The organism is Occultella glacieicola, assembly GCF_004353825.1.
Taxonomy (GTDB): domain Bacteria; phylum Actinomycetota; class Actinomycetes; order Actinomycetales; family Beutenbergiaceae; genus Occultella; species Occultella glacieicola.
This window is the reverse complement of sequence record NZ_SMNA01000007.1, coordinates 281,938-338,280: the sequence shown is the minus strand read 5'-3', so window position 1 is coordinate 338,280 and position 56,343 is coordinate 281,938. Positions and strand designations below refer to the sequence as shown.

Genomic DNA, 56,343 nt, shown 5'->3' with positions numbered 1-56,343 from the left:
ACCCGAGGAGTCATTGCATGTCCGCAGGCCCGGCCTCACGCCTCGCGCCGCCGAAGGTTCCCACCGGTCAGTTGCAGTTGCAGCCACCCCCCGAGCTGATCAAGCCCGAGGGCGCGAGCAACACACTCACCACGGCCCTGCCGATGCTGGGCTCGATGGGATCGATCGCGGTCCTGACGTTCAGCCAGGGCGGGCCGAGCGGCCGCACCTTCCTCATGGGTGGGATGTTCCTGTTCATGGCCCTGTCCATGGTCGGCGTGAACATCTGGAGGCAGAAGTCCCAGCACACCTCGGACGTGGTCTCGGCGCGCCGTGAGTACCTGGCCTACCTGTCCGAGATGCGCACCACGGTCCGCGGCGCCGCGAAGCGTCAGCGCCACCACACCCAGTGGCTGATGCCGGACCCCTCGGCCCTGCCGGTGGTCGCCGAGGAGGGAGCCCGGGTCTGGGAGCGCCCACCCGGGGAGCAGAACCTGCTCCGCACCCGGATCGGAAGCTCCACGCAGCCGCTGTCGCTGACGCTGGAGCCACCCCAGACGTCGCCGCTGGCCCAGCTCGACCCGGTGTCGGCGTCCGCGGCGCACCGGTTCCTGGTGACCCACGCGAACCAGCCCTCCCTGCCCCTCGGTGTCGACATCCGCACGGTCGCGAGGGTCGAACTGGCGGGTTCGGCCGAGCCGTCCCGGTCGTTGGCCCGCGCGATGATCAGCCACCTCGCCACGTTCGTGGCCCCCGAGCTTCTCCAGATCGCGGTGGTCGCCGCCCCCGACGCCCTGCCGCAGTGGGAATGGGTGAAATGGCTGCCGCATGCCCACTCGACCCACGAGCGTGACGCCGTCGGGGCCGCCCGGATGATCGGTGAGACGTACGCCGACATCGACGGCCTGCTCCCCAAGGGCATCCACGACCGCGGCCGGTTCCAGCGCAACGGCGAGTTCGACGGGCCGCACGTGCTGGTCGTGGTCGACGGCGGGCACATTCCCGGCGACAACCCGCTGGTCAGCCCCGAGGGGGTCATGGGCGTCACCGTCCTGGACCTGCCGGAGACCTGGGAGGAACTCAGCAGCCGCAACACCATGCGGGTCCAGCTCTACGCCACGGTCCGCGCCGGCGCCGACGCCGGTCTGACCCCGATGCAGGTGCTGCAGCGCGGGTTCCCGCCGCAGCGGGGCATCGCCGACCAGATGAGTATCGCCGAGGCGGAGGCCACGGCCCGCCGGCTCGCGCCGCTGCTCGTGGAGGGCACGGACGAGGGCGGCGCCCCGAAGGCGACGGTCTCGGCCGAGCTGACGGACCTGCTCGGGCTCCCGGACGTGCGCGACTTCGATCCGGCCGTCGCCTGGGCACCGCGCCTGCCCCGGGACCGGCTGCGGGTGCCGGTCGGGCTGACGTCGCAGGGGCAGCCGCTCGCCCTGGACATCAAGGAGTCCGCCCAACAGGGCATGGGCCCGCACGGGCTGCTGATCGGTGCGACCGGATCCGGCAAGTCCGAGGTGCTGCGCACCTTGGTCCTGGCCCTCGCGCTCACGCACTCCTCCGAGGACCTGAACTTCGTGCTGGTGGACTTCAAGGGTGGCGCCACCTTCGCCGGGATGGCGGAGATGCCGCACGTCTCCGCGATCATCACGAACCTCGGTGAGGAACTCACCCTGGTGGACCGCATGCAGGACGCCCTCAAGGGTGAGATGGTCCGCCGTCAGGAACTGCTCCGGGCCAGCGGGAACTTCGCCAACGTCGCCGACTACGAGAAGGCCCGAAAGGGCGGCCGCAGCGACCTCGCGCCGCTGCCGGCGCTGCTCATCGTCGCCGACGAGTTCTCCGAGTTGCTCTCGGCCAAGCCGGAGTTCGCCGACCTGTTCGTGGCGATCGGGCGGCTCGGCCGGTCGCTGCAGATCCACATGCTGCTGTCCACGCAGCGGCTCGAGGAGGGCAAGCTGCGGGGACTGGAGTCGCACCTGAGCTACCGGGTCGGTCTGAAGACCTTCTCCGGTGCCGACTCCCGGGCCGTGATCGGGGTGCCGGACGCGTTCGAGCTGCCCGGTGGAGGAGGACACGGGTTCCTGAAGTCGGACGCGTCGACGTTGATCCAGTTCCGTGCGGCGTACGTCTCGGCGCCGCCGAAGGCCCGACGACGGTCGGTGCGCGGTTCGTCGGAGTCCGTCACCGAGGCGAGGATCGAGCCGTTCACGGCGGCGCCGGTGCTCACCCTGGACACCGATGACGAGCCGGATCCGATGCCGGCCAGCAACGAGCCCGAGGAGAAGCGGGTCACGTTCGACATCGCCGTCGACCGGATGAAGGGCAAGGGCCCGGCCGCCCACCAGGTGTGGCTGCCGCCGCTCGAGGTGCCGTACACCTACGACCAGATGATGCCGGACCTGGCCGTCGACCCCGGGCTCGGGCTGGTCTCCTCGTCCTGGCGGGGAGCTGGGGCGCTCACGTTCCCGCTGGGCATCGTCGACCGGCCGTTGGAGCAGCGCCGAGACACGCTGCGGCTGAGCCTGTCCGGCGCGGGCGGCCACATGGCGATCGTCGGCGGGCCACGGTCCGGGAAGTCGACCGTGGCCCGGTCCGTGGTGACCGGCTTGTCCCTGACCCACACCCCGCTCGAGGTGCAGTTCTACGTGATGGACTTCGGCGGCGGCACCTTCGCGCCGATGTCCTCCCTGGCCCACGTGGCCGGGGTCGCGACCCGCAGCGAGCCCGACGTGGTGCGGCGGATCCTCGCCGAGCTCGAGGGCATCGTGAACGCCCGCGAGGTGTACTTCCGCGAGCAGGGCATCGACTCGATCGAGACCTACCGGCAGCGCCGCCTCGAGGGCCGCGCCGACGACGGATACGGTGACGTGTTCCTGATCGTGGACGGCTGGCCGACCCTACGGGCCGAGTTCGATGGCATGGAGATGGAGATCCAGGCGCTGGCCGGGCGTGGCCTCACGTTCGGGATGCACCTGATCGCCGCCACGAACCGGTGGATCGACTTCCGCACCCAGGTCAAGGACGTGTTCGGCACCAAGCTCGAGATGCGCCTCGGTGACCCGATGGACTCCGACATCGACCGCAAGGTCGCCGCGAATGTGCCGAAGGACCGGCCCGGACGCGGCCTCGTGGTGTCCCGCCACCACGTGCTCACGTCGCTGCCGCGCATCGACGGTGACGGCTCGGCGAACACGCTCGGGGCCGGGGTGGAGCACCTGATCGAGGAGGTCAACGGGGCCTGGACCGGGCCGCAGCCGCCGAAGCTGCGCCTGCTGCCGGAACTGATCACCCTCGAGGAGGTCCGTGAGCTCGCCGCCGGCACGCCGCTGGCCGATCAGATCCTGCTCGGCATCAACGAGTCCTCGCTCGGCCCGGTGGGGCTGAACCCCCGCCAGGACGCGCACTTCTACGCGTTCGGGGACTCAGGCTCGGGCAAGTCCGGGCTGCTCCGCGGGATCGCGCGTGAGGTGCAGCGGCTGTACACCCCGAAACAGGCCCAGCTGTTCGTGGTGGACTACCGGCGCTCCCTGCTCGCCGAGATCCCCGAGGAGTACCTGGCCGGCTACTTCACCACGGCCGAGCAGGCGGCCGGGGAGATCGCCGGGATCGCCGACTACCTCCGCTCCCGGCTGCCCGGACCGGACGTGACCCCGCAGCAGCTGCGTGCCCGGTCCTGGTGGACCGGCGCCGAGGTGTTCATCCTGGTCGACGACTACGACCTGGTCGCCACCTCCACCGGGAACCCGATCAGCCCGCTGATCCCGCTGCTCGCCCAGGCCGGCGACGTCGGGCTGCACCTGAACGTCACCCGCCGCACCGGTGGCGCCGGCCGGGCGATGTACGAACCGGTGCTCCAGGCGCTGCGGGACCTCGCCGCGCCCGGCGTGGTGCTCTCCGGCAGCAAGGACGAGGGAGCCCTCATCGGGACGGCGAAGCCGACTCCCAGCGAGCCCGGCCGTGGTCAGTACGTCAGCCGTGAGCACGGCCTGCAAGTGGTGCAGCTGGCCGACTCCCCGTCGACCACCTGACCCATCACCCGTCCCGGAATCCGCCGACATCGCACCTGCGCTGCTGAGGTCGCACACCAGCACGGTGCGAACTCAGAGCATCAGGTGCGATCTCAGCGAGCAGGGGCGCGGCGGCGCCAGGGGCGCCGGGGGCTGGCGGGGCGGGGGCGCCGGGGGCTGGCGGGGCGAAGGGTGCGGGGCGAAGGGTGCGGGTCAGGCGAGGCGGTCGACCAGGAGCCCGGCGAACGCCTCCAGGGCGGACCTGGCCGAGGACTCGGGCAGCCCGCGCAGTTCCGCGACGGCGTCCGCGGACCAGGACCGGGCGAGCGCCCGGGCCTCGTCCACGACGTCATGGGCGCGCAGCCGCGCCAGCACGGCGGCGAGGTCGTCGTCGGAGCTGAGATCGCCGTCGAGGTCGGCGAGCAGCCGGACCCCCTCGGCGTCCAGGGTGCCGGCCGAGGCCCGGGCCCGCAGCAGCAGCACGGGCATGGTGGGCACCCCTTCGCGCAGGTCGGTGCCCGGCGTCTTGCCGGTGGTCTCGGCGTCCGAGGCGAGGTCGATGACGTCGTCGGCGAGTTGGAACGCGACCCCGACCTTCTCCGCGTAGGCGACCGTGGCCGCGCGGACGTCCGGCCCGGCCCCGGCGAACAGGGTGCCGTAGTGGGCGGCGGCGGCGATCAGCGAGCCGGTCTTGTCCGCGAGCACCCCGAGGTAGTGGGCCACCGGGTCCTCGTCGGGCCCGGGCCCGATGGTCTCGTGGAGCTGGCCGAGGACCAGCCGTTCGAAGGCGTCGGCCTGGATCCGCACCGCGACCGGTCCGAGCTCGGAGACGAGCTGGGAGGCCCGCGCGAACAACAGGTCGCCGGTCAGGATCGCGACCGAGTTGCCCCACACCTCGTGCGCGCTCGGTGCCCCCCGCCGCAGCGGCGCGGAGTCCATCACGTCGTCGTGGTACAGGGTGGCCAGGTGGGTCAACTCGGTGGCGACGGCGGCCTGCCGTACCGCGTCGTCCACGCCGGACCCGAACTGCGAGGTGAGCAGCACCAGCACCGGGCGCAGCCGCTTGCCCCCCGCGGAGAGCAGGTGGTTCGCGGGTCCCGAGACCAGGGCGTCCGCGGTGCGCGCGGCCGCCACCAGGCGGCGTTCGATCTCGTCGAGCTCGCCTGCGATCTGGGTCTCCAGCTCGGGGTCACCGAGCGGGAGCATCGAAGAGGTCACAGCATGAACTTAGTGGCACTCGCCGTCAGGTCGAGAATCGGGCCGGGCAGCACGCCCAGCAGCACGGTACCGATCGCACAGACGACCACGGCCACGGCGGTCAGGCCCTCGGTCCGCACCACGGTGGTGCCGGGGTCGGCGTCGGTGCCGGCGGGCTCGGTGAAGAACATCAGCACGATGACCCGCACGTAGAAGAACGCGGCGGCCGCGCTCGCGAGCACGGCGATCACCACGAGCGGCCAGGCGCCTCCCTCGATGGCTGCCCCGAAGACCAGGAACTTCCCGATGAACCCGCCCGTGAGCGGGATCCCCGCGAACGAGATGAGGAACAGGGTGAAGCACACCGCGAGGACCGGGTGGCGCCGGCCGAGACCGGCCCACTGGGACAGGTGCAGGGCCTCGCCGGTGACGTTGCCGTCGGCGTCCCGCTCCCGGACCAGGGTGAGCAGGCCGAACGCACCGACGGTGGCCAGACCGTAGGCGAGCAGGTAGAACAGGACCGAGGAGATGCCGCTCGGCACCAGGGCGATGACGCCGAGGAGCAGGAACCCGGCGTGCGCGACCGAGGAGTAGGCGAGCATCCGCTTCATGTCGGTCTGCACGACCGCCAGCACGGTGCCCACGATCATGGTGAGGATCGCGATCACCCACAGCGCCACGGTGAGGTCCCACTGCAGCCCCGGCACGACCACGTAGACGAACCGCAGCAACGCGGCGAATGCCGCGATCTTCGTGCACGCCGCCATGAACCCGGTGATCGGGGTCGGAGCCCCCTGGTAGACGTCCGGCACCCAGGAGTGGAACGGCACGGCTCCGACCTTGAACAGCAGGCCGACGATGACCAGGAGCACGCCCGCGAGCAGCATCCCGTCCAGACCGGAGGTGGCCGGCACCGCGGTCGCCAGCTCGTCGAACCGGACCGAGCCGGAGTAGCCGTACAGCAGGGCGATGCCCATCAGGAAGAACGCCGAGGAGAACGCGCCGAGCAGGAAGTACTTCAGCGACGCCTCCTGCGATAGCAGCCGACGGCGTCGGGCCAGTCCGGCGAGCAGGTACAGCGGCAGGGACAGCACCTCGAGCGCGATGAACAGGGTGAGCAGGTCGGCGGCGGCCGGGAAGACGAGCATGCCGCCGACGGCGAACATGGTCAGCGGGAAGACCTCGGTCTGGGCCAGTCCGGCCTTGCGGGCCTCGGCTTCGTAGGCGGACCCGGGGATCGCGGCCGCCGCGGGCGCGAAGGCGTCCTCGCCGGAGGACCGGTCGGCGATCACCAGCAGCCCCACGAACGCGCAGACGAGCAGGATCGCCTGGGCGAGCAGCGCCGGGGCGTCCTCGCGCAGTGCTCCGGCGACCACCGCCGTCGGGCCCTCGTCCTGGACGACCACCCAGCGCCACGCGACGGCCACCAGTGCCGCACCGACGCCGACCACGGCGAGCACGACCTGGGTGGCACGGCGGGCCCGCATCGGCACGAAGGCCTCGACGAGCACGCCGACCACGGCGAGGCCGAGCACGATCAGGACCGGGCTGAGGGCGGCCCAGTCGATCTCGGGCGGGACGAACTGGTTCATGAGGCGCTCCCAAGGATCGCGGCGAACTGGTCAGCGACTCCGGAGAGGAGCTCCAGCACGGGGGCCGGGTAGAGACCGAGGAAGAGGACGACGAGGGCGAGCGGGACGATGGCCCACTTCTCCCGGCCGGTCAGGTCCTTCAGGCCGGCCCGGTCGGGGACGTCGAGGGCCTCACCGGTCAGTTCGACCGGCGCGCCGGCCTCGGGGACCGGGCCGGTGAACACCCGCTGGTAGGCGAGCAGGATGTACAGGGCGGACAGCACCACGCCGATCACGGCGAACGCCCCGTAGGCCCAGTGCGCCTCGAAGCTGCCGATGAGCACCAGGTACTCCGGCACGAAGCCGCTCAGGCCGGGCAGCGCGAGCGAGGCGAGCCCGGCGAACAGCCAGGTGCCCGCGAGCACCCGGGTGACGCGCTGCATCCCGGAGTAGGTGCGCATGTCCTGGCTGCCGCCGCGCTGGGTGAGGAACCCGGAGATCAGGAACAGGGCCGCGATCGTGACCCCGTGCGCGACCATGTACAGCATCGCGCCGACCATCGCGGTCTGGGTGCCGACGAACACGCCCATCACGATGAACCCGAAGTGGGACACCGACGAGAAGGCGATCATCCGCATCAGGTCGTTCTGCCCGATGGCGACCAGCCCGCCGTAGATGATCGAGATGATCGCCAGCACGATGATCACGGGCGCGGCCGTGGCGGCAGCCCCCGGGAACAGCGGCAGGCAGATCGCGATCATCCCGAACGTGCCGACCTTGTCCAGCACCCCGACGAGCAGGGTGGACGTCCCGGGCGTGGCCTGGGCGGCGGCGTCCGGCAGCCAGGTGTGCACCGGGAACATCGGCGCCTTCACCGCGAACGCGATGAAGAAGGACAGGAACAGCCACATCTGGAGCGTCGGGTTGTCCGAGGCGATGTCGCCCAGGTTCGCCAGCAGGTAGGTGCCGGGACCGCCGTCGGTCTGGAAGTAGACGGCGATCACGCCGGCCAGCATCACGAGGCCGCCCGCGAGGGAGTACAGCAGGAACTTCAGCGCCGCACCCCGGCGGTTCGGTCCCCCGTAGACCCCGATCAGGAAGTACACCGGGATCAGCATGGCCTCGAAGATCACGTAGAACAGGAACAGGTCCTGGGCCGCGAAGATCGCGATCATGAGGGACTCGAGCACGAGGACGAGGGAGACGAATCCGGCTCGGCGGTAGGCGAGCGAGTCCTCGGCACGGTCTGCGGCGATGCCGCTGGGCAGCGTCACCTCGTTCCAGCCGGCGATCAGCACGACCGGCACCAGCAGGGCCGCCAGGGCGACCAGGGTCAGGCCCATCCCGTCGACCCCGACGGCGTAGCTCGCGCCGATCGCCGAGATCCAGTCGACGGTCTGGGTGAACTGCACCTCGGCGGCGTCGGCGGTCTCGAACGCGCCCGCCATCAGGGCCACCCCGATCAGGACCAGGACGCTCGTGGCGAGCCCGATCGGGCGGGCGGCCCGGCGCAGCGGCTTGACCAGCCAGATGAGTGCGGCCACGACGGTGGGCACCACGATCAGGATGGTCAGCCAGGGCAGGTCCGCGAATTGAGTAGGCATCAGGTTCTCTCCGACTCAGACTCGCGAGGCGAGGACGACGACAAGGGCACCGATGACGCCGATCAGCATCACCGCGGCGTAACTACGGACGAAGCCGTTCTGCAGCCGACGCAGTCTTTCTCCCCAGCCCAGCGTCCCGGAGCCGAGCCCGTTGACGGCACCGTCGACGACGGCCGTATCGGTGTAGACCAGGGTGCGGGTCAGGTGCTGGCCGGGGCGCATGAAGACGCCCTCGTTGACCGCGTCCTGGTACAGGTCCGCACGGGCGGCGCGGGTGAGCACCGAGCCGGTGGGCGGCGCGACCGGCACCGCGGAGGCCGCGTACTGGCGCCAGGCGAGGCCGGCGCCGAGCAGCACCAGGACGATGGTGGTCACCATGATCACCGGGATCGGCAGCACCGGCTCGTGGTGCTCGACGTGCCCGGTCACCGGCTCCAGCCAGGTCACGAACGAGTCGCCGATGGTGAGCAGGCCACCGAGTCCGATCGCGCCGATCGCGAGCACGATCATCGGCACGGTCATCAGGGCCGGGGACTCGTGGGGCGTGCGCTCGGGGCCGGGCAGGTCGTTCTTGCCGTCGTTCCAACGGGCCTTGCCGTGGAACGTCATGAAGAACAGCCGGGACATGTAGAACGCCGTGATCCCCGCGCCCACCAGGGCGACGGTGCCGAACACCCAGGGCTGCCAGCCCTCGCCCACGAACGCGGACTCGATGATCTTGTCCTTGCTCCAGAACCCGGAGAACGGTGGGATCCCGATGATGGCGAGCCAACCCGCCATGAACGTGATCCAGGTGACCTTCATGTACCTGCTGAGGTTCCCGAAGCCGCGCATGTTCACCTCGTCGCCCATGCCGTGCATCACCGAGCCGGCGCCGAGGAACATGCCGGCCTTGAAGAAGCCGTGCGTGATCAGGTGGAAGATCGCGAACGCGTACCCGATCGGGCCGAGGCCCGCGGCCAGCATCATGTAGCCGATCTGGGACATGGTGGACGCCGCGAGGACCTTCTTGATGTCGTCCTTCGCGCACCCGACGATCGCACCGAACAACAGCGTGACCGCACCGACGATCGCCGCGACGAGCTGCGCCGTCGGGGTCTGCTCGAAGATCGGCCCGGAGCGGACGATCAGATAGACGCCCGCGGTGACCATGGTTGCCGCGTGGATCAGCGCCGAGACCGGGGTCGGGCCCGCCATCGCGTCCCCGAGCCAGGCCTGCAGCGGGAACTGCGCGGACTTGCCGCAGGCGGCGAGGACCAGCATGAGCCCGATCAGCGTCATGGCACCCTCGCCGGCGCCGTCGGCGGCACCGAAGACGGTGTCGAAGTCGACCGCGCCGAACGTGGCGAACATCGCCATCATCGCGACCAGCATCCCCATGTCACCGACCCGGTTCATGACGAACGCCTTCTTGGCCGCGACCGCGTACTCGGTGTTCTGGTTCCAGAACCCGATCAGCAGGTAGGACGCGAGACCCACGCCCTCCCAGCCGAGGAAGAGCAGCGCGTAGGAGTCCGCCAGGACCAGGACCAGCATGGCGGCGATGAACAGGTTGAGGTAGGCGAAGAACCGGCGCCGATCCACGTCGTGCGACATGTACGCGACCGCGTAGATGTGGATCAGGGTGCCGACGAACGTGATCAGGATCGCGAACGTGACCGAGAGCGGGTCCACGAGCAGGCCCGCCGAGACGGTCAGGTCACCGGCCGGGATCCAGTCGAACAGGTGGACGTTGGCGGTCCGGTCGTCGGCGCCGAGGCCGAGCAGCTGCACGAGGATGACGATCGCCAGCACGGCGGAGGCCGCGGAGGCCAGCACTCCCAACCAGTGGCCCCAGGCGTCGGACCCGCGCCCGAGCAGCAGCAGCACGGCGGAGCTCACCAGCGGGATGGCGACGAGCAGCCAGGCCAGGTTCAAGGTGTCCACGTGGGCCCCTCAGCTCTTCAGCAGGTTGGCGTCGTCGATCGACGCGGACCCGCGGGTTCGGAAGATGGACACGATGATGGCGAGCCCGATGACCACCTCGGCGGCGGCGACCACCATCACGAAGAAGGCGATCACCTGGCCGTGCAGGTCGCCGTGCAGCCGCCCGAACGTGACCAGGGTGAGGTTCGCGGCGTTCAGCATGAGCTCGACGCCCATGAACGCGATGATCGCGTTGCGTCGCGTGAGGACCGCGATCGACCCGATCGAGAACAGGATCCCGGAGAGCACCAGGTAGTTGACCAGGCTCATTCCTCGTTCTCCTTCGTGGTCTCGGCCTGCTCGTCCAGCTCGGCCCGGTCGGCACGCTCGGCACCGTCGAGCTCGGGCACCATCGGCGCGCCGGTGGCGATCCTCGCGACCCGGTCGGCGTCGAGGTCGGCCGTCTCGGCCTCCTGCCCCCGGACCCGGAGCACGGTGACCACCGAGTCGTCGATCGGGTTCCCGGCGGCGTCCAGGGCGGGCATGTCGGCGCTGTTGTGGCGTGCGTAGACACCGGGCCCGGCCGGCGGGGTGACCCCCTCGGCGGAGCCGCCCTTGCCGTAGGCCGCGAGCTTCGCCTCGGCGAGTTCGGCCTGGCCGACCTTCGGGCTGAGGCGGCGGCGGTGGCTGAGCACCAGGGCGCCGAGTGCGGCCGTGATCAGCAGGGCCGCGGTGAGTTCGAACGCGAAGATGTAGTCGCCGAAGATCAGCCGGGCGACGCCGACGGGGTTCGTGTCCGCGTTCGCCTGCGCGAGGCCGACGGCGGGCGGCAGCGAGGCGCGGGTGAGCACGGTGATCACCAGGATCAACAAGCCCAGCAGTCCTACCACCGCGATCCCCCGCTGACCCTTGATCGTCTCGACCAGCGACTCCGAGGAGTCCACCCCGGCGAGCATGATCACGAACAGGAACAGCATCATGACCGCGCCGGTGTAGACCACGATCTGGGCCACGCCCAGGAAGGGCGCCTCCAGCATGATGTACATGACGGCGAGGCCGATCATCACCCCGGCGATGCTCACCGCGATGTGGACCGGCCGCTTCGCGAACAGCAGGGAGAGGGCACCGGCGACCATCAGGGGGGCGAGGACCCAGAACAGCACGGCCTCGCCGGTGGAGATCTCCAGGGCGGCGTTCATTCCTTGCCTCCCTTGGCGGCGCGGGTCGCGGCGGCGCCGGCCGCGGAGAGGCTCTCGTCCTCGGGGCGGCGCTCCTTCACCCAGGCCACCTGCTCCGTGGTGGGTCCGCTGACGTCACCTCGGTAGTAGTCGCCGTCGCTGAGGCCCGCGACCATCGGGTGGGGCGCGGCCAGCATCCCGGACCGGAGCGGGGCCAGCAGCGTGTCCTTCTCGAAGATCATCTTCTCCCGCGTGGTCCCGGCGAGCTCGTAGTCGTTCGTCATCGTCAGCGCCCGCGTGGGGCAGGCCTCGATGCAGAGCCCGCAGAAGATACAGCGCAGGTAGTTGATCTGGTAGACCTTGCCGTACCGCTCCCCCGGCGAGTACTGGGCCTCCGGGGTGTTGTTGCCGGCCTCGACGTAGATGGCGTCCGCGGGGCAGGCCCACGCGCACAGTTCGCAGCCGATGCACTTCTCGAGCCCGTCGGGGTGCCGGTTCAACTGGTGGCGGCCGTGGTATCGCGGCGCTGTCGGTGCCTTCTCGAACGGGTACTGCTCGGTGACCACCGGCCGGAACAGCGTGGACATGGTGACGCCGAAACCCGCCACCGGTGCGAAGAACTCGGCGAGGCCGCTCTTGTCGAGGTCGGAGTCCACATCGAACGCCGGGGTCTTGGCCCGGCCGGCCTTCGCCGGGGTCGCGCCCGGCCTGGCCCGCTCCGGGGCGCGGCTCGCGGTGGGCCGCTTCGGCTGGTTCCCGCTTCGCTTGCCCGGCGCGGGCTTCTTGCCCTTGCCCTGCTCAGCCATCGGTCTTCTCCTCGTCGGTGGTCTCGTCCTCGGCGGGGGCGGCCGGGGTGGTGACCCGGGCGCGCCGCGTGGACGGCGGCAGTTTCTGACCCGGCAGCGGTGGCACGGGGTAGCCACCGGCGAACGCGTCGAACGGCTCGTCGGCGGGCTCCGGGACCTTCGCGCCGGCGCCCTCCACGGCGGGCTTCTTGCCCCGGTCCGGGATCAGGTACATGACGATCGTGACGACGATGAGGATCCCCGCTATCCCGAACAGCACGGTGCGCAGGGAGAGCCCGCCGACATCGATCGCGGTCGGGTCGAAGGACGTGAAGTGGCGCACGCCCTGGAAGGCGGCGACGAGGCCGAGCCAGACCAGCGCGACCGGGATCAGCACCTTCCAGCCGAAGGCCATGAACTGGTCGTAACGGAACCGCAGCAGCGTGGCGCGGACCCAGACGAACAGGAACATGAAGAGCCAGATCTTCAGGATGAACCAGAGCAGGCCCCACCAGCCCTGGTCAACGCCCTCACCGAACAGGGTCACCAGCGGCCACGGTGCCCGCCAGCCGCCCATGAAGACCGTGGTCGCGACGGCGGCCACGTTCAGCATGTTGATGTACTCGGCCAGGTAGAACCAGGCGAACTTCATCGAGGAGTACTCGGTCTGGTACCCGGCGACCAGTTCGCCCTCGGCCTCCGGGAGGTCGAACGGGAGCCGGTTCACCTCACCGAACGCGGAGATCAGGTAGACCACGAACGCCGGCAACAGCGCGAACGCCCACCACAGGTTCTCCTGGGAGTTCACGATCTCGGAGGTGGACATCGAGCCGGCCACGAGCAGCACGCTGACCAGGGCCAGGCTCATGCCGAGCTCGTAGGAGATGATCTGCGCGGTGGAGCGCACCGCGCCGAGCAGCGGGTAGCTCGACCCCGAGGACCAGCCGCCGAGCACGATGCCGTATACGCCGAGGCCGGTGATCCCGAGGATGTACAGGATCGAGACCGGGGTGTCGGTCAGCTGCAGCGGAGTGGTGAAGCCACCCGGGAGTTCCACCATCGGCCCGAACGGGATGACGGCGTAGATCATGAAGGCGCAGAACACCGAGATCACGGGGGCGATCAGATAGATCACCTTGTCCGCGGCCTTGACGGTGATGTCCTCCTTGAGGATCAGCTTCAAGGCATCCGGGATGGACTGCACCAGACCGAACGGGCCGCGCACGTTCGGGCCGAGCCGCTGCTGGAACCGGGCGATGATCCGGCGCTCGAACCAGAGCGCGAACAGCACGGACAGCAGCAGGAACAGCAGGATCGCGACGGCCTTGATGACCGAGACCCAGATCGTGTCGTTGCTGAAGTCCGCGGCTCCGGTGCTCCGGGCCAGGATGGGAGCGAGGTTGGTGTTCATCGGGCGACCTCCGCGTCGACGGCGGTCAGGCGCACCGCGGCACCTGCCGTGGCCCCGAGGGTCCGGTGCACGGACGATCCCGGGGAGTGTTGCGGCAGCCAGACCACGTCGTCGCCCATGGGCGTCGGCAGGACCGGCAGGACGATGTCACCATCGGGCCCGGTGACCCGGACCCGGTCACCCTCGGCGAGGCCGAGCGTGGCAGCCGTGGCCGGCGACAGCAGCGCCACCGGGCGGTACGCGGTGCCCGCGAGGTGGGGTTCGCCGTCCTGGCCGCGGCCGGAGTCGAGCATCAGGCGCCAGGTCGCGAGCCGCACCTGGCCGGCGTCGAGGGCCGGGACGGGGGTCGCCTCGACCGCGGGGGCGGCGGTGCGTGGGCCCTCCCACCCGTCGAACTCGGCGAGCTCGCGGTGGATGTCCTCGAGGGTGCGGGTGCCCAGGTCAACCCCGACGGCGTCAGCCAGCATGCCGAGCACCCGTGCGTCGGTGAGGGCGCTGGTCGTGAAGACCTGGCCGAACGGGCGAGGGCGGCCCTCCCAGTTCAGGAACGTCCCGGACTTGTGCGTGGTCGGCGCGATCGGGAGCACGATGTCCGCGTGCTGGGTGACCGCCGAGCGGCGCACCTCGAGCTGCACGACGAAGCCCGCGGCGGCCAGCGCCACCTCGGCCTGGGCCGGCGACGGCAGGTCCTCGAGGTCGATGCCGCCGACGACGAGGGCGTCGATCTCCCCGGCCGTCGCGGCGTCGAGGATCCCGGTCAGGTCCCGGCCCGGCGCGGCGGGCAGCTCGCTCACGCCCCAGACCGAGGCGACGTCGACACGCGCCTCCGCCTCCGCCGTCGGGCGCCCACCGGGCAGCAGGCCCGGCAGCAGGCCGACCTCGACGGCGCCGCGGTCGCCCGCGCGTCGCGGCACCCAGGCGAACCTGGCGCCCGCGGCCGAGACCAGCCGGTCCAGGGCGGACAGCGCCCCGGGCACGCCGGCGAGCCGCTCGCCGGCGAGAACCACGGTGCCCGGCTCGGCGAGGGCGGCCCTGAGGTCGGCGAGGTGCTCGGGCGTGCCCGTGACCCCGGCGAGGGCGTCCAGGACGGAGGGCTCCTCGCCCGGTGCCGTGCGGACGAGCTCGGCGCGCAGCTTGGTGGAGCCTCGGGTCGCGAGCGGGGCGATCGTGGTGACCTGCACTCGGCCGGCGAGCATGCCCTTGCGCAGCCGGAGGAAGACCGTACCGGCCTCCTCCTCGGGCTCGAGGCCGACGAGCAGCACCCGGGGTGCGCGCTCGAGGTCGCCGAAGGTCACGTCGAGCCCCGAACCGGCGACCCGGTTCGCGAGGAAGTCGGCCTCCTCGGCCGAGTGCACCCGGGCACGGAAGTCGATGTCGTTGGTGCCGAGCACCGTGCGCGTGAACTTCGACCACGCGTACGCGTCCTCGAGGGTCAGGCGGCCACCGGGCAGCGCGGCCGCGCCGGCGCCGTCACCGGCCCTGCGCAGGCCGTCGGCGGCGAGGCCGATGGCCTCGGACCAGCTGGTCGGCACCAGTTCGCCGGTCTCCTCGTCCCGCACCAGCGGGGCGGTGAGCACATCGGAGGACGTCTGCCACGCGAACGCGAACCGGTCCTTGTCGGTGATCCACTCCTCGTTGACCGCCGGGTCGTCCCCGGCGAGCCGGCGCAGCACCACGCCGCGGCGGTGGTCGATCCGGATCGCGGAGCCGCACGCGTCGTGCTCGGCGATCGACGCGGTCGAGACCAGGTCGAACGGGCGCGACCGGAACCGGTAGGCGGCCGAGGTGAGGGCACCGACCGGGCAGATCTGGATGGTGTTCCCGGAGAAGTAGGACGCGAACGGGCGACCGGAGGTGTCCTCCAGGGCTCCGCCGATGCTGCCGGCTACGCTGGACAGCACGCCGGCCTGACCGTACGGGCCGACGACGTCGCCGGTGCGCTCGGACTCGACCGGCCCCTGGTCACCGCTCGGGGTGTACTCGAGGATCGCTTCGTCGAAGCGGCCGATCTGCTGGGCGGGCAGCCCATGGCCGTGGCCACCCGGGGCGCCGCCGCCGCGGCCCTGCAGGTCGATGAAGGGGTCCCCGGCGATCTCGGCGGAGAACCGGGTGCAGCGTTGGCACAGGATGCACCGGTCCCGGTCGAGCAGGATCTGCGTGGAGATCTTGATCGGCTTGGGGAACGTGCGCTTGATGTCGACGAACCGGGACGTCGCGGACCCGTTGCTCATCGCCTGGTTCTGCAGCGGGCACTCCCCGCCCTTGTCGCAGACCGGGCAGTCCAGCGGGTGGTTGACGAGCAGGAACTCGATCTGACCGCGCTGGGCCTTCTCGGCCACCGCCGAGGTGTGCTGGGTGTTGACGACCATGCCCGGCGTGGCCTCGATGGTGCACGAGGCCTGCGGCTTCGGCATCGGGCGCAGGTTTCCCTCACGGTCCGGGGTGGCGATGTCCACCAGACACTGGCGGCACGCCCCCGCCGGCTTGAGCAGCGGGTGGTCGCAGAACCGAGGGATCTGGATGCCCACCGTCTCGGCGGCCCGGATCACCAGGGTGCCCTTGGGCACGCTGACGTCGAGACCGTCGATGGTCAGGGTGATCTCCTCGACCGGGGCCACGGCAGAGGACGAGGAGTTGGTGGTGGCGGTCATGCCGTCGCTCCGGAGAAGGCCGCGTTGGCCTCGTAGGGGAAGAGTTCCCAGGCGGGCGTGTGGACGCCCTGCTCGAACTCCTCACGGAAGTACTTGATGGCGCTCTTGATCGGGGTGGCGGCAGCGTCGCCGAGGGCGCAGAAGGAGCGGCCCTCGATGTTGCCGGCCACGTCCAGCAGCAGGTCGACGTCGGACTCGGTGCCCTTGCCTGCCTCGAGCCGGTGCAGGATCTGCTTCAGCCAGAACGTGCCCTCGCGGCACGGAGTGCACTTGCCGCACGACTCGTGCTGGTAGAAGTCGGTCCACCGGGACACGCACCGGACCACCGAGGTGGTCTCGTCGAAGACCTGCAGGGCACGGGTCGCGAGCATGGAGCCGGCCGCCCCGACGGACTCGTAGTCCAGCACGACGTCCAGGTGCTCCGCGGTCAGGATCGGGGTGGAGGAGCCGCCGGGCGTCCAGAACTTCAGGGAGTGCCCGTCCCGGACGCCGCCGGCCATGTCCAGCAACTCGCGGAAGGTGATCCCGAGCGGGGCCTCGTACTGGCCCGGCTTGGCGACGTGCCCGGACAGTGAGAACAGGCCGTGGCCCTTCGACTTCTCGGTGCCCATCGAGGTGAACCAGTCGACGCCGTTGCGGATGATGGTCGGCACGCTCGCGATGGACTCGACGTTGTTGACCACCGTCGGGCGGGCGTACAGGCCGGCGACGGCGGGGAACGGCGGCTTCAGGCGGGGCTGGCCCCGGCGGCCCTCGAGGGAGTCCAGGAGGGCGGTCTCCTCACCGCAGATGTAGGCACCGGCACCGGCGTGCACGGTGACCTCGAGGTCGTAGCCGGTGCCCAGGATGTTCTGCCCGAGCAGGCCCGCCTCGCGCGCCTCGCGGACGGCCGCGAGCAGGCGCCGGTAGACGTGCACGACCTCGCCGCGCAGGTAGATGAAGGCGTGGTTGGAGCCGATCGCGAACGACGTGATCGCCACCCCCTCGATCAGGGAGTGCGGGTTCGCCAGCATCAGCGGGATGTCCTTGCAGGTGCCCGGCTCGGACTCGTCCGCGTTGACCACGAGGTAGCGGGGCCCGCCGTCCGGCGCCGGCAGGAAGCTCCACTTCAGCCCGGTCGGGAACCCGGCGCCGCCACGGCCACGCAGGCCGGAGTCCTTCACGGCGTTGACCAGCTCGGCCGGCTCGGTGTGGATGGCCTTGCGCCAGGCGTCGTAGCCCTGGTGCTCGGTGTACGTCGCCAGCGTCCAGGACCGGGGTGCGTCCCAGATGTCGCTCAGGATCGGCGCCAGGGTGGTCATTCGCTCGAGCCCTTCTCTTCTGACTTGGTCACCGGCTCGGCGGAGGTGTCCGCCGGGGTGGTCTCCTCGCGCTCGGCGCTGGAGCCGGCATCACCGACCTGGTCGGTGCCGGCCTGCCCTGTGCCCCCAGCGGCCGTGCTGCCCTCGCTGCCCTCGGACGACTCCTCGGACTCCGGGGCCGGTGCCGTCCAGCCCTTGGCCCGGGACATCTCCAGGCCGACCAGGGTGGCCGGGCCGGCGCCCAGGCCCTCGTCCGCGCGGCCGTCCTCGAAGCCGGCGAGCACCCGGGAGACCTCCCGGAAGGTGGCGACCGTGTCCGCGCCGCGGGTGGGCGTCACGGGGCGTCCCTCGAGCAGGGCGTCCACCACGTCCACCGCCGAGGTGGGGGTCTGGTTGTCGAAGAACTCCCAGTTGATGACCATCACCGGCGCGTAGTCGCACGCCGCGTTGCACTCGACGCGCTCCAGGGTGATCCGGCCGTCCTCGGTGGTCTCGTCGTGGCCGATGCCCAGCCGCTCGGAGAGCCGGTCGAAGATCGCGTCCCCGCCCATCACCGCGCACAGCGTGTTCGTGCACACGCCGACGGTGTACTCGCCGTTCGGGCGCCGCTTGTACTGGCTGTAGAAGGTCGCGACCGCGGACACCGAGGCGCGGCTGAGGTCGAGCACGTCCGCGCAGAAAGCGATCCCGGCCGGACTCACGTAGCCGTCCTCGGACTGCACCAGGTGCAGCAGCGGCAGCAGGGCCGAGCGGGCCTCGGGGTAGCGCGCCAGGATCTGGTCCGCGTCGGCGGTGAGCCGCGCCCGGACGTCGGGCGCGTAACCACGGTTGTCGGTGACCATCAGCGGTCCACCCCTCCCAGGACCGGGTCGATCGAGGCGACCGAGATCACCACGTCGGCGATGGTGCCGCCCTCGCAGAGGATCGACAGTGACTGCAGATTGTTGAAGGACGGGTCCCGGAAGTGCACCCGGTAGGGCCGGGTGCCGCCGTCGGAGACCAGGTGCACGCCGAGGATCCCCTTCGGGTGCTCGATCTGCTGGTAGACCTGGCCGGCCGGCACCCGGAAGCCCTCGGTGACCAGCTTGAAGTGGTGGATCAGGGCCTCCATCGAGGTGCCCATGATCTGGCGGATGTGGTCGAGGGAGTTGCCCTGCCCGTCGCTGCCGACAGACAGCTGCGCGGGCCAGGCGATCTTCTTGTCCGCGACCATCACCGGCTGCTTGCCCTTGCGGTCCTGGGCCTCGAGGCGGTCCAGCACCTGCTGGACGATCTTCAGCGACTCGCGCATCTCCTTGAACCGGACCACCACGCGGGCGTAGGCGTCCGCGCCGGTGTCCGTGATCACGTCGAAGTCGTAGGTCTCGTAGCCGCAGTACGGCTGGGCCCGACGCAGGTCGAACGGCACCCCGGCCGAGCGCAGCATGGGCCCCGCGGTGCCCAGGGCCATCGCCCCGGCCAGGGGCAGGATGCCGACGCCCTTCTGACGGCCGATGAAGATCGGGTTCGCGAGCGTGAGCTTCTCGAGCTCGCCGATCCCGTCCCGGATCTTCGGGATCGCGTCCCGGATCATCTGGGTGGTCCCGGGCGCGAGGTCCTGGGCCACACCGCCCGGGCGGATGTAGGCGTGGTTCATCCGCAGACCGGTGATCGCCTCGAAGATCCGCAGGATCTCCTCGCGCTCACGGAACGCGATCGTCATCATCGTGGTGGCGCCGAGCTCGTTGCCGCCGGTCCCGATCGCCACGATGTGCGAGCTGATCCGGTTGAGCTCCATCATCAGCACGCGGATCAGGGTGGCCCGCTCGGGCAGGTCGTCGGTGATGCCGAGGAGCTTCTCGACGGCGAGGCAGTACCCGGCCTCCTGGAACAGCGGGGCGACGTAGTCCATGCGGGTGCAGAACGTCACGCCCTGGGTCCAGGTGCGGTACTCCATGTTCTTCTCGATGCCGGTGTGCAGGAACCCGATGCCGGCCCGGGCCTCGGTGACCGTCTCGCCCTCGATCTCCAGGACGATGCGGAGCACGCCGTGCGTGGACGGGTGCTGCGGGCCCATGTTGATGACGATGCGTTCGTCGCCGAGGCGTTCGGCCTCGGCACTGATCTCGTCCCAGTCACCGCCGGCGGCGGTGAACTCGTGGACGCCCTCGGTACCGGCCGGGCCGGCGCCGCGCGTTGCTGACGGGAAGGTGGCAGCCATCAGTTGTAGGCCCTCCGCTCATCGGGCGCAGGTACGGTTGCGCCCTTGTATTCCACCGGGATCCCACCCAGCGGGTAGTCCTTGCGCTGCGGGTGACCGGGCCAGTCGTCCGGCATCTCGATCCGGGACAGGCTGGGGTGACCGTCGAAGACGATGCCGAAGAAGTCCCAGGTCTCGCGCTCGTGCCAGTTGTTGGCGGGGTAGATGTCCACCAGGCTCGGGATGTGCGGGTCCGCGTCCGCGACGGCGACCTCCAGCCGGATGGTCCGGTTGTGGGTCACCGAGAAGAGCGGGTACACCGCGTGCAGTTCGCGCCCGGCGTCCGCGGGGTAGTGGACGCCGCTGACGCCCAGGCACAGTTCGAACCGCAGGTCCTGGTCGTCGCGCAGGGATCTGGCCACGACCGGCAGGTGCTCGCGGGCGATGTACAGGGTCATCTCGTCGCGGAAGACGACGACCTTCTCGACGGCGTCGTCGTAGGCCACACCGGCCTCACCGAGGACCTCGGCGAGGATGTCCGCGACCTCGTCGAAGTAGCCGCCGTAGGGCCGTTCCGTCGGTCCGGGCAGGGCGATCGTGCGCTCCAGCCCGCCGAAGCCGGACGTGTCACCGGAGCCGTCCACGCCGAACATGCCCTTGCGGACGTCGATGATGTCCAGCGGCGCGGTCCCCCGCGGCGGCTGGACGAGGTGCTGGGAGCCGGCCTCCTGCGCCTCGAGGGCCGGGTCCATGACGGGCTCGTCTCCGGCGCCGGTGGTTCCGCTCATGCGAGCAGCCCCTTCATCTCCTGCGTCGGGACGGCGTTCAGCGCGGCGGCCTCGACGGCGCGGTTGATCTCGGCACGGTGCTCACCGAGCGGCGCCCCCTTGATGACCTGCTTGTGCAGTTCGAGGATCGCGTTGATGAGCATCTCGGGGCGGGGCGGGCAGCCGGGCAGGTACACGTCGACGGGCAGGACGTGATCCACGCCCTGGACGATCGCGTAGTTGTTGAACATGCCGCCAGAGGACGCACACACCCCCATCGAGATGACCCACTTCGGGTCCGACATCTGGTCGTAGACGGTCCGCAGCACCGGCGCCATCTTGTGGCTGACCCGGCCGGACACGATCATCAGGTCCGCCTGACGCGGCGAGGCCCGGAACACCTCCATGCCGAACCGGGCGAGGTCGAACCGGGGGGTGCCGGCGGCCATCATCTCGATCGCGCAACAGGCCAGGCCCATGGTGACCGGCCACATCGAGGACGACCGGACCCAGCCGACCAGATCCTCGACCTTGCCCAGCACGAATCCGGAGGGCAGCTTCTCTTCGAGTCCCATGATCTACGTCCTCTCTCAGTCCCAGTCCAGGCCGCCACGGCGCCATTCGTAGACGAACGGCACGGTGATCAGGAACAGGAAGCCAAACATGGCGATCAGACCGAACCCGGCGAGCTCGGCGAAACTCACGGCCCACGGGTACAGGAAGACCACCTCGATGTCGAAGATGATGAAGGTCATCGCCACGATGTAGTACTTGATCGGGAACCGGCCGGCGCCGATCGAGTGCGGCGAGGGCTGGATGCCGCACTCGTAGGCGTCCACCTTGATCTTGTTGTAGCGCTTCGGCCCGATGACGGCGCTCGCCGCCAGGCCACCGACCCCGAGCAGCAGGGCGAGCCCGCCCATGATCAGCAACGGGATGTACGGGTTGGTCATGTCTCTTCCTCTCCCGCTCAGGCGGCCGGGACGATGCGGGTCAGAGTGGTGATGATGCGGTCCATGGCGTCGCCGCCGCGGGTGTCGTAACTGTCCGAGAGCAGCTTCAGCACGAACTTCATGAGCAGCGGCCGGGGCAGGCCGTACTTCGTGCAGACACGCATCACGGCGGGTCGCTCGATGAGCTTGACGAACTGGCGACCGAGGGTGAAGTAGCCACCGAGCTCGTCGCTCATGCGGCCCGGGTAGGTGGCCAGGGTGCGCTCCCGGGCGACGTCGGAGGTGCGGGCGAGGGCCTGGCCGACCACGTCCGCGGCGACCCGGCCGGCCTGCAGCGCGTACGCGATGCCCTCGCCGTTGAACGGGGACACCATGCCGCCCGCGTCGCCGACGAGCATCAGGCCGCGGGTGTAGTGGGGTTTGCGGTTGAACGCCATCGGCAGGGCCGCGCCACGGACCGGACCGACCTGGTTCTCCGGGGTGAACTCCCACTCCGGCGGCGCGTTGCGCATCCAGGCGGCCATCAGGGCCTTGTAGTCCAGCTGGGTCGCCTTGGCGGTGGAGCTGACGGAACCGAGCCCGACGTTCGCGAGGCCGTTGCCGAGCGCGAAGATCCAGCCGTACCCGGGCAGCAGGTTCGACCGGCCGGCCTCGCCGTCCCACAACTCGAGTTGCGACTCCATCCACTCGTCGTCGTGGCGGGGAGTCCTGAAGTAGGTCCGGACCGCGACCCCCATCGGCCGGTTGTCGCTCTTGGCGATCCCGAGCGAGGTGGCCAGGCGCGCGGAGACGCCGTCGGCCGCGATCACGACCGGGGCACGCAGGGTGCGCTCGGTGCCCGGCTCGCCGGTGATCCGGCGGCCGTTCGGGTCGACCTGGCGGGCCGTGACGCCGACCACCCGGCCGGTGCGCTCGTCGACCACCGGCCCGGTCACGTTCGTCCCCTCCATCAGTTTCGCCCCGGTCGCGCGGGCGTGGTGGGCGAGGGTGGCGTCCAGGTCCATCCGGGACTTGACCAGGCCGTAGTTCGGGTACCGCTCGATCTCGGGCCAGGGCAGGTGGATGGTGTGGCCGCCGCCGATCACGCGCAGCCCCTTGTTCCGGATCCAGCCGTCCTCGGCATGGGTGGGTACACCCATCCTGACGAGTTCGGAGACGGCGCGCGGGGTCAACCCGTCGCCGCAGATCTTGTCCCGGGGGAAGGTGGCCTTCTCGAGGAGGAGGACCTCGCGGCCCGCCGCGGCCAGGTAGTGCGCCGCAGCCGCGCCGGCGGGTCCGGCACCGACGACGATGACATCCGCATCATCACCTGGTGCGTGTCCCACGCTGTCCACCTGTTTCCCATCCTGACTCGTGTACTCACCGCCACCCTATTGCCGGGCGCGACATCCTTCGAATCGAGCACCGGTAGCGGTCCGGGCACGGATTCTCGGGGGGCGGCTCCGGCAAGCACGGCCGGTCACGCGCCTAGGCTACCCCCGACTCGACCATGGTTCCGGTTAGGTGACCCTCACCTCGAAAGTGGCGGATTTCTGCGCGATTTACGGGACGTGAGGCTGTCCTAATTCGCTCGGCCGGCGCGGCCCGGCTTGGTCGCCCGGTGCAGGGCGACAATGCCTCCGGTCAGGTTCCGGTAGCCGACCGAACGCCAGCCCACCGACTGCATCAGTTCCGCGAGGCGCACCTGGTCCGGCCAGCTCGCGATCGACTCGGACAGGTAGGAGTACGCCTCCGTGTTCGAGCTCACCAGGGCCGCGACCCGGGGCAGGACACGGTCGCGGTACAGGTCGTATATCCCCCGCCAGACCTCGTTCGGCGGGGTGGAGAACTCGCAGATCACGATCCGGCCACCCGGGCGGGTCACCCGGAACATCTCCGCGAGCCCGGCGACGGTGTCCGCGACGTTGCGCAGCCCGAACGAGATGGTGACCACGTCGAAGCTGTCCGGGGCGAACGGGAGCGCCATCGCGTCGCCGACCACGAACGCCAGGTCCGGACGTCGGCGCTTGCCCACGGCAACCATGCCGGCCGAGAAGTCGCACGGCACGACCTCGATACCCGCATCCGCGTAGTCCTCGCTCGAGGTGCCGGTCCCGGCGGCGAGATCGAGGACGCGCTCGCCCGGACGCGCGGACGTGGCGGTCAGCGTGGCGGTCCGCCAGAGCCGGTCCATCCCCAGCGAGAGCACGTCATTGGTGACGTCGTACTTGCGGGCGACGTCGTCGAACATCCCCGCGACCTCGCGGGGGTCCTTGTCCAGGCTGGCGCGTGACATGGCTCCATCATGGCGCACGGCCGGGCGTCCACGGTGACACGTGTGACACGGTGACGGCCCTCCCGGGGTACCGATGGTCCCGGAGGACCCCGGGGAGCCGTGACGCGGATCACGGGGCCGGGCCCGCCCCTGGACCTGCGACGCCGCGCGGCGTCGATAGGCTCTCCGGTGATGACCGACGCAGCCCCCAGGACCGCCAGCACCACACTCGTGGCGCGCACGGTCGCCGTCCCTGCCGGCGGTCTCCCGGACCTCCTCACCCTGCTGCCCGCGCCGCGAGCCCACGGCGCGGCCGCCTGGGTGCGGCGGGGCGAGGGCGTCATCGGCTGGGGCGAGGCCGCCCGGATCACGACCGGCGGCGAGGACCGGTTCGCGACGGCCGATGCGGCTTGGCGGGACCTGACCGAGCACATGGTGGTCCGCGACGAGGTGGGGCTGCCCGGCACCGGCGCGATCGCGTTCGGCTCCTTCTCCTTCGCCCCGGACTCGCCCGCCGGGGGCGCGCTGGTGGTGCCGGAGGTCGTGGTCGGCCGACGCGGCGACACCGCCTGGGTCACGACCATCACCACCGCCGCCGACCTGGTGCCCCCACCCACGATCGCCGAGATCCGCGCCCGTGCCGTCCCACTGCTGGACGCACCCCGCGTGGACTACCACGACGGTGCGCTGAGCCGCCGCCAGTGGCGGGCCCAGGTGGGCGCCGTGATCGACCTCATCCGCGGTTCGGGCGTCGGCAAGGTCGTGATGGCGCGCGACGTCCGGGCCGAGCTCGACGGGCCGCTCGACGTCCGGCGGCTGTTGGCGAACCTCGGCCGCGACTACCGCTCCTGCTGGACCTTCGCCGTCGACGGCCTGGTCGGGGCCACCCCGGAACTGCTGGTCCGCCGCGAGCGCGGCCTGATCTCGTCCCGGGTGCTCGCCGGAACCATCCAGCGCAGCGGGGACGACGAGGCGGATCTGGCCCGGGCGGGCTCCCTGGCCCGATCGTCGAAGGACCTCGAGGAACACGAGTTCGCCGTCGACTCGCTGACCAGGTCGCTGGCGCCGTTCGTCGCGTCCACGAACGCCCCGGACGCCCCGTTCGTGCTGCACCTGCCGAACGTGATGCACCTGGCCAGCGACGTGACCGCGGTGCTCGACGGACCGCACGCCGGGATGAGTTCGCTGGCGGTGGCGGCCGCGCTGCACCCGACCGCCGCCGTGTGCGGCACCCCGACGGACGTGGCCGCACGGGTCATCGCCGACCACGAGCAGATGGACCGGGCCCGGTACGCGGGCCCGGTCGGCTGGATCGGTGCGGACGGCGACGGCGAGTGGGGCATCGCGCTCCGGTCCGCCGAGGTGGACGCGGACTCACGCGGACTGCGGCTGTTCGCCGGCTGCGGGATCGTCGCCGCGTCGGACCCGGCCGACGAGGTGGCCGAGTCCGACGCGAAGCTCGAGCCGATGCGCTCGGCCCTGCGCTCCTGAACGGTACGAACCGAGCTCAGGAGGCCGCTTCCCTGCTGGCCAGGGTGACCTCCACCTCGACCGACTCGCCGCCGCGGATCACGGTCAGGGTGACGGTGTCGCCGCTGTTGTAGGTGCGCACCCAGCCGGTCAGCGACTCGGCCCCTCCGGTCGCGTGGTCGTCGATCTGTACTATGACGTCCCCCTCCCGCAGGCCCGCCTCCGCGGCCGGGGTGCCCTCGCCGACCTGCGCCACCGCGGCCCCGGCCCGGGTGACCCCGTCGGCGGTCGCGGTGTCGTCGGTCAGGGAGACACCGAGGTAGGCGTGCTCGGCGGAGCCGTTCTCGATGAGCTGGTCGGCCACGTTCGTGGCCAGGTCCACCGGGATCGCGAAGCCCAGTCCGATGCTGCCCGAGGACTGGCTCAGGGTGGCGATCGAGGACGTGATGCCGATGACGCGTCCGGACTCGTCGAACAGCGGCCCACCGGAGTTGCCCGGGTTGACCGCGGCGTCGATCTGGATCGCGTTCGTGACGACCGTGTCCTGGGCCTGACCGCCGGAGGCACTCACCGGGCGGTCCAGCGCCGAGATGATCCCGGTGGTGACGGTGCTGTCCAGGCCGAGGGGGTTCCCGACGGCCATGACCGACTCGCCCACGGCCAGGTCGTCGGAGGTGCCGAGGGTCGCCGCCTCGAGATCGCTCGGCGGGTCGGTCAGCTCGATGACCGCCAGGTCGGTGGTCGGGTCGGTGCCGACGATCCGCGCCTCGTACAGCCGGCCGTCGGACAGCGTCACGGTCAGGGACTGGGCGTCGGCGACCACGTGGTTGTTGGTCAGGATCAGGCCGGCGGAGTCGATGATGACCCCGGACCCGGCGCCGCTGCCGGCACTGGAGGAGAAGGTGATGGCCACCACGCTCGGGCGGACCTGTGCGGCGACCGCCTCCCAGTCGGGTGAGCCGTCAGCGGACACCGGCACCGTCACCGGCGCGTCGGCCTGGGTGAGGGTGCCGGGTCCCGACCCGTTCTGGAGCAGGGCGGCCGTGCCCCCGCTGGCGAGGCCCGCGGCCAGGACGGCGGCCGCGGTGACCGCGAGCCAGGTCCGGGGCCGCTTCGCGGTCCTGGCCGGGGCGGGCGGCGGGGTCTGCCAGCCGGAGCCCTGGCCGAACGTGGCGGGCTGGGGCGTCGGGCCGGAGGCGCCGTAGGGCTGCGGTCCCGGGATGCCGGTGGTGGCGCCCGCCGCTGACCCCGGGGTGCTGGAGTGGGCGGCGTAGGGGTAGGAGTGGTTCACGCCGGCCTGCGGGGCCGCGGGGCCCGGCGCCGGCCGGCTGCCCGGAGCCGACGCGGGGTGCGGCCGGTCGCTGTGCGGGTTCGCCCAGCCCGGCGCGGGGTTCGGTGTGCTCATCGGATCCTCCAAGATCGTTGTGAGCACTACTTCAGTCGATCGACCTTGCGGTCACCTCGACCCGGGCTGGGAGCTTCCTGGGAGTTCGTCGACGGTTCCGCGTCCGCCAGCGCGGCGGCCACGGCGTCCCCGATCCGCCCGGTCAGGGCGAGCGCACGAGCCCGGGCGGTGCCCCCGTCCAGGCGCACCTCCACCACGCTGCGGCCGCGTCCGGGGTCGGCGAGGGCCGCCGCGAGATCCGCGGAGGTGGCGACGACCCGGTGCCGAGCCCCGAAGCCCGCCGCAAGTGCGCCGAGGTCGAGGCCCTGGGGCGTGCCGAAGAGCCGGTCGAAGTCCTCGGCGTGGGCGGCGGTGCCGTGTTCGAGGGTGGCGAAGATGGAGCCGCCGTCGTCGTTGAGCACGATCACCTGCAGGTCCACCTCCGGCTCGAGCCTGCCGCGGGCCAGCCCGCCGACGTCGTGCTGGAAGGTCAGGTCCCCGATGAGCGCACGCACCGGCGACCCGGTGGCCAGGGCCAGCCCGGTCGCGGTGGAGATGGTGCCGTCGATGCCGGCCAGGCCCCGGTTGGCGAACACCCGGGCGGCGTTCTCACCGGCGCCGACCGGCGCGGCCAGATCGGCGTCCCGGATCGCCATCGACGAACCGAGCATCACCGTGCCGCCGGCCTCGAGCACGGCCCGTGCCACCCGGGCACCGTCGAGCGGATCGGGAACCATCGGGCCGGACCGCTCGGCGGTCGGGACCGCCTCGTTCGTGGGATCGTCGGCCAGCGCCCGCTCCGCGGCCGCCGAGGCCAGCGCCCACCGGCCCGCCCAGGCGCGCTCGTCGATCGTGATCTCACCCGCCACGTCGACGGCGCCGTGGACCGCGGCCGCGTTGCCGGCCACGTCGACCCAGTCCGGCCCCGGGCCGACGACCACGACGCGCGGTTCGGTGCGGGCCAGGAGCGCCGAGACGGGCCGGCTCAGCGTGGGTCGTCCGAGCACGACCACCCGCTCGATGCGCGGCCCGAGCCCGGGGTGGGCGAGCAGGACCCGGTAGCCGGAGACCGCAGCGGCCGTGTGCCGGGCCCCCGAGCCCGGCTCGGCGAGCACGGGCCAGCCACTGACCGCGGCGAGCCGGACGGCCGCAGCACCGGCGCCGTCGCCGGCCACGATCACGGTCCGGGGCCCGCGGTCCAGGACCGTCGGCGCCGACACCGCGGCGGGGGTGAGCTCGGTGCTGGTCGTCGGCGGTGGGCCGGGGACCCAGTCGTCGCCCGGTGCCAGCGGGTCCCGGAAGGCGACGTTCAGCTGGACCGGCCCGGGGTGGGCGGACCGGAGACCGCGGGCGGCCGCGACCGCCCGCACCACCGCGGTCCGGACGCCCCGGGCGGGCACGGCATCGTCGGCCGGGATCTCGCCGGACCACCGCAGCGCGGAGCCGAAGAGGTCCGCCTGGTCCGTGGTCTGGTTCGCACCGACGCCGCGCAGCTCGTGCGGACGGTCGGCGGACAGCACCAGCAGCGGCGCACCCGAGTGGGACGCCTCGAGGACCGCCGGGTGGAGGTTCGCCACGGCCGTGCCGGAGGTGGTCACCACGGCGGCCGGCCGGACCCGCGCGATGCCGAGGGCCACGAACCCGGCGCTGCGTTCGTCGACGCGCACGTGCAGGCGAAGCCAGCCGGCTCGCTCGGCGGCGAGCAGTGCGTACGCCAGCGGGGCGCTGCGCGAGCCGGGGGCGAGCACCACGTCGCGCACCCCCGCCGCGACGAGTTCACCGACGAGGGCCCGGGCGGTCGCGGCGGACGGCACCGGAGTGCCGGGCGCGGCTGTGCTCGTCGGGCTCGTCGGGCTCGTCGGCCTGGTCGGGTCGGCCGGGCCGCTCGGCTCCGCGCTCACCGCGACACCGCCCCGCCCCTGGTCCCGGCTGAGGCGTCCGCACCGACCGGAACGGCCAGGCCGGTGAGCTCGGCGACGGCGTCCAGCCGGGCGCGCCACCGGGCCGTCCGAACGTCGTCGGCCGCGGTCGCCTCGAGCGCGGCCGGATCGGGTTCGGGCCGGCGGACCGCGATCGTGCCGTCGACCGGGACCAGCGGGTCGGCCACCACGTCCGCGGTGAGCAGGTGCACGGTGGCGAGCCCGCAGGCGTGCTCGAGCGTCGGCAGCGCCGCCGCCAGCGCGAGCCCGGCCGCGATGCCGACGGACGTCTCGAGCGCAGAGGACACCACCACGGGCAGGCCGACCTCCTCGGCGATCCGTAGGGCCGCGCGGACACCACCGAGCGGCTGCACCTTGAGCACCACGACGTCGGCGGCCTCGGCGCGGACCACCGCCATCGGATCCTCGGCACGCCGGATGCTCTCGTCCGCGGCGATCGGCACCGACCCCCGACGTCGCAGCGCGGCCAGGTCGGCGACGTCGGCACAGGGCTGCTCGGCGTACTCCAGCCCGCCCGCGGCGCGGTCGAGGACCGCGAGCCGGCCGAGCGCGGTGTCCAGGTCCCAGGCGCCGTTGGCGTCGATGCGGATCCGGCCGCCCGGGCCGAGGGCGCTCCGCACCGCCTCGAGGCGGGCCTGCTCGTCCGCTACGGACTGGCCGGGCTCGGCCACCTTGACCTTCGCCGTCGTGCATCCGCCGGAGGCGGCCACGATCTCGGCGGCCCGGTCCGGACCGACGGCCGGCACCGTGACGTTGACGGGGATCCGGGTGCGCCGCGGGGCGGGCCAGCCGAGCGTGGCGGCCTCGTGCGCCGCGCGCCACCACGCCGCGGACTCGGCGATGTCGTAGTCCCAGAACGGGGAGAACTCGCCCCAGCCGGCCGGCCCGGCCACGAGCACGCCGTCCCGGACGTCCAGCCCACGGAAGCGGGTGCGCAGGGGCGTGGCGTAGACACGGGGGTTCACCGGTTCAGGATAGGGCGACGGTGTCGATGCTGGTGGGGGCACCGGCCGCACGTCCTAAGGTGTCAGCGTGACTGACTCCGCTCCCCTCCCCGCCCAGGTCTCCGACCTGTTCGACCCGCAGCGTTGGCGCGAGGTCCCCGGCTTCGACCTCACCGATCTCACCTATCACCGCGGGGTCGACCGCACCGGCGACCGGCCACGGGACCTGCCGGTGGTCCGGATCGCGTTCGACCGGCCCGAGGTCCGCAACGCGTTCCGCCCGCACACGGTCGACGAGCTCTACCGCGCCCTCGACCACGCCCGGATGAGCCCGGACGTGGCCGCCGTGCTGCTCACCGGCAACGGGCCGAGCCCCAAGGACGGCGGCTGGGCGTTCTGCTCCGGCGGCGATCAGCGGATCCGTGGCCGGGACGGGTACCGGTACTCCTCCGACGGCGCCGAGGGCGCCGAGGGGGCCGAGGGGGCCGCCGTCGATCCGGCCCGGGCCGGCCGACTGCACATCCTCGAGGTGCAGCGGCTGATGCGCACCATGCCCAAGCCGGTGATCGCCGTCGTGCCCGGGTGGGCGGCCGGTGGCGGACACAGCCTGCACGTCGTCGCGGACCTGACCATCGCCTCCCTCGAGCACGGCCGGTTCAAGCAGACCGACGCCGACGTGGCGTCCTTCGACGCGGGGTACGGCTCGGCGCTGCTCGCCCGGCAGGTCGGCGACAAGCGCGCCCGGGAGATCTTCTTCCTGGCCCGTGCGTACTCCGCCGAGCAGGCGCAGGCGTGGGGCGCGATCAACGAGGCCGTCCCGCACGCGGAGCTCGAGGAGCGGGCCCTGGAATGGGCGGCGATCATCGCGACCAAGTCGCCGCAGGCCGTCCGGATGCTGAAGTTCGCGTTCAACATGGCCGACGACGGACTTGCCGGGCAGCAGGTGTTCGCCGGCGAGGCCACCCGGATGGCCTACATGACCGACGAGGCGGTCGAGGGGCGGGACGCGTTCCTCGAGCGTCGGCCGCCGGACTGGTCCGGCTTCCCGTACTACTTCTGAGCCGGGCTCAGCCGAGCATGTAGTCGGCGAGCAGTCGGACCACCCAACCCGCGGCGGCCGCGAGGCCGGTGAGGATTCCGAGCACGGCGAGCAGGGACAGGGTGGCGGGCAGCAGGCCGTCGCGGACCGGCCGCGGGCGGGCGTCCACGGCGGCGAACCGGGTCGACGGCGGCGCGTGCGTTCCGCGGTCGTCCGCGGCCCGGCCGGTGGGCACAGCGGGCACGGCCGGGCCGGTGGGACGCGGCTGCGTGGGCGCTGTGGGTCGTGGACGCGCGGGCAGGGCCGCGCGGGCAGTGGTGGGTGCGGGGGTGATCGTGGCCATGTCCCGATCCTGCTCACCGCCGCTGCCGTGCACATCGTGCCCGGAGCGCGACTCCGGCCGGCGCCCTCCTCCCGAGGCACCATGGCGCCGTCATCCCGAGGTCTGATGCCGGCGGGCGACCCCGTAGGTTTCTGTCATGGAGTACGCACTCGCCGCCGTCGCCGCGATCGTCACGATCGTGCTGGTGGCGAGGTTCGCGCCGAAACTCGGGGTGGCCGCGCCGCTGATCCTGATCGTCGTGGGCAGCCTGTTCAGTTTCCTTCCGTTCGCGCCCTCGGTCGAGGTCGACCCGGAGTGGATCCTGGTCGGGGTGCTGCCGCCGCTGCTGTACTCGGCGGCCGTGAACGTGCCGCTGATGGACTTCCGGCGCAACCTCAAGGCGATCACCGGGCTCTCGGTGGTGCTGGTGATCCTCAGCACCGCAGTCTCCGGGTACCTGCTCTACCTGATCTTCCCGGACCTGGACCTGGCTGCCGCGTTCGCGCTCGGCGCCGTGATCAGCCCGCCGGACGCGGTGGCGGCCACCGCCATCGGCAAGCGGCTCGGGCTGCCCGGGCGGCTCGTCACGGTGCTCGAGGGCGAGGGCCTGGTCAACGACGCCACCGCGCTGGTGCTGCTTCGGTCCGCGATCGCCGCCACCGCAGGGGTGGTCTCGCTGTGGGGATTCGTCGGTGACTTCGTGTTCGCGGTCGCCGTCGCCATCGGGGTCGGGATCGCGATCGGGTTCGCAACCGTCGCGGTGCGGGCGCGGCTGAACAACCCGGTGCTGAACACCTCGATCTCGTTCGCGGTGCCATTCATCGCCTATCTGCCCGCCGAGGAACTGGGCGCCTCCGGGGTGCTCAGCGTGGTGGTGGCCGGGCTGGTCGCCGGGCATCGCAGCGCCACCCGGCTGACCGCCCAGGACCGGATCAGCGAGCGCCTGAACTGGCGCACGGTGCAGTTCATCCTCGAGAACGGCGTGTTCCTCCTGATGGGCACCGAGGTGGCGACCCTCGTGGTGCAGGTCGAGGACGACGACCTCGGCGTCGGCTCCGCGGTCCTGATCGGCCTGCTCATGACGGCCGTGCTGATCGTGGTCCGGTTCGCGTTCATGGTGCCGCTGATCGCCAGCCTGCGCCGAGACGCGCGCCGGGCGCAGACCCGCGGGGTCTACCTGGACCAGGCACTCGACCGGCTGCGCGGGGCCCCGACGGACGATCCGCGGGTGCGGGCCCGAGCGTCCCGGATCAGCCGCATGCTGGCGCGCCGTCGCGCGGACGTGGACTCGCTCACCGCGGAGGGCCTCGGCTGGCGCGGTGGCGTGGTGCTGGGCTGGTCCGGGATGCGCGGTGTGGTCACGCTCGCCGCGGCCCAGTCGCTGCCCCGGGACCTGCCCTACCGGCCCCAGCTGATCCTGGTCGCGTTCACGGTCGCCCTGGTGACCCTGCTGCTGCAGGGCGGCACCCTGCCCGCCCTGATCGGCCGACTTCGGGTCACCGGCGCGAGCGCCGAGCGTGAGCGCGACGACCTCGCCTCGCTGCTCGAGGAGATCAGCACCACCGGGCTGGCCACCGTCAGCGACACCGCGCTGGAGGGTGAGGAGCCCGTGGAGCCGACGATCCTGACCAGGGTCCGCGCGGAGAGCGTGCTGCGCGCCGCAGCGGTCCGCGAGACCGGGGGCGACGGCGGCGCGCACGCCGTGTACGTCCGGTTGCGCCGACGGGTGCTCGAGGCCGAGCGGGCCGCCCTGATCGAGGCACGCTCGCTCGGGGTGCACCGTTCGACCTCGCTCGCCAAGGCCGAGCACCTGCTGGACCAGGAGGAGGCGCGGCTGTACCGGCACGACGGCGGCCACTGACCTCGGGTGGTCGGGGCCCGGTCCCGTCGGACTGCTCGGGGCGACCGCCCGCGGGGCGACCTCGCAACGGCCGGGTGCCGGCTGTGGTCGGTGCGTTAACGCGCGTCGCGCCAGGCGAGCGCGTCGCGGACCGTGGTCAGGTCGTAGTCGGGTCCGCTGACGCCGATCGTGAACAGCCGAACCCCCTCGGCCACGTACTGCTCGGCCTCGTCCGCGCCCGGCCAGGAGGTCGATCGGGAGATGAGAGCGGGGTCCCGGCCCACGTCGGCGCAGTGGTCGGCGAGGATGCCGCCCTTGCGCTGCAGGGTCTCCAGATCCGAGAAGGAGTGCCAGATGTCGGCATGCTCGGCGACCAGGCGCAGCGTCTTGCGCTCCCCTCCCCCGCCGATGAGGATCGGGATCTCGCGCACCGGGGCCGGGTTCAGCTGTTCGAACCGGGACCGGATCCGGGGCAGGTACTCCTTGAGCAGGTCCAGACGGGTGCCCGGGGTGCCGAACTCGTAGCCGTAGTTCTCGTAGTCCTTCTCGTTCCAGCCGCCCCCGATGCCGAGGATCAGCCGACCGCCGCTGATGTGGTCCACGGTGCGCGCCATGTCCGCGAGCAGGTCCGGGTTGCGGTATCCGCCGCCGGTCACGAGCGCACCGATCTCGACCCGCTCGGTCTGTTCGGCCCAGGCGCCGAGCATCGTCCAGCACTCGAAGTGGTGACCGTCGGTGTCCCCGTTGAGGGGGTAGAAGTGGTCCCAGTTGAAGACGATGTCGACCCCGGCGTCCTCGGCGCGCAGCACCGCGTCGCGGATCAGGCCGTAGTCGGGGGCGTGCTGTGGTTGGAGCTGGGCGGCGATGCGTACGGGTGCGGACACGGGATTCTCCCTGTGGTCGGGTGGTGCCTGGTGGACGGGCTCTGCGGCGTTGCCGGATCCTGCGGCGGGGTGGCGCGACGTCAGCCGATCGAGATCGATCCGGTCGAGGTCGGCAGCAGCTCGACCCAGGTGTTGCCCGGGGCCAACCTGATGACGGCACCGTCGGCGGTGGTCAACGTGACCGGCGACGCGTCGTCGGGCTTCGTCCAGGTCCCGGTGATCGTTCGTCCGCCGGTGGCGACCACGGCCTCCCCGGAGCCGGCCATCACGGTCTCGGGCACGGAGGCGCCGCTCGGGTCGGTGTAGGAGGTCGTGACGACGTCGACGCGCAGCACCACGACGTTCACCGCGGTCAGTTGCCCGGTGTCGCTCGTGGTGGCCGGGGCACCGTCCTCGGTGCGCAGCCAGAGCCCCTGCCCGGCGTCCCAGGTCCATCCCGGGTGCGCCTGCGGGAAGTGCACCGCGATCGAGCCCGCGGCGGTTCCCGCGGTGACCGCCGAGGCCGCCTCGGCGGTCCGGGCGAACGCGAACTGCTCCGGCGGCGGGGCGCTGTGCGAGTCGTCCGCCTGGTCGAGGAACTCCTGCGGGGTGCCGTACAGGTTGTGCGGTGCGAACCGGTCCGGGGTGCGGTAGAAGCCGGCCTGGCCGCCGTCGTGGCTGAGCACCTGCAGTCCGGCGTCCCGCACCGCCTGCACGAACGGGGACTGCCCTCCGGAGAAGACGATCAGGCCTCCGTACGGCGCGGAGATCCCGGCATCCATCGGGCGCACCGACCGCACCGGGCCGACCTCGGCCGGGAGCGTCGAGTGGTAGACGGCGTTGAACCGGGTGATGCCGCCCTCGACCATCTGTTCCCAGACCACGTCCGCCGCCTGCAGCCCGGTCTGCGGGCGGGACGCGTTCGAGTTCTCGATCTTGATGGACATCGCGGGGCGCTCGACCACCTCGCCGGGCACGCCGGTCAACGGCCAGCCGATCACGGCGGCCGGCTCCGGCGGGGCGGCCTTGGCGACGACCACCTCCGGCGGGACCTCGACGATCTCGGTGGCGGGCTCCTCGGGCTGCCCCGAGCATCCGACCAGCACGAGGAGTGCGGCGGCGAGGATCCCGATGGCGTTCCTGCGCCGGATCCCGGCTCTGGTCGCGTTGAACATCGCGCTTACTCTAGCCCCAGTGCCGGGAGCGACCGGCCGCCTCCTACGCTGGGTCCGTGCCCGCATCCACCACCCCCGGTCAACCGGGTCCCGCAGCCGGCCCCGACGACCGGCCGGCCCCGGTGCCGTACGACCTGCTCGCGGCGATCACGGCGGCACTCGACGGCACCGGCCCGGCGGTCACGAACGCCCCGACGACGACGGCGGTCGCCGATCGAGCCGGGTCCGGCACCGCCGCCATCCTGACCACCTCCGGCTCGACCAGCGGCGTCGGCCGCCCGGTCGCACTCGGCGCGGCGGCGCTTCGGGCCAGCGCGGCGGCCACCGAGGCCCGACTGTCCGGACCGGGGCAGTGGCTGCTCGCCCTGCCGACCGACCACGTGGCGGGCCTGCAGGTGCTGATCCGCTCGGTCCTGGCCGGGACCGTCCCGGTGGTGGTCCGCCCCGGCCGGTTCACGCCGGCGGCCCTGGCCGCCGGCCTGCGCGCGATGCGCACCGACGTGCCCCGATACCTCTCCCTGGTGCCCACGCAGTTGGTGCGGGTCCTGACCGACGGCGGCTCCGCCGTCGACCTCCTGCGCACCTGCGCCGCCGTGCTCGTCGGCGGCGCGGCCACCGCGGGAGGCGTGCTGGCCGCTGCCCGGGAGACGGGGATCCCGGTGGTGACCACCTACGGCATGACCGAGACCTGTGGCGGTTGCGTGTACGACGGCGTCCCGCTCGACGGCGTCGACGTGCGGCTGGCCGCCGACGGCCGGATCCACCTCGCCGGGGCCGTGCTGGCCGACGGCTACCTCGACGACGGTCCGGACCCGTTCGTGCAGTTCGCGGGCCGCCGGTGGCTGCGCACCGGGGACGCCGGCACCCTGGAGGGCGACACCCTCGCCGTGCTCGGGCGCGTCGACGACGTGCTGGTCACCGGGGGCCTCAACGTGCACCCGGCCGCGGTGGAGCGGGCGATCACCGCGCTGGACTCGGTCGCCGAGGTGGCCGTGGTCGGGGTCCCGGACGCCGAATGGGGCGAGTCGGTCACGGCCGTGGTGGTGCCCCGGCCCGGCGTCGCCCCGCCCGACCTGGCCACCGTGCGAGCCGCTGCCGGCGGTGGCCCGGCGGCGCCGCGCGCCCTGCTCGTGCGCGCGGGACTGCCGCTGCGCGGACCCGGCAAGGTGGACCGGCGGGCCGTGGCCGCGAGCGCGGCCGCGGACCTCGCCGCCGGGTTGGGCGAGCAGCACGGCTAGCCGGGCGGCGTCGCCTCTCGGGGTCGGCTCCTCGACGGTTCCGCTGCCTACGGCGTGAGGTGGGCGGTCCGGCTCAGGTGGGCGACGTCGACGTGATGCGTCGCCTACGGATGGGGCACCAGGTAGATGCTCATGCCACAGACCAGGCGCTATATCCTCGCTAGCGCACTCCATCCCGGGTGCCTGCCCACAGGAACGGAGTCCGCATGCCCTCGGTGAGTGACTGGCTCGAGGGGGCCCGGCTGCGCACCCTGCCGGCGGCGGTCGCACCCGTTCTGGCCGGCACCGGCGCGGCCGCGTTCGTCGGCTCGGCGTCGGTGCTGCGCGCCCTGCTGGCCGCCGGGGTGGCCCTGGCCCTGCAGGTCGGCGTGAACTTCGCCAACGACTACTCCGACGGCATCCGCGGCACCGACGACGTCCGGGTCGGGCCACAACGGCTGACGGCGTCCGGTGCGGTCCCGCCGAAGCGGGTCAAGGCCGCGGCATTCGGCGCGTTCGGGGTCTCCGGACTGTTCGGGCTGGCGCTGTGTGCGGTGTCCGGGGTGTGGTGGTTGCTGGCCGTCGGGGTGGTCTGCGTGGTGGCCGCCTGGTTCTACACCGGCGGACGCTCCCCGTACGGGTACCGGGGCCTGGGCGAGGTGGCGGTGTTCGTGTTCTTCGGGCTGGTCGCCACCCTCGGCACCACCTACTCGCAGGCGCTGCGGATCACCGGTCCGGCCGTCCTCGGTGCGGTCGGGATCGGCCTGCTCGCGTGCGCGCTCCTGATGGCCAACAACATCCGCGACATCCCCACCGACGCCGGCGTCGGCAAGCGCACCCTGGCCGTCCGGCTCGGGGTGCGGCGGGCGCGGGGCGCCTACGTGGCGATGGTCGTGGGCGCGCTGCTCGCCGGGCTCGCGGTGACCGCGTGGACCCCGTGGGCGCTGCTGCTCCTGCTACTGGCGCCGGTGGTCGTGATCCTCGCGCGCCGGGTCCTCGGCGGGGCCACCGGTCGCGACCTCATCGGAGTCCTGCGGGACACCGGACTCCTCGAGCTCGCCTTCGGCCTGGTCCTGCTGGCCGCCCTGCTCCTCGGCACCGCCTGAGCGGACGGGCTCCGATCGAGCCTCCCGCCTGAGTCTGGCCATCGAATCGGCCTCCGCGTCCTCCTCCGCGGCCTCGTCTGCGAGCGCCCGGGAGAACCGGTCCCCGCCCGCCCGCCGCGCGGCCACCGCATCGGCGGCCTTTCGACGTGGCCCCTCGAGCAGCACGTAGGACAGGCCCGCACCGACCAGGACCGCGGCCAGCACGAGGAGCCAGCTGCGCAGGCCGAGCAGATACAGCACGGCACCGGCGGCGACCACCAGCAGGATCCGGAGCACGCTGTAGATGAGGAGAGCCATGGACTCAGCGTAGGCTCTGACAATGAGGTTCCTGCTCGTCCTGGCCATCATCGGCCTCATGACCTACGCCATTCTCGACGTCACCCGCACCGAGGACGACCGGCGGCGCCTCGGGCTGCCGACCTGGCTCTGGGTGGCCATGATCATCATCGCACCGGGGGTCGGTGCCCTGATCTGGCTGGTCGTGTCGCGGCTGCCGGTCGCCGCCCGCGGCGACGCCGGCCCCGAGGAGTACCGCGCACCCCGGAGCCAGCGGCGTCCGTCCCGGCCGGTCGCGCCCGACGACGACCCCGAGTTCCTGGCCGGGCTCAACCGGCCGAAGCCGCCGGAGGTCACGAAGGCCCCGGAACCGCCCACTCCCCCGGCGCTGCCGCCGAGCGGGCCGGCCGAGCGCACGAAGCCGGCCAAGGAACCCGGCGACGGCCCCGACGGTCACGAAGGGCCCCGCACCGGCACCAACCCCGGCGACACCGAGGACCGCGCGTAGCGGCCCTACGCTCGGGGGGTTCGGAGCCCGCTCAGAGGCCGGCGTAGGAGTGCTTGCCGCTGAAGAAGATGTTCACGATGTAGAAGTTGGCGAGCACCGCCATGAACCCGACGAGCGCGAAGTAGGCGAACTTCTCCGCGGCCCAGCCGGTCGTGACTCGCGCGTGCAGGTACGCCGCGTAGATGACCCAGATCACGAACGTCCAGGTCTCCTTCGGGTCCCAGCCCCAGGGCCGGCCCCAGGCGTGCTCGGCCCAGATCGCGCCGGCCACGAGGGTGAACGTCCACGCCACGAACCCGACGGCGTTGAGCCGGTAGGCGAGGCGCTCCATGTTGGCCGACGGCGGCAGTGCCTCGATGATCCGCGAACCGAACGTCGCGCGGGGCTGCTTCGGCGTCGTCGTCTCGGCGACGGCCGTCGCGGTCGCACCCGGACCGAGGTCCGCCGTCGCGCCCGAGGTGACCTCCGCCGTCGCCGTGGACGTCGCGGCAGCGGTGACCGGCGCCCGCCCGCCGCGGGCCCCGGCCCGCTCGGTGCGGGCCTTGACCAGCTGGGCGACCGAGATCATCGCCGCCAACCCGCTCAGCCCGGTGGCGAGCGTGGCCACGGACACGTGGATGACCAGCCAGTAGCTGCGCAGTGCCGGCTGGACGCCGTCGGCCTCGACGTACAGCACCGTGACGGCGAGCATCAGCGCCAGGAACGCGAGCATCGAGACCCCGACACCGAGATAGCGCACGTCCCTGCGGGTCTGCAGGCCGAGGAAGATCGCGACCACGAAGAACGTGAACATCAGGGTGAACTCGTACATGTTCGCCCACGGCACCCGCCCGGCGGCCAGTCCGCGGACCACGATCGCCACCAGTTGGAGCCCGGCCCCGAGCCACATCGTGGCCATGCCGATCCCGGCGGCACGGCGTCGGCGGTCCCTCGGGGCCCCGATGCCGAGCGCACTGACGTCCACGGCGAACGCGATCATCGCGACCACGTAGGAGGCCATCGCCCCATAGATCAGCAGGGTGCTGATGTCGCCGAGATCGCTGTTCATCGGTCCTCCTCCGTCGTCGCGGGCCGATCGTCGTCGAGCACCGCCAGGACCCGGTCCAGCTCGCGCTGGAGACCGGGATCGTCGCCGCGCGCCAGGGCCGCGGCCGACACCACTGTAGCCCCGTCGGTACCCTCCACCAGTCGCACCCAGATGCGTCGCCGCGGCAGGAACAGGGACGCCACCAGGCCGGCGAAAGCGAGGCCGGCGAACACACCCATCCACACGATCGACGGGTCGTGGCGCACGTCGAACGCGGCGAACCGCGGCAGGTCCTCGAAGGTGATGGTGCCGAGCCCGTCCGGCAGCTCGGCCGACTCACCGGGCCGCAGCGTCACCTGCAGGGGCGACTCGGTTCCGTCCTCGGTGGTCGTGACCTGGTCCATGTCCGTGGTGTCCAGCAGATAGAGGTTCTGCGGCACGCCGCTGTCCAGGCCGAGGTCACCGACCCAGACGTTCAGGACCACGGCGGGGTCGAACGGCTGGGGATAGGCGGACCCGGTCAGGTTCCCCTCCTCGTCCGCGGCCGCGGTGGGCAGCAACACCCCGTTGAAGCCGAGCTGGTGCTCGCCGTCGTTCGCGTCCGGCACCATCACCACCCCGTTGGAGGTGTAGTTCGGGTCTGCGGTGGGCAGGAACGGCACGGCCCCGGAGAACGCCACCTCGCCGGTGCCGTCGGTCACGGTGAACCGGGGGGCATACCCGTTCCCGGTGAGGTAGACGCGGGTGTCGTTGGTCTCCAGCGGATGGTTCAGGCGGATGTCCTCGGTGCGGGTGCTGCCGTCCGTCGTGGTCAGCGTGACCCCGGCGATGAACTCCCGCGGCTGGGAGTCGACCGTGAACTCGGACTCGAACGAGTCGAGGCGGACCCGGAACGGCTCCTGGGACTCCGGACCGAACCAGCTGCCGGTGTCGAAGGAGTCGAAGTCGAGCGGCGCGTTGACGAACGTGTCCCCCTCGATCAGCACCACCTGGCCGCGATAGTGCACGAGCTGCCCCCACGCGGTCACCACGAGCAGACCCACGAGCGCCAGGTGGAAGACCAGGTTCCCGGTCTCCCGGCCGTAGCCCCGCTCGGCGGAGATGGTCAGCGCGGTCCTCGTTGCGCCGTCGGCGGCCTTGCCACGCTCGCTGGCGAGCCGGCGCCGGTACCGGCGGCCGAGGGCCACCCGGAGCCGCTCCCGGACCTCGTCCGGGGTCCCGAGGGCGCGGGTCTGACCACGGACCTCGAACCGGGTGAACCGGCTCGGGACCCGGGACGGCTCGGCGCGCAGGTTCTTCAGGTGCACCCAGGTGCGGGGCACGATGCAGCCGATCAGGGAGACGAACAGCAGCAGGTAGACCGCGGAGAACCACGGCGAGGAGTACACGTCGAACAGATGCAGCGAGTCCAACAACTCCGCGGTGTCCGGATGGTCGAGGAAGTACTGCTGCACCGCGTTCGGGTCGACGCTGCGCTGCGGGAAGAACGCGCCCGGCAGGGCCACCACGGCCAGCAGCAACAACAGCAGCAACGCCACTCGCATGCTGGTCAGTTGCCGCCACATCCACCGCAGCCAGCCCCGCACGCCGAGGCCAGCCCCGCCCCGGGGCGCCCCGCTCCCCCGGCCGCCCGAAGCGCCGGTACCGCCGGCGGAGCCGCGCGATCCGGCCTTCGGGCCCGGATCGACGCGTTCGTCGGCCGTGGCAAGACCCTCGGGTTCATACCTGGTGGCCACTCAGATCACCGTCACGAATCCGTCGATGAAGCCCTGCAGCCAGTTCGCCAGCGACGCCCAGACCCCGGTGATCAGGGCCAGGCCGAGCAGCACGAGCAGGCCACCGCCCAGGCGCATGATCGCCAGCCGGTGCCGACGCAGGAAGCCCATCAGTCGGTCGGACGACTTCAGCCCGAGAGCCACGAGCACGAACGGCAGGCCGAGGCCGAGGCAGTACGCGATCACCAGGGTCATCGCCCGGCCCAGGTCGCCGCCGTCGATCGCGAGCGCCTGGACGGCCGCGAGCGTGGGGCCGATGCACGGGGCCCAACCGAAGCCGAACACGATGCCGAGCAGCGGCGCTCCCCAGACCCCGGCCCGGGGGCTCATGTGGAACCGGCGCTCGCGCTGCAGGAACGGCACCGCGCCCAGGAACGCCAGGCCCATCAACAGCACGAGGATCCCGAGCACCCGGGTGATGAGGTCCTGCCAGCGGTACAGGTACAGGCCGACGGAGGTCAGCGCCAGGGTCATCACGGCGAACACCAACGTGAACCCGGCGACGAACCCGAGGATGCCCACCACCAGGCGCGCCCTCGATCCGCTCGACCCCTTCGCACCACCGCGGGTGGGTCCGCCGGAGTCCGCGCCCACCATCCCGCCCACGTAGCCGAGGTAGCCGGGTACCAGCGGCAGCACGCACGGGGAGGCGAACGAGACGAACCCGGCCAGCAGGGCGATCGGCACCGCGGCCAGCATCGAACCGGAGAACACGGTCTCGGCGAACGTGCGGCTGAGCTCCTCGAGCCAGGTCATGGCGTGCCGGCCGGCCGCGTCCGGGCGCTCATGCGCCGGCGGCGAGTTCGTCGTCGATGATCCCGCGCAGGACGGTCGGGTCGGCGATCCCGATGATCCGGGCCGCGACCCGACCCTCGCCGTCCAGGACCACGGTGCTCGGCATCGCGCTCAGCGGGACCGCACCCTGCATCGCGGCGACCCCGGCGGCCTCGGCGTCGTCGAGGCTCGGGTAGGGCAACTCGAACCGGCGCTCGAAGGACTGCGCAGTGCCCGCGTCATCGGTGTGGTTCACGCCGAGCAGGTGCACGCCCTGGTCGGCGTAGTCGGTCGAGATCGCGGCCAGGTCCGGCGCCTCGGCCCGGCACGGCGGGCAGGCGGCGTACCAGAAGTTCAGGACCACGACGTCCCCTCGCCAGTCCGCCACGTCGATCGGCTCGTCGGCGTAGGAGACTCCGGCGAGTTCGACCGGGTCGCCGCGGTCGGCCGCGGCCCAGGCCTGCACGGAACCGTCACCATTGACGTAGGACCCCTGGTTCACCTCGCCGGTCCCGGACGGCGCCGGCTCGCCGGCGCAGCCGGCGAGCATCAGCGCGGCGGCGACCAGCGCTGCCGCGGCGAGCGGCGCACGCCGCCGGGTCCCGCGGCCGGCCGGCCGGGTGCGCCTCACGGGAGCACCGCCGTCGTCGCATCGGGCAGCAGGTCCGCGCAGGGCTCGGTGTAATCGACCGCAAGCAGGGTGCCCCGCTCGAACGTGAGCGTGGTCAGGGAGGCCAGCGTGAGTCGGCGCCGGCGGGGGTCGTGCAGCATCGATCTGCCGAGGATGGTGCTGCGGGCCACCCAGATCGGGAGCTGGTGGGAGACGATCACGGCCTCGTGACCGTCCGCGGCACTCCGGGCGTCCCGGATCGCCGCGAACATCCGCGCCGCCTGCTCGGTGTACGGCTCACCCCAGGACGGGCGCAGCGGGTTGATGAGCTTCGCCCAGTGCGCGGGGTTGAGCAACTGCGCCGGGTTCCGGCCGACGGTCGAGCCCTCGAAGTAGTTCTCGGCCTCGATCACCCGTTCGTCGGTGCGCACGGTGAGGCCGAACGCCCGGGCCAGCGGGGCGGCGGTCTCCTGGGCACGCTGCAGCGGCGAGGCGACCAGGTGCACCAGGTCCGCCCCCCGCACGGTGAACACGTCCGCGATCCGCTCGGCCATCTGGTGGCCACGCTCGGAGAGCCCATAGCCCGGCTTGCGCCCGTAGAGGACCCGATCGGGGTTGTTGACCTCGCCGTGGCGCAGCAGGTGGACGGTGGTACGCGACATGGCCCCAGTCTCGCAAAGTTTCCGGTGTGCTCCGCGCAGTCGGTCAGCTCCGGTGCGCCCGGACCGCGTCGTCGATCTGGTTGAACGCGACGCCGAGATCGAGGAGCTGCTCCCTCGACAGCGCGCCGATCAGCCGACGGCGGACCGAGGCCACGTGCACGGGTGCGGCCTCCTCCAGCCGGGCCATGCCCGCGTCGGTGAGCATGCAGTCAACGCCCCGCCCGTCCTGGGAGCTGCTGCACCGGGACACCAGCCCGTCACGTTCCATCCGGCTCACCGTGTGCGTCAGGCGCGAGCGGGAGTGCACGAGCTCCTCGGCGAGCACGGACATCCGGAGCACCCGACCGGGTGCCTCGGACAGCCGGACCAGCACCTCGTACTCGTGGAGGCTCAGGCCCGTGCCGTGCTCAAGATCACGGCCGAGCGCCTCGAAGAGAACCGAGGTGCCCGTCAGCAGGGCCCGCCAGGCGGCCTGCTGCTCGGCATCGAGCCAACGGACCTCGGCGCCCGGCGGCGTCTGGGTCGGCGTGTCGATCGGCGTCTGTGTCATACGACCTGTTCCTTCTGCGTGCGCCCCGGTCATGTTCGGTGGAGCCCCTTGACATCAGCCTAGGTCTCCGGCATCCTCATTACTACAACGTTCAACTACTCGTTCAAGCAATACCTCACCGAACCCAGGAGTACACCAGCATGAGCAATGTCATCCCCGCCGGTACCTACGTCATCGACGCGAGCCACAGCGAGGTCGGTTTCCAGGTCCGTCACTCGGGCATCGCGAAGGTCAAGGGCCGCTTCACCGAGTTCTCCGGTTCCTTCACGGTCGCCGAGGACTTCGCGGACTCCTCCGCGAACGTCACCATCGCCTCCGGCTCCGTGCACACCGGCAACGAGGGCCGCGACGGCCACCTGACCAGCCCGGACTTCTGGGATGCGGCCAACAAGCCCGAGTGGACCTTCGTGTCCAGCTCCGTCGAGGGCTCGGGTGCGGAGTTCGTGGTGAACGGCGACCTGACCGTGAACGGCGTGACCAAGCCCGTCGCCCTCGAGGTCGAGTTCAACGGCGCGCTCGCGGACGCCGACGGGGCGGACAAGGTCGGCTTCTCCGCCGTCACCGAGATCTCCCGCAAGGACTTCGGCCTGACCTGGAACGTCGCCCTCGAGGGTGGCGGCCTGCTGGTCGGCGACAAGGTCAAGCTCTCGATCGAGGTCGAGGCCGTCAAGGAGACCGCCTCGGTCAACGCCTGACCCGTTCCGGGTTCGACCCCGGAGCACGTAGCGCACCGACGGAGCGCAGCCCCCAGGGCTGCGCTCCGTCGTCGTCCGCGGCTCGGCTCCGCGCCGGTGACCTCGTACGTGCAATCTCGAGATCGCCCCTGCGCAGCGGTGATCTCGAGGAGTCCGGTCCTATCTCGACGCCGGAGGCCGGACCGATGGGCGGGCACGTGGCCCGGACCGGACCGGGGTCAGTGCAGCGCCGAGCGGATCCGCTCCGGGTCGATCCGCCAGTAGCCCACCTGCACCCCGTCGACCGTCACGACCGGCACGAGCTCGCCGTAGCGGTCCTGCAGCCCGGGATCGGTGTCGATGTCCACCTCGGCCCAGGCGACGCCGTCGGGCTCACAGACCGCACGCACCGCGCGTCGAGCGGTGTCGCACAGGTGACAGTCCCGCCGGCTGAACAGCGTGACCCGTGGTGCGGCCCCGTCGGTCGCGGGTGTCTCGGCCATGCCGAACATGCTATCGAGGGCCGCCGTCGCCCGCGGTCGGGACGCGCTGGCACGTCGTCCCGGCAGCGGCCGGCGCGAGCTCGTCATGACTACAGTGAGGTGGTGTCCGCCGACCAGCCATCCGAGCGCGAGGCCACCGGGGCCGCCGCGTTCTTCGACGTGGACAACACGATCATCCGTGGCGCATCGGCATACCACCTGGCCCGGCGACTGTTCCAGCGCGGCTTCTTCCGCCGCCGCGACATCGCCTTCTTCGGCGTCCACACGGTCTACTACCTGACCTTCGGCGAGCGGCTCAGCCACATCGACGACCTCAGGGGGCGCGCGCTCGGGCTGATCAAGGGCCACTCGGTCGCCGAGGTGGCCGCCATCGCCGACGAGGTCTATGACGAGGTGCTCGCGGACCGGGTCTTTCCCGGCACCAGGGAACTGATCGAGTCGCACCTGGCGGCCGGGGACCAGGTCTGGATCATCACGGCCGGACCCAGGGAGCTCGGCGAGCTGGTCGCCCGCCGGCTCGGCGCTACCGGCGCGCTGGCCACCGTCGCCGAGTCCAAGGACGGCTTCTACACGGGCCGCCTGGTCGGGGACATGATGCACGGAGAGCACAAGGCCGACGGCGCCCGCCGGATCGCCGACGAGCAGGGTCTCGACCTGGCGGCCTCGTCCGCATACGGGGACTCGGTCAACGACGCGCCGCTGCTGAGCCTGGTCGGGCACCCGTTCGCGATCAACCCCGACGCGCGGCTGCGGCGGGTCGCCGGCGAGCGCGGCTGGCAGGTACGGGACTTCCGCCGCCGACGGCGGGACGTCCGTCGCGGGGTCCGGACCGCCTCCTGGGCCGGTGCCGTCTGGGTGGGCGCTGTGGCGACCCGCGCCGTGGTGCGGCGCCTACGCGCCTGAGCCTGCGCCGTCGGGCCCGAACCCGCGACGACCGGACATCCCGTCCGGGACCGGACATCACGATGTCCGGGCCCGGCCGGACGGTCCGGTCTCGGCCGACTGCTGGGCGCTGGGCGCCCGGCACGCTACTTCTTGTTGCGGCGCTGGTGACGCGTCTTGCGAAGCAGTTTGCGGTGCTTCTTCTTCGCCATCCGCTTACGGCGCTTCTTGATGACTGAACCCATGGGACCTCGCTACGACTGGGATGAGACCCGCCGTGAGCGCGAGCGGAAGCCGTGCGGCTCCGACCCGACCTCGAGGCGGACTCGGATGAACAGAGAACTAACGACGGGTGCTCGGCCGACGCCCGAACTTCTCGGGGCGCACGCGCTGACACACATCAGCACTACATCAGGGGGTCATCCTACCGGGTATGGATCAGCGCCCGGTTCCGGTCCCCTCCCAGGCACCGAGGCCGTCGGAGAGCAGCTCCTGCACGGCCGCCTGCGGCACCCGGTAGGACTTGCCGACCCGGATCGCGGGGAGCTCGCCCGCGTGCACCATCCGGTACACGGTCATCCGGGACACCCGGGCCAGCTCGGCGACCTCGGCCACGGTGAGGAAGCGCGGCGGCTCGGCCTCGGCCACGTCGCTCACCTCTCCCGATCGCGGTGTCCGTCGGCGGACACACCCACTGTCATGTGGTGCCGGGCGGTGGCGCGTCGGAACGGCCCCACCGTGGCACAGAAGTAAATCCTAGGGGGTCAGCGGCCGGTTCGGGAATCCAACGGCCCCAACTCACGCCGTGAGCGGGTCAAGACCGTGCCATGGGAAGACGCTGCGGCGGGTCGCCATGATGGCCCGGTCGACCGGGTCGTCGGGGTCGAAACCATCCACCCAGGGCCGGAAGCCCACCTCCACGCCGTCGCCCATGGTCGCCGGTACGTCCTGGTCCGAGATCGCCGCGACCTCCTCGCGCCACGACGCGGGCACCGGCGTGGACGCCGGCAGGTCCAGCCCGGCGCTCACCGCGACCAGGTGCGCCCAGGCCCGCGGCACCGTGGACAGGATGTCGTACCCACCACCCCCGGTCGCGAGCCACCGCCCGCCCGCGTGGGTGTCGGCGACCTCCCCGATCAGGGCTGCCGCGGCGCGCAGCCCGTCCATCGAGATGTCCATGGTGGTCAGCGGGTCCCGGCGATGGGTGTCGCACCCGTGCTGGCTGACCACGACCTGCGGGGCGAACTCCGCGGCGATCGGGCCCACCACCGCCTCGATGGCACGCAGCCAGGGCACGTCCGGGGTGTGCGCGGGCAACGGCACGTTCACCGCGGACCCGCGTGCGTTCGGGCCGCCGACGTCCTGCGCGAACCCGGTGCCGGGGAACAGCGACTCGCCGCTCTGATGCACCGAGACGGTGACCACCCGCGGATCGTCCCAGAACGCCCGCTCCACGCCGTCGCCGTGGTGGGCGTCGATATCCACGTACAGCACCCGCTCGCAGCCGTGTGCCAGCAGCCAGCCGATCGCGGCCGCGACGTCGTTGTAGATGCAGAATCCGGATGCCGCCGCGGACATCGCATGGTGCATGCCACCGGCGAGGCTGACCGCGTGCCGGGAGCGGCCGGACCAGACCTCCTCCGCGCCGGCGACCGTGGCCCCGACGATCCGTGCGGACGCCTCGTGCACCCTCGGGAACACCGGGTTGTCCGTGGTGCCGAGGCCCCGGACCGGGTCCGGCAGCCCGTCTCCACCGGCCCGGACCGCGGCGATGAAGTCCCGGTCGTGCACCGTCGCGATCAGGTCGTCCCCGGCCTCGCCGGTCTCGAGCACCCGCACCCCGGGCGCGTCCAGCAGGCCGAGTGCCCGGATCAGGTCCATCGTGAGCCGCAACCGGGCGGGTGCCATCGGATGCCCCACACCGAAGTCGTACCCCAGCAGGTCCGGGCTCCAAGCGAGCGCGACGGACGCGGGCGGCGTGGTCATGCCTCACCGTAACGCCACGCCGGGCCATTGGTGGCACAGTAGGGTCCGGTCCGTCGGCGCAGCGGTGAGGAGAGCAGGTGGCGCGAGAGATCCCGGCGTTCCTGCGCGCCGGACGCGACGCCGTCGACGCCATCGCCCGGCGCTCGCCCGCACGGTTGACGCTGATGGTCTTCGTCGGGGTGATCGCGGTCGTCACCGCCCTGCTGTCCCTTCCGATCGCCACCACGTCCGGCGAGTCCGCGCCGTTCATGGACGCGTTGTTCATGGCCACCTCGGCGGTCTGCGTCACCGGCCTGACGATCGTGGACGTGGCCACGTACTGGTCCACCTTCGGCCACGTGGTGATCATGTTCGCGATCATGGTCGGCGGGCTCGGCGTCATGACGCTCGCCTCGATCCTCGGGCTCGCCGTGTCCCGCCGGATCGGGCTGACCCAGCGGATGCTCGCCGCCCAGGAGACCAAGACCACCAGGCTCGGGGAGGTCGGAACCCTGATCCGGGCGGTGATCGTCGCCTCCCTGAGCCTGACCGCCGTGCTCGCGCTCGTGCTCATCCCCCGGTTCCTGGCGATGGGGCAGGGTCTCGGCTCCGCGGCCTGGAACGGGTGGTTCCTGGCGGTCTCGATCTTCAACAACGCCGGCATCGGGATCATCCCCGGCGGCCTGTACGACTACGTCGGCGACTGGTGGATGTGCCTGCCGATCATCGTCGGCACCTTCATCGGGGCGCTCGGGTTCCCGGTGATCCTGTCGGTGGCCACGAACCTGCGCCAGCCGCGTCGGTGGACCCTGCACGCCAAGCTCACCCTGATCACCAGCGCCGGACTGTTCGCGCTCGGCGCCCTGCTCATCGGCGCCTTCGAGTGGACCAACCCGGCGACCTTGGGGAAGCTGCCGGTCGCCGACCGGATCCTCGGCGCCCTGACCGCTGGGATGACGCCGCGCTCGAGCGGGTTCTCCACGGTGGACGTCGGTCAGATGAGCGAGGCCACCTGGTTCATGCAGGACGCGTTGATGTTCGTCGGCGGCGGCAGTGCGTCCACGGGCGGTGGGATCAAGGTGGGCACGTTCGCCGTGATGCTGCTCGCCATCGTCGCCGAGGCCCGTGGCGACCGCGACATCGAGGCGTTCGGGCGCCGGATCGAGCTGACGATCGTGCGGCTCGCCATCGCGGTCTCGTTCATCGGCGCCACGTTCGTGGGCCTGGCCACCCTGGCCCTGCTGGTGCAGACGGACCTGCACCTGGACGTGATCCTGTTCGAGGTGATCTCGGCGTTCGCGACCTGCGGACTGAGCACCGGGATCACGGCGGACCTGCCCACGTCCTCGCACTACGTGCTGGTCGTGCTGATGTTCGCGGGCCGCACCGGGACAATGACACTTGCCGCCGCGCTGGCCCTGCGTGAACGACGCCGGGTCATCCGGATGCCCGAGGAGAGGCCGATCATTGGTTGACAGCAGAGCACGTGGGAACACGTCCAAGGGTGTGCAGGGTGCCACCGACGCCGGGGTGCTGGTGATCGGGATGGGTCGCTTCGGCGCCTCGCTCGCGGTGACCCTGGACGAGCTCGGCCGCGATGTGCTCGCGGTGGAGCGGGACCCTGATCTGGTCCAGACCTGGAGCGGGCGGCTGCCCCTCGTGGAGGCGGACGCCACGAACGCCGACGCGCTGATCCAGCTAGGTGCCAAGGAGTTCCCGATCGCGGTGGTCGGGGTCGGTACCTCGCTCGAGGCGAGTGTGCTGATCACCGCGAACCTCGTGGATCTGGGTACGCCGCTGATCTGGGCGAAGGCGATCTCGGCCGAGCACGGCCGAATCCTGCAGCGGATCGGCGCCCACCACGTGGTCTACCCCGAGCACGACGCCGGCGCCCGGGTGGCGCACCTGGTCTCCGGGCGGATGCTCGACTTCATCGAGCTCGAGGACGGGTTCACGATCGTCAAGATGCGTCCGCCGCAGGAGACCCACGGGTTCACGGTCGGGGAGTCGCAGATCCGCAAGAAGTACGGGATCACGGTCATCGGGGTGAAGCCGCCCGGTCAGCCGTTCGAGTACGCGACCGAGAACACCCGCATCGACGCGGCGGACACGCTGATCCTGTCCGGGGACACGGTGCTGCTGGAGAAGTTCGCGCGGCGACCCTGAGCGTCTCCAGCCGCCGCACCGCTCGAGGGTGCACTTGTGGCAGCCATTTCAACACTCCCGGCCCGAGCCGCGCGCGAGGCCGGCGCGAGCGCGGCGCGAGAGTGCACTTGTGGCAGCCGCTTCAGCACTCTCACCATCGCGCCGCCCGAGGGGGCGGTACGCCTCGGGCCCGCCGGGGCTCGCCGGTCAGGTCAGGTCGCGGCCGAGCTCCACGGAGCGCGCCCGGGCGGCGTCCACGGCCGCGATGACGGCGGCCCGCACACCCCGCTCGTCGAGTTCGCGCACGCCCGCCACCGTGGTGCCCGCAGGCGAGGAGACCCGTTCCCGCAGGATCGCCGGGTGCTCACCGGAGGCGAGGGCCATCGCACCGGAGCCGGCGACGGTCGCACGGGCCAGATCCAGGGCCACCTCACGGCTGAGCCCGCCGACCACGCCGGCCTCGGCGAGGGCATCGATCAGGTAGAAGACGTAGGCCGGGCCTGACCCGGAGATCCCGGTGACCACGTCCTGGTACGCCTCGTCCACGCGCAGCACCGTGCCGGTGCCCGCGAGCAGGGCCTCGGTGCGCTCCAGGTGTTCGGCGGTGGCGTGCGACCCGGCGCTGAGAGCGCTGACCCCCTGACCGATCGTGGCGGGCGTGTTGGGCATCACCCGGACCACGGGATTGGCGGCGCCGAGCCGGGACTCGAGGAACGCCGTCGGGATCCCGGCCGCGACCGAGACCACCAGCGCCTCGTCGGCCAGGACTCCAGCGAGCCCGCCCACGAGCCCGCCCACGTCCTTGGGCTTGACCGCGATCACGACCGCACCGACGCCGTCGACGGCCTCGGCATTCGTGGCGCACCAGCGCACGCCGTGCCGCTGGGCCACGGCGGCGCCGTATTCGGCGCGGCCGTCGCTGATCCGGACCCGGTCGGCACCGACGGCGCCGACCAGGGAGGACAGGATCGCCTCACCCATCACCCCGGCGCCGATCAGGGCGACGTCCGTCTCGTTCTGCTGTGCCACGTCGGTGTCCCTCCTTGGTTGCTGACCGGCCGACGGCGCGGTCAGAGCGGGTAGGCCAGGTACACGGCCCGGACCTCGTCGGCGTCCGGTCCGTCCACCACGATCGCGACGGTGCCGTTCGTCCACGCGGCCCGGCCGGCGCCGTCGACGGAGAGGATCTGGAACGTCCCGGCCGGCGCACCCGCGGCCTCGACCTCGCCCTCCTCGACGACCTCGGCGCCGTCCGCGGCGGCCAGTCCGGGCAGCGCGGCGGCGGCCTCGTCGGCGGTCTCCCATTGGCCGAGCCGGACCGTGACGTCCCCGTCGGCACCGGTGTAGGTGAGCTGCCAGCCCTCGATCGCGCCGGCGGCGACCATCGCCTCGTCGGCGACCTGCGCGCTGACGGCGTAGCCGAGCACGGTGTCCGGGAGCGCAGCGAGCAGAGCCGTCGCGGTGTCCCGGGCGATCGGCTCGGTCTGCGGGGTGGGCACCGGCCCGGTGGTCGTGACGGTCGTGGTCGGCGCCGACGCGGCGCCGCCACGGTCCGAGGTCAACATCGCCACGAAAACGGTGACCGCCGCCACCACCACGATCACCAACACACCGATGGTGACGGTGCGCCGGTTCAGCTCGAGTTTGCCGATCGCGGCCATGAACGTCCCTTCGGGTAGGTCCGGACCAGACTAGGGCCACTTCTGCCCGGGCCGGGCCCACCCATGGGTCAGACACCCGCCTCGGACCGGCCCGCGCGGTAGGCCTGCGACGTCCAGCGGTGCCACTGCCGGGCCCCGTCCTCCGGCCGCGCCGTCACCGTGGCGACGGTGAGCCCCGGCGCGTCGACGGCCTCACACCGCGCCCGCCAGCTCCCGTTCGGGTCGATCAGGCCCGCCGGCTCGTGCGCCGCCTTGTCGCTGTGCACGGCGTAACTGATCCACAGCCCGTCGTGGCGTGCCGCCACCAGCGCCGACGAGGCCAGGGTGCCGGCGGCCTCGGGCTCGCCCGGCCCGGCGGTGGAGTACAGGACACAGTCGGCTCCGAGGGCCTGGTAGTCGCCGTACACCTCCGGGAACAGGATCTCCAGGCCGGAGGTGCACCCGAACCTGACGCCGTCGACCTCGAAGAGGGTCGAGCGGGTGCCGGCCTCGTAGAGGTAGGACGCCTTGGTCCGGGACAGCAGCCGCTCCTGGTAGGTCGTGTGGATCCGCCCGGTCGGGTCGATGACGAGCAGGCTCAGGTGCGGTCGCGCTGTGTCGGCCCCGCCGTGGGTGACGGCACCGAGCACCACCCACACGCCCCGGTCCGCGGCCCGGGCCCGGATCCGCGTGAGGGCCAGGTCCTGAGCGTCCCAGGCGAACTTCGTCCAGTCCGCCTCGGCGACCTCCCCCGGAACACTGGAGAGCAGCCACTTCGAGGGGAAGCACAGGGCCGCCTCCGGCAGGTGCAGCAGTCTCGCCTCCAACCGCGCCGCGTCGTCGATCAACGCCACCACCTCGTCGCCGGCCGCGGCGAAGGCGGCGGCGTCGCCCGGGTCCTCGCGCGGCGTGGTCTGGGCGGTCGCCAGCCGCACCGACGGACCGTCCGGCTGGACGTGTTGGTCGGGTTGGTCGGGTTGGTCGGGTTGGGCACCGTGGCGCTCGCGGGACTGCGCCTCGTCGCGGACGAGGTGCCGGCGCGCGGCCGTGTAGGACTCGCCGGTGCGTGCGGCCCGGTCCCGGATCTTGTTCTTGAGTGCTCGGTCGGTCGTCATATCCAACTCCGGTGCCCTGCCCCGGTCCCCCCAGCGGTGCCCGGTGCACGGCGTCAGAGTGTCCGACGACGGCGACCTGAGACCGAGTCCCTTTGCCTCCGGTGCGCAACTGTGCAGTGGACCGAGCTGGGGTCGACCCGAGGAGGTTCGGCGTAGGCCACGCCGGAAGAGCGGTCCCCACACTATCGCGGGGTCCGCGGCGACGTCTCGCGCGACGCGCCAGTGGGCGAGTGCGTCGGTGCCGATGCCTGCCCGGCGCGGCGGTGCACAGCGCCGCGTCGCTGACGGCGGATTGTCGTGACCGGGCGCTACCGTCGGATGCATGAGTTCGACCGCCCGCGCCCAGCGTCCCGTCCACCGCTGCACCGAGTGCGGCTGGACCACGGCGAAGTGGGTGGGCCGATGCGGTGAGTGCCAGGCCTGGGGCACGGTGGTGGAGGCCGGCGCCGTCGCGACCGGCCCGCGGACCGCCGTCGCCGCGCCGTTGCGGAGTCCGGCGCAGCCGATCGCGGACGTGGACGCGGAGGAGGCCCGGTACCGGCCGACCGGCGTCGGGGAGTTCGACCGGGTCCTCGGCGGCGGGATCGTGCCCGGGGCCGTGGTGCTGCTCGCCGGCGAACCAGGGGTGGGCAAGTCGACCCTGCTGCTGGACGTGGCGGCCCGCACGGCGGAGGCCGGGTCGAAGGTCCTCTACGTCACCGGTGAGGAGTCGGCGAGTCAGGTCCGGTTGCGCGCCGAACGCATCGGTGCGATCCGTCCCGGCCTCCTGCTGGCCGCCGAGACCGACCTCGGTACGGTGCTCGGGCACATCGAGGCGCACACCCCCGACCTGCTCGTCATCGACTCGGTCCAGACGATCGCGTCCGCGCAGGTGGACGGTTCCGCGGGCGGCGTGTCCCAGGTGCGGGAGGTGGCGGCGGCACTGATCGCGGTGGCCAAGCGCACGGCCACGCCGGTGATCCTGGTGGGCCACGTGACCAAGGACGGGTCGATCGCCGGGCCGCGGGTCCTGGAACACCTGGTGGACGTGGTCTGCCAGTTCGAGGGGGACAAGCACGCCGAACTGCGGATGGTACGGGCCGTGAAGAACCGGTACGGCACCACCGACGAGGTCGGCTGCTTCAGCCTCACCGAGACGGGCATCCACTCGCTGGCGGATCCGAGCGGGCTGTTCCTGTCCGGGAAGCGGGACCCGGTGCCGGGCACCTGCGTCACCGTCACTCTTGACGGGCGCCGGCCCATGCCGACCGAGATCCAGGCGCTCACCAACCGCACCGTGATGCCGAACCCACGCCGCACCACGGCCGGGGTGGAGTCCTCGCGGGTGCTGATGACCCTGGCCGTCCTGGGCTCCCGGGCCGGCATCGACACCTCCGGCATGGACATCTACGTCTCCACGGTCGGCGGCGCGCGGGCGATCGAACCGGCCGCGGACCTGGCCATCGCCCTCGCAGTGGTCAGCGCCCGGCAGGACTTCGAGCTCGTGGACGGCCTGGTCGCGATCGGCGAGGTAGGCCTGGCGGGCGACCTGCGCCCCGCCGTCGGGACCCGCCGGCGCCTCGCGGAGGTGGCCCGCCTCGGCTTCTCCCGGGCGATCATCCCGGCCGCCACGGATCTCGAGGGCGAGCCGCCGGCGGCCATCGAGGTGGTCCGCGCCGAGGACCTCCTGCAGGCGATCACGGCCGCCCAGTTCGGTGTCCGGCGCCGCCCGATCCGACTCGCGTAGAGTTGGCCCCGGCTGCGTCGGCAGCGGAACGGATCGAACCTCCTTGGGGGAACCACAGTGGCTGACGTGGCCTTGCCCGAACTCTTCCGGGAGACCCTGCGCGCAGTCGCGCCGGGAACCGAGTTGCGGGACGGCCTTGAGCGGATCCTGCGCGGGCGCACCGGGGCCCTGATCGTGCTCGGGTACAACCCCGTGGTCGAGGAGATCAGCTCCGGCGGCTTCGAACTGGACGTGGACTTCTCCTCCACGCGGCTGCGAGAGCTGGCCAAGATGGACGGCGCGATCGTCGTGGACCACAACCGCAACCGGATCGTGCGGGCCCAGGTGCAGCTGCTGCCGGACTCCACGATCGAGACCACCGAGTCCGGCACCCGGCACCGGACCGCCGAGCGGGCGGCCAAACAGACCGGCTTCCCGGTGATCTCGGTCAGCCAGTCCATGCGGATCGTCGCCCTCTACGTCGGCGGCAGCCGGTACGTGCTCGAGGACTCGGACGTGATCCTGTCCCGGGCGAACCAGGCCCTGGCCACCCTGGAGCGCTACAAGGCCCGCCTGGACGAGGTCTCCGGCACCCTCTCCGCTCTCGAGATCGAGGACCTGGTGACGGTGCGCGACGTCGCGGCCGTGGTCCAGCGGCTGGAGATGGTGCGCCGGATCTCCGCGGAGATCTCGGACTACGTCGTCGAGCTCGGCACGAACGGGCGCCTGCTCGCCCTCCAGTTCGACGAACTGATCGGCGGCATCGGGCCGGACCTGGAGCTCGTGGTCCGTGACTACCTCGACCCGCGCAGCGCCCGCACCCTCGACGACGTGCTCGACGCGCTCGCGGAACTGGACTCCACCCAGCTGATCGACCTCACCCAGATCTCCCGGGTGATCGGCGTGGGCGGCCGCCAGGGCGAGTCCCTGGACTCGGCGATCGCCCCACGCGGCTTCCGGATGCTGACGAAGGTGCCGCGTCTGCCGATGTCCGTGGTCACGGCCCTGGTGGAGCACTTCGGCTCGCTCCAGCGGATGCTCTCGGCCACCATCGACGACCTCGAGGTGGTCGAGGGTGTGGGTACCCAGCGTGCCCGGGCCGTCCGCGAGGGCCTGTCCCGGCAGGCGGAGTCCTCGCTGCTCGAACGATTCGTCTGACCGGCCGGATCAGGAGACGGTGAAGGCCTGCTCGGTCGTGACCGGACCGCCGTCGGTGGTCAGCCCCAGCACGAGCCGGTAGGTCCCGGCCCCGGCGACCGGCTGCCCGCCGGGGCACCCGGCCGCGCTGCGGGTCCCGGGCCAGGTGTACGAGGCCGACTCGCCGGCGCCGGAGTCCAGCAGCACCGGCAGTGCGGCCGCCGCGGCCGGGCAGTCGGTGGTGGACCAGACCCGGTCCTCGCCGGAGTAGACGTCCAGGGTCAGGGCACCGGCGCCCACGTCCAGCAGGCACTGGACCTGGCCCGTGTTGACGATCTCGACGGCCACGCCGAGGCCGGCGCCGGCGGCGGTACTCGCCGCGGCGGGGGTCAGGGTCAGTCCGACGGCCGCGGGCAGGCAGCCGACCGGGTTGGACAGCGCCTCCTCGTCCGGGGTTCCGGACGAGGGCTCGATGGGCGTCGTGCCATCGGCCGGGTCGGTCGAGGCCGACGGCGTCGGATCCCCCGCAGTGAGCGCCGGCAGCAGGAACCGGGTCACCCCGAACGCGATCCCGCCGATCACGGCGGCCGCGAGCACCAGCACCACGAGGCGGCGGCGCAGGTAGGTGCCGCGGCTGGGCCGCCTCGGTCCGGGCCGCGCGGTCGACTGGCTCTTCGCCGACGGGGACCGGCGTCCCGATCTCGAGGACCCGGCGGCCGGGGCGGGTCGCTGCCTCGGGCTCCTACCTCTCGTCTGGGTACTCACGACCCGACGGTAACGCCGCTCGTGGCGAACTCCGCCGAGGCTCTCCGGGGTGTGGTGGGCTTCTCAGTCGGCGCGCTCGGTGCGCAGCCGCTCCTCCTCGGCGCGGACCTTGGCCTGGATCGCCCGCTCGGCCACCAGCCACTGCGGCGGGTCGTCGCGCAGGGCCTGGATCTGCTCGGTGGTGAGGGCCTCGCTCACCCCGCCGCGGGCGAGCCCGCTGATCGAGACCCCGAGCCGGCCCGCCACCACGGGCCGCGGGTGCGGGCCGTTGCGACGCAGCGCCACCAACCACTCCGGGGGGTTGCGCTCCAGATCCTCCAGCTCCGCCCGGCTGGGTGTGGACGCCCGGAACTCCTCCGGCGCCGCCGGCAGGTAGATGCCGAGCCGCTTCGCCGCGGTGGTCGGCTTCATCGTCTGGGAGGAGTCCTTGGTACTCATGGGCACCAGAGTAGGTCCTCACCGTTAGGGTGAGCGGATGGAGGCCGGACCCGACGAACCCGCGGCGGTCCCGGGCTTCCGGCTCGGCTACGTTCCCGGGGTCACCCCTGCCAAGTGGGCCACGATCTGGCGGGAGCGGCACCGGATCCC

Annotated in this window: 52 protein-coding genes and 1 pseudogene (1 of these 53 only partly in view); 14 read left to right on the top strand and 39 right to left on the bottom strand. The window is 72.0% G+C overall.

The window, feature by feature from the left end; genetic code table 11:
* Positions 1-17: 17 nt before the first annotated feature.
* On the top strand, positions 18-4,007 hold the full coding sequence (gene eccCa / locus EXU48_RS16525; protein ID WP_133108758.1) for a type VII secretion protein EccCa: 3,990 nt from the start codon (positions 18-20) through the stop codon (positions 4,005-4,007).
* 192 nt (positions 4,008-4,199) lie between these two features.
* On the opposite strand, the gene EXU48_RS16520 is transcribed toward eccCa, so the two are convergent.
* From EXU48_RS16520 to EXU48_RS16440, 17 genes are all read right to left on the bottom strand, one after another.
* Positions 4,200-5,204, bottom strand: coding sequence for a polyprenyl synthetase family protein (locus EXU48_RS16520; RefSeq protein ID WP_235857079.1), 1,005 nt, complete (start codon positions 5,202-5,204; stop codon positions 4,200-4,202).
* A complete protein-coding gene (gene nuoN / locus EXU48_RS16515) occupies positions 5,201-6,775 on the bottom strand; it encodes an NADH-quinone oxidoreductase subunit NuoN (protein WP_133108757.1) in 1,575 nt (524 codons plus the stop codon). The genes EXU48_RS16520 and nuoN overlap by 4 nt, the downstream gene beginning before the upstream one ends.
* Entirely contained in the window at positions 6,772-8,358 is a 1,587-nt protein-coding gene (locus EXU48_RS16510; protein WP_133108756.1) for an NADH-quinone oxidoreductase subunit M, read from the bottom strand. The genes nuoN and EXU48_RS16510 overlap by 4 nt, the downstream gene beginning before the upstream one ends.
* A 15-nt stretch (positions 8,359-8,373) precedes the next feature.
* Entirely contained in the window at positions 8,374-10,284 is a 1,911-nt protein-coding gene (nuoL, locus tag EXU48_RS16505; protein ID WP_133108755.1) for an NADH-quinone oxidoreductase subunit L, read from the bottom strand.
* A gap of 9 nt (positions 10,285-10,293) precedes the next feature.
* On the bottom strand, positions 10,294-10,593 hold the full coding sequence (gene nuoK, locus EXU48_RS16500; RefSeq protein WP_133108754.1) for an NADH-quinone oxidoreductase subunit NuoK: 300 nt from the start codon (positions 10,591-10,593) through the stop codon (positions 10,294-10,296).
* A complete protein-coding gene (locus tag EXU48_RS16495) occupies positions 10,590-11,462 on the bottom strand; it encodes an NADH-quinone oxidoreductase subunit J (RefSeq protein WP_133108753.1) in 873 nt (290 codons plus the stop codon). Before EXU48_RS16495 ends, nuoK begins: the two co-directional genes overlap by 4 nt.
* A complete protein-coding gene (gene nuoI / locus EXU48_RS16490) occupies positions 11,459-12,247 on the bottom strand; it encodes an NADH-quinone oxidoreductase subunit NuoI (RefSeq protein ID WP_133108752.1) in 789 nt (262 codons plus the stop codon). Before nuoI ends, EXU48_RS16495 begins: the two co-directional genes overlap by 4 nt.
* Positions 12,240-13,637: an NADH-quinone oxidoreductase subunit NuoH gene (gene nuoH / locus EXU48_RS16485; RefSeq protein WP_133108751.1), complete on the bottom strand. Its 1,398-nt coding sequence runs from the start codon at positions 13,635-13,637 to the stop codon at positions 12,240-12,242. Before nuoH ends, nuoI begins: the two co-directional genes overlap by 8 nt.
* Positions 13,634-16,288 (bottom strand): NADH-quinone oxidoreductase subunit G, encoded by a 2,655-nt coding sequence (locus tag EXU48_RS16480; RefSeq protein ID WP_133108750.1) that lies wholly within the window; start codon positions 16,286-16,288, stop codon positions 13,634-13,636. The genes nuoH and EXU48_RS16480 overlap by 4 nt, the downstream gene beginning before the upstream one ends.
* Positions 16,285-17,589 carry an NADH-quinone oxidoreductase subunit NuoF gene (gene nuoF / locus EXU48_RS16475; protein WP_133108749.1) on the bottom strand — a complete coding sequence of 435 codons (1,305 nt, stop codon included), beginning with the start codon at positions 17,587-17,589 and terminating at the stop codon, positions 16,285-16,287. The genes EXU48_RS16480 and nuoF overlap by 4 nt, the downstream gene beginning before the upstream one ends.
* The gene (gene nuoE, locus EXU48_RS16470) at positions 17,586-18,431 is read right to left on the bottom strand and encodes an NADH-quinone oxidoreductase subunit NuoE (RefSeq protein ID WP_133108748.1); all 846 of its coding nucleotides are present in this window, start codon (positions 18,429-18,431) and stop codon (positions 17,586-17,588) included. The genes nuoF and nuoE overlap by 4 nt, the downstream gene beginning before the upstream one ends.
* Positions 18,431-19,789, bottom strand: a complete 1,359-nt coding sequence (locus EXU48_RS16465; RefSeq protein WP_133108747.1) for an NADH-quinone oxidoreductase subunit D — start codon at positions 19,787-19,789, stop codon at positions 18,431-18,433. Before EXU48_RS16465 ends, nuoE begins: the two co-directional genes overlap by 1 nt.
* Complete coding sequence (locus EXU48_RS16460) at positions 19,789-20,556, bottom strand: NADH-quinone oxidoreductase subunit C (protein ID WP_207947780.1); 768 nt, start codon at positions 20,554-20,556, stop codon at positions 19,789-19,791. The genes EXU48_RS16465 and EXU48_RS16460 overlap by 1 nt, the downstream gene beginning before the upstream one ends.
* Entirely contained in the window at positions 20,553-21,110 is a 558-nt protein-coding gene (locus EXU48_RS16455; protein WP_133108746.1) for a NuoB/complex I 20 kDa subunit family protein, read from the bottom strand. The genes EXU48_RS16460 and EXU48_RS16455 overlap by 4 nt, the downstream gene beginning before the upstream one ends.
* A 15-nt stretch (positions 21,111-21,125) precedes the next feature.
* Positions 21,126-21,488: an NADH-quinone oxidoreductase subunit A gene (locus tag EXU48_RS16450; RefSeq protein ID WP_133108745.1), complete on the bottom strand. Its 363-nt coding sequence runs from the start codon at positions 21,486-21,488 to the stop codon at positions 21,126-21,128.
* 17 nt (positions 21,489-21,505) lie between these two features.
* Positions 21,506-22,813, bottom strand: a complete 1,308-nt coding sequence (locus EXU48_RS16445) for a geranylgeranyl reductase family protein (protein WP_207947779.1) — start codon at positions 22,811-22,813, stop codon at positions 21,506-21,508.
* A 236-nt stretch (positions 22,814-23,049) separates the two neighbouring features.
* On the bottom strand, positions 23,050-23,763 hold the full coding sequence (locus tag EXU48_RS16440; protein WP_133108743.1) for a demethylmenaquinone methyltransferase: 714 nt from the start codon (positions 23,761-23,763) through the stop codon (positions 23,050-23,052).
* 171 nt (positions 23,764-23,934) lie between these two features.
* Between EXU48_RS16440 and EXU48_RS16435 the strand changes: the two genes are divergently transcribed.
* Complete coding sequence (locus tag EXU48_RS16435) at positions 23,935-25,233, top strand: isochorismate synthase (protein WP_133108742.1); 1,299 nt, start codon at positions 23,935-23,937, stop codon at positions 25,231-25,233.
* Between the two features lie 16 nt (positions 25,234-25,249).
* Here the strand turns inward: EXU48_RS16435 and EXU48_RS16430 are convergent, their stop codons facing one another.
* Genes EXU48_RS16430 through EXU48_RS16420 form a run of 3 tightly spaced genes read right to left on the bottom strand, consistent with a single transcriptional unit; the run spans position 25,250 to position 29,501 of the window.
* The gene (locus EXU48_RS16430; protein WP_133108741.1) at positions 25,250-26,617 is read right to left on the bottom strand and encodes a S1C family serine protease; all 1,368 of its coding nucleotides are present in this window, start codon (positions 26,615-26,617) and stop codon (positions 25,250-25,252) included.
* Positions 26,618-26,643: 26 nt separating this feature from the next.
* Complete coding sequence (gene menD, locus EXU48_RS16425) at positions 26,644-28,497, bottom strand: 2-succinyl-5-enolpyruvyl-6-hydroxy-3-cyclohexene-1-carboxylic-acid synthase (protein WP_235857078.1); 1,854 nt, start codon at positions 28,495-28,497, stop codon at positions 26,644-26,646.
* Positions 28,494-29,501, bottom strand: a complete 1,008-nt coding sequence (locus EXU48_RS16420) for an o-succinylbenzoate synthase (protein ID WP_133108740.1) — start codon at positions 29,499-29,501, stop codon at positions 28,494-28,496. Before EXU48_RS16420 ends, menD begins: the two co-directional genes overlap by 4 nt.
* A gap of 67 nt (positions 29,502-29,568) precedes the next feature.
* Between EXU48_RS16420 and EXU48_RS16415 the strand changes: the two genes are divergently transcribed.
* Positions 29,569-30,540, top strand: a complete 972-nt coding sequence (locus tag EXU48_RS16415) for a 1,4-dihydroxy-2-naphthoyl-CoA synthase (protein WP_133108739.1) — start codon at positions 29,569-29,571, stop codon at positions 30,538-30,540.
* Between the two features lie 7 nt (positions 30,541-30,547).
* Here EXU48_RS16415 and EXU48_RS16410 read toward each other — a convergent pair whose 3' ends face one another.
* On the bottom strand, positions 30,548-30,862 hold the full coding sequence (locus tag EXU48_RS16410) for a hypothetical protein (RefSeq protein WP_133108738.1): 315 nt from the start codon (positions 30,860-30,862) through the stop codon (positions 30,548-30,550).
* A gap of 136 nt (positions 30,863-30,998) precedes the next feature.
* Here EXU48_RS16410 and EXU48_RS16405 point away from each other — a divergent pair, with 136 nt between their 5' ends.
* On the top strand, positions 30,999-32,702 hold the full coding sequence (locus tag EXU48_RS16405; protein WP_133108737.1) for a cation:proton antiporter: 1,704 nt from the start codon (positions 30,999-31,001) through the stop codon (positions 32,700-32,702).
* Between the two features lie 95 nt (positions 32,703-32,797).
* Here the strand turns inward: EXU48_RS16405 and EXU48_RS16400 are convergent, their stop codons facing one another.
* Together EXU48_RS16400 and EXU48_RS16395 are read right to left on the bottom strand one after the other, a co-directional pair.
* Complete coding sequence (locus EXU48_RS16400; RefSeq protein ID WP_133108736.1) at positions 32,798-33,565, bottom strand: LLM class F420-dependent oxidoreductase; 768 nt, start codon at positions 33,563-33,565, stop codon at positions 32,798-32,800.
* Positions 33,566-33,645: 80 nt separating this feature from the next.
* Positions 33,646-34,719: a DUF3048 domain-containing protein gene (locus EXU48_RS16395; RefSeq protein WP_133108735.1), complete on the bottom strand. Its 1,074-nt coding sequence runs from the start codon at positions 34,717-34,719 to the stop codon at positions 33,646-33,648.
* Positions 34,720-34,775: 56 nt separating this feature from the next.
* Here EXU48_RS16395 and EXU48_RS16390 point away from each other — a divergent pair, with 56 nt between their 5' ends.
* Positions 34,776-35,957: an AMP-binding protein gene (locus EXU48_RS16390; protein ID WP_235857077.1), complete on the top strand. Its 1,182-nt coding sequence runs from the start codon at positions 34,776-34,778 to the stop codon at positions 35,955-35,957.
* 206 nt (positions 35,958-36,163) lie between these two features.
* Entirely contained in the window at positions 36,164-37,042 is an 879-nt protein-coding gene (locus tag EXU48_RS16385; RefSeq protein WP_133108734.1) for a 1,4-dihydroxy-2-naphthoate polyprenyltransferase, read from the top strand.
* 123 nt (positions 37,043-37,165) lie between these two features.
* On the opposite strand, the pseudogene EXU48_RS25140 reads toward EXU48_RS16385, so the two are convergent.
* Positions 37,166-37,339, bottom strand: a pseudogene (locus EXU48_RS25140) (DUF4229 domain-containing protein); the annotation flags it as partial.
* A gap of 22 nt (positions 37,340-37,361) precedes the next feature.
* On the opposite strand from EXU48_RS25140, the gene EXU48_RS16375 reads away from it, so the two are divergent.
* A complete protein-coding gene (locus tag EXU48_RS16375) occupies positions 37,362-37,826 on the top strand; it encodes a PLD nuclease N-terminal domain-containing protein (RefSeq protein WP_133108732.1) in 465 nt (154 codons plus the stop codon).
* A gap of 31 nt (positions 37,827-37,857) precedes the next feature.
* Here EXU48_RS16375 and ccsB read toward each other — a convergent pair whose 3' ends face one another.
* Genes ccsB through EXU48_RS16345 form a run of 6 tightly spaced genes read right to left on the bottom strand, consistent with a single transcriptional unit; the run spans position 37,858 to position 43,224 of the window.
* Positions 37,858-38,874, bottom strand: coding sequence for a c-type cytochrome biogenesis protein CcsB (ccsB, locus tag EXU48_RS16370; protein WP_235857076.1), 1,017 nt, complete (start codon positions 38,872-38,874; stop codon positions 37,858-37,860).
* On the bottom strand, positions 38,871-40,589 hold the full coding sequence (gene resB / locus EXU48_RS16365) for a cytochrome c biogenesis protein ResB (protein ID WP_235857075.1): 1,719 nt from the start codon (positions 40,587-40,589) through the stop codon (positions 38,871-38,873). The genes ccsB and resB overlap by 4 nt, the downstream gene beginning before the upstream one ends.
* A complete protein-coding gene (locus EXU48_RS16360) occupies positions 40,590-41,384 on the bottom strand; it encodes a cytochrome c biogenesis CcdA family protein (RefSeq protein ID WP_133108731.1) in 795 nt (264 codons plus the stop codon). It abuts the gene before it with no gap.
* 28 nt (positions 41,385-41,412) lie between these two features.
* Positions 41,413-42,033: a TlpA family protein disulfide reductase gene (locus tag EXU48_RS16355; protein ID WP_235857074.1), complete on the bottom strand. Its 621-nt coding sequence runs from the start codon at positions 42,031-42,033 to the stop codon at positions 41,413-41,415.
* A complete protein-coding gene (locus EXU48_RS16350; RefSeq protein ID WP_133108730.1) occupies positions 42,030-42,674 on the bottom strand; it encodes a histidine phosphatase family protein in 645 nt (214 codons plus the stop codon). The genes EXU48_RS16355 and EXU48_RS16350 overlap by 4 nt, the downstream gene beginning before the upstream one ends.
* 43 nt (positions 42,675-42,717) lie before the next feature.
* Entirely contained in the window at positions 42,718-43,224 is a 507-nt protein-coding gene (locus EXU48_RS16345; RefSeq protein WP_133108729.1) for a MarR family winged helix-turn-helix transcriptional regulator, read from the bottom strand.
* Between the two features lie 140 nt (positions 43,225-43,364).
* On the opposite strand from EXU48_RS16345, the gene EXU48_RS16340 reads away from it, so the two are divergent.
* On the top strand, positions 43,365-43,919 hold the full coding sequence (locus EXU48_RS16340) for a YceI family protein (protein ID WP_133108728.1): 555 nt from the start codon (positions 43,365-43,367) through the stop codon (positions 43,917-43,919).
* A gap of 218 nt (positions 43,920-44,137) precedes the next feature.
* Here EXU48_RS16340 and EXU48_RS16335 read toward each other — a convergent pair whose 3' ends face one another.
* Entirely contained in the window at positions 44,138-44,401 is a 264-nt protein-coding gene (locus tag EXU48_RS16335; protein ID WP_207947778.1) for a glutaredoxin family protein, read from the bottom strand.
* Between the two features lie 102 nt (positions 44,402-44,503).
* Here EXU48_RS16335 and EXU48_RS16330 point away from each other — a divergent pair, with 102 nt between their 5' ends.
* Positions 44,504-45,304 (top strand): HAD family hydrolase, encoded by an 801-nt coding sequence (locus tag EXU48_RS16330; protein WP_133108727.1) that lies wholly within the window; start codon positions 44,504-44,506, stop codon positions 45,302-45,304.
* Between the two features lie 125 nt (positions 45,305-45,429).
* Here the strand turns inward: EXU48_RS16330 and EXU48_RS16325 are convergent, their stop codons facing one another.
* The 3 genes from EXU48_RS16325 to EXU48_RS16315 all read right to left on the bottom strand — a co-directional run bounded on the left by EXU48_RS16325 (position 45,430) and on the right by EXU48_RS16315 (position 47,269).
* Complete coding sequence (locus EXU48_RS16325) at positions 45,430-45,528, bottom strand: 30S ribosomal protein bS22 (protein ID WP_003792170.1); 99 nt, start codon at positions 45,526-45,528, stop codon at positions 45,430-45,432.
* A 193-nt stretch (positions 45,529-45,721) separates the two neighbouring features.
* Complete coding sequence (locus EXU48_RS16320) at positions 45,722-45,931, bottom strand: helix-turn-helix domain-containing protein (protein WP_133108726.1); 210 nt, start codon at positions 45,929-45,931, stop codon at positions 45,722-45,724.
* Between the two features lie 150 nt (positions 45,932-46,081).
* The gene (locus EXU48_RS16315) at positions 46,082-47,269 is read right to left on the bottom strand and encodes an acetoin utilization protein AcuC (RefSeq protein ID WP_133108725.1); all 1,188 of its coding nucleotides are present in this window, start codon (positions 47,267-47,269) and stop codon (positions 46,082-46,084) included.
* Positions 47,270-47,346: 77 nt separating this feature from the next.
* On the opposite strand from EXU48_RS16315, the gene EXU48_RS16310 reads away from it, so the two are divergent.
* Both EXU48_RS16310 and EXU48_RS16305 read left to right on the top strand, forming a co-directional pair.
* Positions 47,347-48,723, top strand: a complete 1,377-nt coding sequence (locus EXU48_RS16310; RefSeq protein ID WP_235857073.1) for a TrkH family potassium uptake protein — start codon at positions 47,347-47,349, stop codon at positions 48,721-48,723.
* The gene (locus EXU48_RS16305; protein ID WP_268958185.1) at positions 48,716-49,414 is read left to right on the top strand and encodes a potassium channel family protein; all 699 of its coding nucleotides are present in this window, start codon (positions 48,716-48,718) and stop codon (positions 49,412-49,414) included. The genes EXU48_RS16310 and EXU48_RS16305 overlap by 8 nt, the downstream gene beginning before the upstream one ends.
* Before the next feature lie 186 nt (positions 49,415-49,600).
* On the opposite strand, the gene proC is transcribed toward EXU48_RS16305, so the two are convergent.
* The 3 genes from proC to EXU48_RS16290 all read right to left on the bottom strand — a co-directional run bounded on the left by proC (position 49,601) and on the right by EXU48_RS16290 (position 52,148).
* Positions 49,601-50,422, bottom strand: a complete 822-nt coding sequence (gene proC, locus EXU48_RS16300) for a pyrroline-5-carboxylate reductase (RefSeq protein ID WP_235857072.1) — start codon at positions 50,420-50,422, stop codon at positions 49,601-49,603.
* Positions 50,423-50,463: 41 nt separating this feature from the next.
* Positions 50,464-51,054 (bottom strand): hypothetical protein, encoded by a 591-nt coding sequence (locus EXU48_RS25135; protein ID WP_165962858.1) that lies wholly within the window; start codon positions 51,052-51,054, stop codon positions 50,464-50,466.
* Positions 51,055-51,122: 68 nt separating this feature from the next.
* Positions 51,123-52,148, bottom strand: a complete 1,026-nt coding sequence (locus EXU48_RS16290) for a carbon-nitrogen hydrolase family protein (protein ID WP_165962857.1) — start codon at positions 52,146-52,148, stop codon at positions 51,123-51,125.
* A 322-nt stretch (positions 52,149-52,470) separates the two neighbouring features.
* Between EXU48_RS16290 and radA the strand changes: the two genes are divergently transcribed.
* Complete coding sequence (gene radA, locus EXU48_RS16285) at positions 52,471-53,874, top strand: DNA repair protein RadA (RefSeq protein WP_133108723.1); 1,404 nt, start codon at positions 52,471-52,473, stop codon at positions 53,872-53,874.
* Between the two features lie 66 nt (positions 53,875-53,940).
* Positions 53,941-55,011, top strand: a complete 1,071-nt coding sequence (gene disA, locus EXU48_RS16280; protein ID WP_235857071.1) for a DNA integrity scanning diadenylate cyclase DisA — start codon at positions 53,941-53,943, stop codon at positions 55,009-55,011.
* A 9-nt stretch (positions 55,012-55,020) separates the two neighbouring features.
* Here disA and EXU48_RS16275 read toward each other — a convergent pair whose 3' ends face one another.
* The gene (locus EXU48_RS16275) at positions 55,021-55,755 is read right to left on the bottom strand and encodes a hypothetical protein (protein WP_133108721.1); all 735 of its coding nucleotides are present in this window, start codon (positions 55,753-55,755) and stop codon (positions 55,021-55,023) included.
* Positions 55,756-55,818: 63 nt separating this feature from the next.
* On the bottom strand, positions 55,819-56,193 hold the full coding sequence (locus EXU48_RS16270; protein WP_133108720.1) for a DUF5997 family protein: 375 nt from the start codon (positions 56,191-56,193) through the stop codon (positions 55,819-55,821).
* A gap of 37 nt (positions 56,194-56,230) precedes the next feature.
* Here EXU48_RS16270 and EXU48_RS16265 point away from each other — a divergent pair, with 37 nt between their 5' ends.
* Positions 56,231-56,343: the beginning of a LysR family transcriptional regulator substrate-binding protein gene (locus tag EXU48_RS16265; protein WP_133108719.1), read on the top strand. The gene runs 685 nt beyond the window's last position; the window shows 113 of its 798 coding nt (coding positions 1-113); the start codon lies at positions 56,231-56,233; the stop codon falls past the right edge of the window.

What these genes read in the sequence shown, in the direction of transcription:
- eccCa (WP_133108758.1), top strand. Translation starts at nt 18, where the DNA reads ATGTCCGCAGGCCCGGCCTCACGCCTCGCGCCGCCGAAGGTTCCCACC.
- nuoN (WP_133108757.1), bottom strand. Translation starts at nt 6,775, where the DNA reads ATGAACCAGTTCGTCCCGCCCGAGATCGACTGGGCCGCCCTCAGCCCG.
- EXU48_RS16510 (WP_133108756.1), bottom strand. Translation starts at nt 8,358, where the DNA reads ATGCCTACTCAATTCGCGGACCTGCCCTGGCTGACCATCCTGATCGTG.
- nuoK (WP_133108754.1), bottom strand. Translation starts at nt 10,593, where the DNA reads ATGAGCCTGGTCAACTACCTGGTGCTCTCCGGGATCCTGTTCTCGATC.
- EXU48_RS16495 (WP_133108753.1), bottom strand. Translation starts at nt 11,462, where the DNA reads ATGAACGCCGCCCTGGAGATCTCCACCGGCGAGGCCGTGCTGTTCTGG.
- nuoI (WP_133108752.1), bottom strand. Translation starts at nt 12,247, where the DNA reads ATGGCTGAGCAGGGCAAGGGCAAGAAGCCCGCGCCGGGCAAGCGAAGC.
- nuoH (WP_133108751.1), bottom strand. Translation starts at nt 13,637, where the DNA reads ATGAACACCAACCTCGCTCCCATCCTGGCCCGGAGCACCGGAGCCGCG.
- EXU48_RS16480 (WP_133108750.1), bottom strand. Translation starts at nt 16,288, where the DNA reads ATGACCGCCACCACCAACTCCTCGTCCTCTGCCGTGGCCCCGGTCGAG.
- nuoF (WP_133108749.1), bottom strand. Translation starts at nt 17,589, where the DNA reads ATGACCACCCTGGCGCCGATCCTGAGCGACATCTGGGACGCACCCCGG.
- nuoE (WP_133108748.1), bottom strand. Translation starts at nt 18,431, where the DNA reads ATGGTCACCGACAACCGTGGTTACGCGCCCGACGTCCGGGCGCGGCTC.
- EXU48_RS16465 (WP_133108747.1), bottom strand. Translation starts at nt 19,789, where the DNA reads ATGGCTGCCACCTTCCCGTCAGCAACGCGCGGCGCCGGCCCGGCCGGT.
- EXU48_RS16460 (WP_207947780.1), bottom strand. Translation starts at nt 20,556, where the DNA reads ATGAGCGGAACCACCGGCGCCGGAGACGAGCCCGTCATGGACCCGGCC.
- EXU48_RS16455 (WP_133108746.1), bottom strand. Translation starts at nt 21,110, where the DNA reads ATGGGACTCGAAGAGAAGCTGCCCTCCGGATTCGTGCTGGGCAAGGTC.
- EXU48_RS16450 (WP_133108745.1), bottom strand. Translation starts at nt 21,488, where the DNA reads ATGACCAACCCGTACATCCCGTTGCTGATCATGGGCGGGCTCGCCCTG.
- EXU48_RS16440 (WP_133108743.1), bottom strand. Translation starts at nt 23,763, where the DNA reads ATGTCACGCGCCAGCCTGGACAAGGACCCCCGCGAGGTCGCGGGGATG.
- EXU48_RS16435 (WP_133108742.1), top strand. Translation starts at nt 23,935, where the DNA reads ATGACCGACGCAGCCCCCAGGACCGCCAGCACCACACTCGTGGCGCGC.
- EXU48_RS16430 (WP_133108741.1), bottom strand. Translation starts at nt 26,617, where the DNA reads ATGAGCACACCGAACCCCGCGCCGGGCTGGGCGAACCCGCACAGCGAC.
- EXU48_RS16410 (WP_133108738.1), bottom strand. Translation starts at nt 30,862, where the DNA reads ATGGCCACGATCACCCCCGCACCCACCACTGCCCGCGCGGCCCTGCCC.
- EXU48_RS16405 (WP_133108737.1), top strand. Translation starts at nt 30,999, where the DNA reads ATGGAGTACGCACTCGCCGCCGTCGCCGCGATCGTCACGATCGTGCTG.
- EXU48_RS16395 (WP_133108735.1), bottom strand. Translation starts at nt 34,719, where the DNA reads ATGTTCAACGCGACCAGAGCCGGGATCCGGCGCAGGAACGCCATCGGG.
- EXU48_RS16385 (WP_133108734.1), top strand. Translation starts at nt 36,164, where the DNA reads ATGCCCTCGGTGAGTGACTGGCTCGAGGGGGCCCGGCTGCGCACCCTG.
- EXU48_RS16375 (WP_133108732.1), top strand. Translation starts at nt 37,362, where the DNA reads ATGAGGTTCCTGCTCGTCCTGGCCATCATCGGCCTCATGACCTACGCC.
- ccsB (WP_235857076.1), bottom strand. Translation starts at nt 38,874, where the DNA reads ATGAACAGCGATCTCGGCGACATCAGCACCCTGCTGATCTATGGGGCG.
- EXU48_RS16360 (WP_133108731.1), bottom strand. Translation starts at nt 41,384, where the DNA reads ATGACCTGGCTCGAGGAGCTCAGCCGCACGTTCGCCGAGACCGTGTTC.
- EXU48_RS16350 (WP_133108730.1), bottom strand. Translation starts at nt 42,674, where the DNA reads ATGTCGCGTACCACCGTCCACCTGCTGCGCCACGGCGAGGTCAACAAC.
- EXU48_RS16345 (WP_133108729.1), bottom strand. Translation starts at nt 43,224, where the DNA reads ATGACACAGACGCCGATCGACACGCCGACCCAGACGCCGCCGGGCGCC.
- EXU48_RS16340 (WP_133108728.1), top strand. Translation starts at nt 43,365, where the DNA reads ATGAGCAATGTCATCCCCGCCGGTACCTACGTCATCGACGCGAGCCAC.
- EXU48_RS16335 (WP_207947778.1), bottom strand. Translation starts at nt 44,401, where the DNA reads ATGGCCGAGACACCCGCGACCGACGGGGCCGCACCACGGGTCACGCTG.
- EXU48_RS16325 (WP_003792170.1), bottom strand. Translation starts at nt 45,528, where the DNA reads ATGGGTTCAGTCATCAAGAAGCGCCGTAAGCGGATGGCGAAGAAGAAG.
- EXU48_RS16315 (WP_133108725.1), bottom strand. Translation starts at nt 47,269, where the DNA reads ATGACCACGCCGCCCGCGTCCGTCGCGCTCGCTTGGAGCCCGGACCTG.
- EXU48_RS25135 (WP_165962858.1), bottom strand. Translation starts at nt 51,054, where the DNA reads ATGGCCGCGATCGGCAAACTCGAGCTGAACCGGCGCACCGTCACCATC.
- EXU48_RS16290 (WP_165962857.1), bottom strand. Translation starts at nt 52,148, where the DNA reads ATGACGACCGACCGAGCACTCAAGAACAAGATCCGGGACCGGGCCGCA.
- radA (WP_133108723.1), top strand. Translation starts at nt 52,471, where the DNA reads ATGAGTTCGACCGCCCGCGCCCAGCGTCCCGTCCACCGCTGCACCGAG.
- EXU48_RS16270 (WP_133108720.1), bottom strand. Translation starts at nt 56,193, where the DNA reads ATGAGTACCAAGGACTCCTCCCAGACGATGAAGCCGACCACCGCGGCG.